Source organism: Rivibacter subsaxonicus (assembly GCF_004217215.1).
GTDB lineage: Bacteria > Pseudomonadota > Gammaproteobacteria > Burkholderiales > Burkholderiaceae_C > Rivibacter > Rivibacter subsaxonicus.
In genome coordinates this window covers 1223034-1266677 of the sequence record NZ_SHKP01000004.1, presented here as the reverse complement: position 1 = coordinate 1266677, position 43644 = coordinate 1223034, and the positions used below count along the sequence as shown (strand labels likewise).

Annotated in this window: 49 protein-coding genes (1 of these 49 cut by a window edge); 23 read left to right on the top strand and 26 right to left on the bottom strand. The window is 70.1% G+C overall.

Annotated elements, in window-relative coordinates:
- Positions 1-201: 201 nt before the first annotated feature.
- Entirely contained in the window at positions 202-1863 is a 1662-nt protein-coding gene (locus tag EV670_RS05990; RefSeq protein ID WP_130430857.1) for a cation:proton antiporter, read from the bottom strand.
- 93 nt (positions 1864-1956) lie between these two features.
- Here EV670_RS05990 and mutL point away from each other — a divergent pair, with 93 nt between their 5' ends.
- The 4 genes from mutL (at position 1957) to EV670_RS05970 (ending at position 6390) form a co-directional block, all read left to right on the top strand.
- On the top strand, positions 1957-3783 hold the full coding sequence (gene mutL / locus EV670_RS05985; protein WP_130430856.1) for a DNA mismatch repair endonuclease MutL: 1827 nt from the start codon (positions 1957-1959) through the stop codon (positions 3781-3783).
- 102 nt (positions 3784-3885) lie between these two features.
- The gene (locus tag EV670_RS05980) at positions 3886-5169 is read left to right on the top strand and encodes a pseudouridine synthase (protein ID WP_130430855.1); all 1284 of its coding nucleotides are present in this window, start codon (positions 3886-3888) and stop codon (positions 5167-5169) included.
- A gap of 19 nt (positions 5170-5188) precedes the next feature.
- A complete protein-coding gene (locus EV670_RS05975; RefSeq protein WP_130430854.1) occupies positions 5189-5800 on the top strand; it encodes a pyridoxamine 5'-phosphate oxidase family protein in 612 nt (203 codons plus the stop codon).
- A gap of 20 nt (positions 5801-5820) precedes the next feature.
- Complete coding sequence (locus tag EV670_RS05970; RefSeq protein ID WP_130430853.1) at positions 5821-6390, top strand: cysteine dioxygenase family protein; 570 nt, start codon at positions 5821-5823, stop codon at positions 6388-6390.
- A 287-nt stretch (positions 6391-6677) separates the two neighbouring features.
- Here EV670_RS05970 and EV670_RS18650 read toward each other — a convergent pair whose 3' ends face one another.
- Positions 6678-7649, bottom strand: coding sequence for a PA2778 family cysteine peptidase (locus EV670_RS18650; protein ID WP_165393252.1), 972 nt, complete (start codon positions 7647-7649; stop codon positions 6678-6680).
- 23 nt (positions 7650-7672) lie between these two features.
- Positions 7673-8086, bottom strand: a complete 414-nt coding sequence (locus EV670_RS05960; RefSeq protein ID WP_130430852.1) for a PA2779 family protein — start codon at positions 8084-8086, stop codon at positions 7673-7675.
- Positions 8087-8215: 129 nt separating this feature from the next.
- Here EV670_RS05960 and EV670_RS05955 point away from each other — a divergent pair, with 129 nt between their 5' ends.
- The 14 genes from EV670_RS05955 to EV670_RS05890 all read left to right on the top strand — a co-directional run bounded on the left by EV670_RS05955 (position 8216) and on the right by EV670_RS05890 (position 21311).
- The gene (locus EV670_RS05955; protein WP_130430851.1) at positions 8216-9472 is read left to right on the top strand and encodes a multidrug effflux MFS transporter; all 1257 of its coding nucleotides are present in this window, start codon (positions 8216-8218) and stop codon (positions 9470-9472) included.
- A 94-nt stretch (positions 9473-9566) separates the two neighbouring features.
- Entirely contained in the window at positions 9567-10526 is a 960-nt protein-coding gene (miaA, locus tag EV670_RS05950; protein WP_130430850.1) for a tRNA (adenosine(37)-N6)-dimethylallyltransferase MiaA, read from the top strand.
- 8 nt (positions 10527-10534) lie between these two features.
- A complete protein-coding gene (locus tag EV670_RS05945) occupies positions 10535-11197 on the top strand; it encodes an ABC transporter ATP-binding protein (RefSeq protein ID WP_130430952.1) in 663 nt (220 codons plus the stop codon).
- Positions 11198-11213: 16 nt separating this feature from the next.
- Positions 11214-13772, top strand: a complete 2559-nt coding sequence (locus EV670_RS05940; RefSeq protein ID WP_130430849.1) for an FtsX-like permease family protein — start codon at positions 11214-11216, stop codon at positions 13770-13772.
- On the top strand, positions 13772-14896 hold the full coding sequence (locus EV670_RS05935) for a lipocalin-like domain-containing protein (protein WP_130430848.1): 1125 nt from the start codon (positions 13772-13774) through the stop codon (positions 14894-14896). The genes EV670_RS05940 and EV670_RS05935 overlap by 1 nt, the downstream gene beginning before the upstream one ends.
- A gap of 79 nt (positions 14897-14975) precedes the next feature.
- A complete protein-coding gene (locus EV670_RS05930; protein ID WP_130430847.1) occupies positions 14976-15875 on the top strand; it encodes an SPFH domain-containing protein in 900 nt (299 codons plus the stop codon).
- Positions 15876-15899: 24 nt separating this feature from the next.
- Positions 15900-16106 (top strand): type II toxin-antitoxin system antitoxin, encoded by a 207-nt coding sequence (locus EV670_RS05925; protein ID WP_130430846.1) that lies wholly within the window; start codon positions 15900-15902, stop codon positions 16104-16106.
- Positions 16107-16151: 45 nt separating this feature from the next.
- Positions 16152-18047 (top strand): ABC transporter transmembrane domain-containing protein, encoded by a 1896-nt coding sequence (locus tag EV670_RS05920; protein WP_130430845.1) that lies wholly within the window; start codon positions 16152-16154, stop codon positions 18045-18047.
- A 19-nt stretch (positions 18048-18066) separates the two neighbouring features.
- Complete coding sequence (locus EV670_RS05915) at positions 18067-18738, top strand: YiaD family glycine zipper/OmpA-like lipoprotein (RefSeq protein WP_130430844.1); 672 nt, start codon at positions 18067-18069, stop codon at positions 18736-18738.
- 74 nt (positions 18739-18812) lie between these two features.
- The gene (locus EV670_RS05910) at positions 18813-19067 is read left to right on the top strand and encodes a type II toxin-antitoxin system CcdA family antitoxin (RefSeq protein WP_130430843.1); all 255 of its coding nucleotides are present in this window, start codon (positions 18813-18815) and stop codon (positions 19065-19067) included.
- A gap of 15 nt (positions 19068-19082) precedes the next feature.
- Positions 19083-19397, top strand: coding sequence for a CcdB family protein (locus tag EV670_RS05905; RefSeq protein WP_130430842.1), 315 nt, complete (start codon positions 19083-19085; stop codon positions 19395-19397).
- A gap of 35 nt (positions 19398-19432) precedes the next feature.
- Positions 19433-19912 carry a hypothetical protein gene (locus EV670_RS05900; protein ID WP_130430841.1) on the top strand — a complete coding sequence of 160 codons (480 nt, stop codon included), beginning with the start codon at positions 19433-19435 and terminating at the stop codon, positions 19910-19912.
- A 56-nt stretch (positions 19913-19968) separates the two neighbouring features.
- The gene (locus EV670_RS05895; RefSeq protein WP_130430840.1) at positions 19969-20796 is read left to right on the top strand and encodes a thymidylate synthase; all 828 of its coding nucleotides are present in this window, start codon (positions 19969-19971) and stop codon (positions 20794-20796) included.
- A complete protein-coding gene (locus tag EV670_RS05890) occupies positions 20796-21311 on the top strand; it encodes a dihydrofolate reductase (protein ID WP_130430839.1) in 516 nt (171 codons plus the stop codon). The genes EV670_RS05895 and EV670_RS05890 overlap by 1 nt, the downstream gene beginning before the upstream one ends.
- Positions 21312-21383: 72 nt before the next feature.
- Here the strand turns inward: EV670_RS05890 and EV670_RS05885 are convergent, their stop codons facing one another.
- The 10 genes from EV670_RS05885 to EV670_RS05835 all read right to left on the bottom strand — a co-directional run bounded on the left by EV670_RS05885 (position 21384) and on the right by EV670_RS05835 (position 28640).
- A complete protein-coding gene (locus EV670_RS05885; RefSeq protein ID WP_130430838.1) occupies positions 21384-21935 on the bottom strand; it encodes a hypothetical protein in 552 nt (183 codons plus the stop codon).
- A gap of 153 nt (positions 21936-22088) precedes the next feature.
- Positions 22089-23006 (bottom strand): GGDEF domain-containing protein, encoded by a 918-nt coding sequence (locus EV670_RS05880; RefSeq protein WP_165393251.1) that lies wholly within the window; start codon positions 23004-23006, stop codon positions 22089-22091.
- A gap of 215 nt (positions 23007-23221) precedes the next feature.
- Positions 23222-23446, bottom strand: a complete 225-nt coding sequence (locus tag EV670_RS05875; protein ID WP_130430836.1) for a hypothetical protein — start codon at positions 23444-23446, stop codon at positions 23222-23224.
- Positions 23447-23611: 165 nt separating this feature from the next.
- On the bottom strand, positions 23612-24832 hold the full coding sequence (locus tag EV670_RS05870; protein ID WP_130430835.1) for an extracellular catalytic domain type 1 short-chain-length polyhydroxyalkanoate depolymerase: 1221 nt from the start codon (positions 24830-24832) through the stop codon (positions 23612-23614).
- A 54-nt stretch (positions 24833-24886) separates the two neighbouring features.
- A complete protein-coding gene (locus tag EV670_RS05865; RefSeq protein WP_130430951.1) occupies positions 24887-26206 on the bottom strand; it encodes a PQQ-dependent sugar dehydrogenase in 1320 nt (439 codons plus the stop codon).
- Positions 26207-26235: 29 nt separating this feature from the next.
- The gene (locus tag EV670_RS05860) at positions 26236-26394 is read right to left on the bottom strand and encodes a DUF3309 family protein (RefSeq protein WP_130430834.1); all 159 of its coding nucleotides are present in this window, start codon (positions 26392-26394) and stop codon (positions 26236-26238) included.
- A gap of 32 nt (positions 26395-26426) precedes the next feature.
- On the bottom strand, positions 26427-26609 hold the full coding sequence (locus tag EV670_RS05855) for a hypothetical protein (RefSeq protein ID WP_130430833.1): 183 nt from the start codon (positions 26607-26609) through the stop codon (positions 26427-26429).
- A gap of 159 nt (positions 26610-26768) precedes the next feature.
- Complete coding sequence (locus EV670_RS05850; RefSeq protein WP_130430832.1) at positions 26769-27293, bottom strand: pyridoxamine 5'-phosphate oxidase family protein; 525 nt, start codon at positions 27291-27293, stop codon at positions 26769-26771.
- Positions 27294-27373: 80 nt separating this feature from the next.
- Positions 27374-27820, bottom strand: coding sequence for a hypothetical protein (locus EV670_RS18645; RefSeq protein WP_165393250.1), 447 nt, complete (start codon positions 27818-27820; stop codon positions 27374-27376).
- Between the two features lie 79 nt (positions 27821-27899).
- Positions 27900-28640, bottom strand: a complete 741-nt coding sequence (locus EV670_RS05835) for a Crp/Fnr family transcriptional regulator (protein WP_130430829.1) — start codon at positions 28638-28640, stop codon at positions 27900-27902.
- A gap of 266 nt (positions 28641-28906) precedes the next feature.
- Between EV670_RS05835 and EV670_RS05830 the strand changes: the two genes are divergently transcribed.
- Entirely contained in the window at positions 28907-29134 is a 228-nt protein-coding gene (locus EV670_RS05830; RefSeq protein WP_130430828.1) for a glycine zipper 2TM domain-containing protein, read from the top strand.
- A gap of 25 nt (positions 29135-29159) precedes the next feature.
- Here EV670_RS05830 and EV670_RS05825 read toward each other — a convergent pair whose 3' ends face one another.
- From EV670_RS05825 to EV670_RS05815, 3 genes are all read right to left on the bottom strand, one after another.
- Positions 29160-29879, bottom strand: coding sequence for a Crp/Fnr family transcriptional regulator (locus tag EV670_RS05825; protein ID WP_130430827.1), 720 nt, complete (start codon positions 29877-29879; stop codon positions 29160-29162).
- Positions 29880-30122: 243 nt separating this feature from the next.
- Positions 30123-30992 carry an OmpA family protein gene (locus EV670_RS05820; RefSeq protein WP_130430826.1) on the bottom strand — a complete coding sequence of 290 codons (870 nt, stop codon included), beginning with the start codon at positions 30990-30992 and terminating at the stop codon, positions 30123-30125.
- A 43-nt stretch (positions 30993-31035) separates the two neighbouring features.
- Positions 31036-31434: a DUF4398 domain-containing protein gene (locus EV670_RS05815; protein ID WP_423213562.1), complete on the bottom strand. Its 399-nt coding sequence runs from the start codon at positions 31432-31434 to the stop codon at positions 31036-31038.
- A gap of 275 nt (positions 31435-31709) precedes the next feature.
- Between EV670_RS05815 and EV670_RS05810 the strand changes: the two genes are divergently transcribed.
- From EV670_RS05810 to EV670_RS05800, 3 genes are all read left to right on the top strand, one after another.
- Positions 31710-32030: a BON domain-containing protein gene (locus tag EV670_RS05810; RefSeq protein WP_130430824.1), complete on the top strand. Its 321-nt coding sequence runs from the start codon at positions 31710-31712 to the stop codon at positions 32028-32030.
- Positions 32031-32077: 47 nt separating this feature from the next.
- Positions 32078-32311 (top strand): CsbD family protein, encoded by a 234-nt coding sequence (locus EV670_RS05805; protein WP_130430823.1) that lies wholly within the window; start codon positions 32078-32080, stop codon positions 32309-32311.
- Positions 32312-32491: 180 nt separating this feature from the next.
- Positions 32492-33256 (top strand): exodeoxyribonuclease III, encoded by a 765-nt coding sequence (locus EV670_RS05800; protein ID WP_130430822.1) that lies wholly within the window; start codon positions 32492-32494, stop codon positions 33254-33256.
- Between the two features lie 39 nt (positions 33257-33295).
- Here the strand turns inward: EV670_RS05800 and ntrC are convergent, their stop codons facing one another.
- From ntrC to EV670_RS05765, 7 genes are all read right to left on the bottom strand, one after another.
- The gene (ntrC, locus tag EV670_RS05795; protein WP_130430821.1) at positions 33296-34795 is read right to left on the bottom strand and encodes a nitrogen regulation protein NR(I); all 1500 of its coding nucleotides are present in this window, start codon (positions 34793-34795) and stop codon (positions 33296-33298) included.
- A gap of 64 nt (positions 34796-34859) precedes the next feature.
- Positions 34860-35897 carry a nitrogen regulation protein NR(II) gene (glnL, locus tag EV670_RS05790; protein ID WP_242616861.1) on the bottom strand — a complete coding sequence of 346 codons (1038 nt, stop codon included), beginning with the start codon at positions 35895-35897 and terminating at the stop codon, positions 34860-34862.
- Positions 35898-35994: 97 nt separating this feature from the next.
- Complete coding sequence (locus EV670_RS05785) at positions 35995-36522, bottom strand: hypothetical protein (protein ID WP_242616847.1); 528 nt, start codon at positions 36520-36522, stop codon at positions 35995-35997.
- A 141-nt stretch (positions 36523-36663) separates the two neighbouring features.
- Positions 36664-38082, bottom strand: coding sequence for a type I glutamate--ammonia ligase (gene glnA, locus EV670_RS05780; RefSeq protein WP_130430819.1), 1419 nt, complete (start codon positions 38080-38082; stop codon positions 36664-36666).
- Between the two features lie 239 nt (positions 38083-38321).
- Positions 38322-39131 carry a competence/damage-inducible protein A gene (locus EV670_RS05775; RefSeq protein WP_130430818.1) on the bottom strand — a complete coding sequence of 270 codons (810 nt, stop codon included), beginning with the start codon at positions 39129-39131 and terminating at the stop codon, positions 38322-38324.
- An 11-nt stretch (positions 39132-39142) separates the two neighbouring features.
- Positions 39143-39988, bottom strand: a complete 846-nt coding sequence (locus tag EV670_RS05770; RefSeq protein ID WP_242616846.1) for an EI24 domain-containing protein — start codon at positions 39986-39988, stop codon at positions 39143-39145.
- Entirely contained in the window at positions 39985-40398 is a 414-nt protein-coding gene (locus tag EV670_RS05765) for a VOC family protein (protein ID WP_130430817.1), read from the bottom strand. Before EV670_RS05765 ends, EV670_RS05770 begins: the two co-directional genes overlap by 4 nt.
- Before the next feature lie 210 nt (positions 40399-40608).
- On the opposite strand from EV670_RS05765, the gene EV670_RS05760 reads away from it, so the two are divergent.
- Positions 40609-40800, top strand: a complete 192-nt coding sequence (locus EV670_RS05760; RefSeq protein WP_130430816.1) for a hypothetical protein — start codon at positions 40609-40611, stop codon at positions 40798-40800.
- A gap of 4 nt (positions 40801-40804) precedes the next feature.
- Here the strand turns inward: EV670_RS05760 and EV670_RS05755 are convergent, their stop codons facing one another.
- From EV670_RS05755 to chrA, 3 genes are all read right to left on the bottom strand, one after another.
- Positions 40805-41632, bottom strand: a complete 828-nt coding sequence (locus EV670_RS05755; protein ID WP_130430815.1) for a LytR/AlgR family response regulator transcription factor — start codon at positions 41630-41632, stop codon at positions 40805-40807.
- Entirely contained in the window at positions 41629-42732 is a 1104-nt protein-coding gene (locus EV670_RS05750) for a sensor histidine kinase (RefSeq protein WP_165393249.1), read from the bottom strand. The genes EV670_RS05755 and EV670_RS05750 overlap by 4 nt, the downstream gene beginning before the upstream one ends.
- Positions 42733-42835: 103 nt before the next feature.
- Positions 42836-43644, bottom strand: the 3' portion of a protein-coding gene (chrA, locus tag EV670_RS05745; RefSeq protein ID WP_130430813.1) for a chromate efflux transporter. 535 nt of this gene lie beyond the right edge of the window; 809 of the gene's 1344 nt are visible here — the last part of the coding sequence; its start codon lies off the right edge, out of view; its stop codon occupies positions 42836-42838.

Genomic DNA, 43644 nt, shown 5'->3' with positions numbered 1-43644 from the left:
GCGCCCACGATGAATCTCGACATCACAAACCCTCCTGCGGCTTGCTATGTCGTAGCAAGAATCAAGCAGGATTCAAGGCGTTTTCACACGGCCTCGCTGCGTTGCTGACGTTGACCGCGACGAACTGAAGGACAGCAGAGAGTCGTGAACGGAAACTCGACCTGACTCCCGACCGCCGGCACGCGCCCATCCCTCGTCGGTCTAGAGTCGCGCCCGCACCGCGCGCGCCACCTGCTCGGCCTGCTGGTCGAGCGCGTCGCAGACATCGTCGACGCCGAAGTCGCGCAGCCAGGCCGCCTCGGCGTCGTGGCTGGCGGCACCGACGATCGCCAGCCACGGGTTGAGTTCGCGCGCGCTGCCGCAGACACGCATCTTCTCGGCCAGCGTGCCGTCGGCCAACACCATCAGGCGCGCCTGGCGCACACCGGCGGCCTCGAGCAACTTGGGGTCGGCGACGTCGCCGATGAGCTGGCTGACGCCGGCCGGCAGCGCGTCGAGCGCGCCGGCGGCCTGCGGCCGCAGCAGCGTCAGCGGCACGCCGGCGCCGGCCAGCCGCCGCAGCACGCGGCCACCGAGCGCGCCGCCACCGACCAGCAGCACCGGGGTCGCGCCGCCCAGGGCCGACGGCGCCAGGCTCGAGGCCGGCGCCGCTTCGTCGTCGGCGGTGGCCAGGCGCTCGGCGGGCAGCAGCTTCTCGACCCAGCGGAACAGCAACGGATTGAGCGCGATCGAGACGATCGCCGCCACCACCAGCGCGTCGAAGGCCTCGCGCGGCAGGACGCCCATGCCCAGGCCGAGGCTGGCCAGGATGAACGAGAACTCGCCGATCTGCGCCAGGCCCACGCCGACCGTGGCCGCGGTGCGCGGCGTGTCGCGCATCAGCAGAACGATCAGCACCGCGATCGCCGGTTTGAGCAGCATGACGATCGCCAGCACCGCCAACACCATCATCGGCTCGCGCAGCACGAAGCTCGGGTCGAAGAGCATGCCGACCGAGACGAAGAACAGCGCGGTGAACACGTCGCGAAAGGCGCCGATCTCGACCGCCGCCTGCGGCCCGAAGCGCGACTGGCCGACCACCAGCCCGGCGAAGAAGGCACCGAGCGCAACCGAGACGTGAAAGACCTCGGCCGCCAGCGCCGCCACGCCGAGCGCGATGACGAAGACCGCGAGCGTGAACAGCTCGCCGCCGGGCGCGCCGCCGCCGGCCGCGGCGGTGCCCTCGAGCAGGCGGTGCGCCAGCCGCGAGCCCAGCACCAGTACCAGCAGCGCGAACAGCAGGACCTTGGCCAGCGCCAGCGCCACCAGCGAGCCGTGCTCGGCGGTCGGCGTGGCGTCGGCGCCGCCGGCGGCCACCACCGGCAGCACCACCAGCGCGACCACCGTGAACAGGTCCTCGACGATCAGCCAGCCGATCGCGACATGGCCGTCGCGCGAGGACAGCCGTTGCCGCTCGACCAGCATCCGCGTCAGCACCACGGTGCTGGCCACCGCCAGCGCCATGCCGAAGATCAGGCCGGCGGCGTTCGACCAGCCGAAGCTGCGCGCCAGCGCCCAGCCGGCCAGTGCCGCCACCGCACTCTGCGCCACCGCGCCCGGCAGCGCGATGCGCCAGACGCGCAGCAGTTCGCGCGGGTGGAAATGCATGCCGACGCCGAACATCAGCAGCACCACGCCGATCTCGGCCAGCTGCGAGGCCAGCGCCTGGTCGGCCACGAAACCGGGCGTGTTGGGCCCGACCAGGATGCCCGCGGCCATGTAACCGACCAGCGTCGACAGGCCCAGGCGCTGCGTCAGGCCGCCCAAAACGAGCGCGACCGCGAGTGCGGCCGCGAGAGTAATCACCAGGGTCAGATCGTGCATGGGCAAGACCTTAGCAGGCTATTGAAGTGCCCCTAGGGGCTGCGGCGGGTACTTCAACAGCCTGCCAGCAGGCCGATCCGTAGAATCGGCTCGATGAATGCCCGCCTCGAGCCCCTCCTGCCCCAGGCCGCGGGCGGCCGGCGCCCGATCCGTGAACTGCCCGACGAGCTGGTGAGCCAGATCGCCGCCGGCGAGGTGGTCGAACGCCCGGCCTCGGTGGTGCGCGAGCTGGTCGACAACGCGCTCGATGCCGGTGCGCGGCAGGTGACGGTCAAGCTCGAGGCCGGCGGCGTGAGGCGCATCGTGGTCGAGGACGACGGCGCCGGCATCCCGGCGGCCGACCTGCCGCTGGCGCTCAAGCGCCACGCGACCAGCAAGATCGGTAACCTCTCCGAGCTGGAGAACGTCGCGACCATGGGCTTTCGCGGCGAGGCGCTGGCGGCGATCGCCTCGGTCTCGGAGCTGTCGATCGCCAGCCGCACCGACAGCGACGCCCATGCCACGCGGCTCGAAGGCCGCTCCGGCGAGCTCAATCCGAGCGCGCGCGCGGTCGGCACCACGGTCGAGGTGCGCGAGCTGTTCTTCGCGACGCCGGCGCGGCGCAAGTTCCTCAAGACCGACGCCACCGAGCTGGCCCATTGCATCGAGGCCGTGCGCCGCCACGCGCTGGCGCGGCCCCAGGTGGGCTTTGCGGTCTGGCACGAGGGGCGGCTGGTCGAGCAGTGGCGTGCCACGGCATCGATCGAGCAGCGTGCGCGCGACGTGCTCGGCGCCGACTTCGTCGACGCCAGCCGCGCCCTCACGCTGCAGGCCGGACCGCTTTCGATCAGCGGTCGCGCCGGCTCGCCCGATTCGGCGCGCGCCCGCAGCGACCACCAGTACGTCTATGTCAACGGCCGCTTCGTGCGCGACAAGCTGATCGCGCATGCCGCGCGCAGCGCCTACGAGGACGTGCTGCACGGCGGCCGCCAGCCGGCCTACCTGCTGCACATCGAGATCGCGCCCGAGCGCGTCGACGTCAACGTGCACCCGACCAAGATCGAGGTCCGCTTCCGCGATGGCCGCGAGGTGCACCAGGCGGTGCGGCGCGCGATCGAGACGGCGCTGGCGCCGGGCCGGGCCGAGGGCGCGGCGCTGTTGCCGGCGGCCGCACCGACGCCGCTGCCGACGCAGCAGGCGATCGCTCCGCCCCTGTCCACGCAGGCGGGCCTGGCCTGGGAAGAGACAGCGCCAGCGGCCTTCGTGCTCGACGCGCGCGAGCCGGCACCGCGCTGGCCGCCCGCGTCGACGATCGCCGCGCCGGCAGCAGCGGTCGCCGAAGCCGAAGCCCATGACTGGCCGCTCGGCAAGGCCTTGGCCCAGCTCGGTGGCGTCTGGGTGCTGGCCGAGAACCGGCACGGGCTGGTGATCGTCGACATGCATGCCGCGCACGAACGCGTGGTCTACGAGCGGCTCAAGAAGAGCCTGGGCGCGGCGGCGATCGAGTCGCAGCCCTTGCTGATCCCGGCCACCTTCGCCGCCACGCCGACCGAGATCGCCACCGCCGAGGCTCATCAGGGCCCCTCGCTGGCGCGACTCGGACTCGACATCGCGCCGCTGTCGCCCGGAGTGCTGGCCGTGCGCGCGCGTCCGGCGGCGCTGGCCGGCGGCGACGTGGTCGAACTGGCGCGCGCGGTGCTGGCCGAGTTGGGCGGCTTCGAGGCCAGCCAGGCGATCGAGCGCGCGCAGCACGAGATCCTCTCGACCATGGCCTGCCACGGCGCGGTGCGCGCCAACCGCCAGCTCACGCTGGCCGAGATGAACGCGCTGCTGCGCGACATGGAAGCCACCGAACGCGCCGACCAGTGCAACCACGGCCGCCCGACCTGGCGCCAGGTGACGCTGAAGGAACTCGACGCGCTGTTCATGCGGGGCCGCTGATCCATGAACCCCCACGCTCACTGCGATCGCTGCCCCCCGAGGGGGCGCTCAGCGCCCTTGGGGCGGCCCGGCGGGCGCTGAAGCTGTATCCAGGAGGCCTTGATGGCCACGATCAAACTCCCACCCAAGAAGAATGCACCCGCCGCTCGCGACGACCCGGCGGGTCCGAGGCGCGCGCCGGTGCGCGGCAAGAACGCGCACCGTGAGCGCACCACGCTGGCCGAGGCGCAGGCGCAACGCGCCGCGCATCAGCCTCAGCAGCAACATCAACAACGGCCGCCGGTCGACCGCCGCGACGAGCGGCCCGCGCCACCGCGCGGCGCATCGCCCTCGCCGCGCCGCGCGCCGGTGCGCGACGTCGGCCCGCCCTCGGGCTTCGGCAACTCGGGTTTCGGTCCCTTCGAACCGCGTGACAGCCGGCCCCAGGTGCGGTCGGCGCCGCCGCTGGAGCGGGGACCGTCACGCCCCTCGCAGCAACGCGGGCCCACGCCGCCACGGCCGGCTGCGCCGGCGCGCATCCCGCCCGAGGCGCTGAAGCTGCGCGCGTTGCTGCACGACGACGAGGACGTCGGCCCGGCACGCGGCGGCAAGCCGCACCAGCCGCATCGAGCCGAACATGGCGCCGAGCTACCGCGGCTTTCCAAGCGCATGAGCGAACTCGGCCTGGCCTCGCGGCGCGAGGCCGACGAGTGGATCGCGGCCGGCTGGGTGCGCGTCGACGGCGTGGTGGTCGACCAGCTCGGCGCCCGCGTGCGCCCTGACCAGAAGGTCGAGGTCGACCCGATCGCGAGCCAGCAGCAGGCGCAGCGGGTGACGATCCTCATCAACAAGCCGATCGGCTGGGTCAGCGGCCAGCCCGAGGACGGCTACGAGAGCGCGGCCTCGCTGATCCGCGCCGAGACCCACTGGGCCGGCGACGGCAGCGGCCTGCGCTTCCACCCCGGCCAGCTGCGCGGGCTGGCGCCGGCCGGCCGGCTCGACATCGACTCCACCGGCCTGCTGGTGCTGACGCAGGACGGCCGCGTCGCCAAGCAGCTCATCGGTGCCGACTCCGACGTGGAGAAGGAGTACCTGGTGCGCGTGAGCTGGCTCGCGCATCCGGATGTGATGAACCTGATGCACACAGTGCCGGCCGAGATGCTCGCGCAGTTGCGCCACGGCCTGGTGCTCGATGGCGAAGCGCTCAAGCCGGCCCGCGTGTCGTGGCAGAACGAGCAGCAGCTGCGCTTCGTGCTGCGCGAAGGAAAAAAGCGCCAGATCCGCCGCATGTGCGAACTGGTCGGGCTCAAAGTGATCGGCCTGCGGCGCGTGCGCATCGGCCGCATCGTGCTGGGCGACCTGCCACTGGGGCAGTGGCGCTACCTGACGGGCTGGGAGAAGTTCTGAGCTCCGCGCGGGAGGAATCATGGCTGACGATCCCATGTACCACGACGGAATGCGACGGCTGCAGGACGCGCGTGAAACGCGGGCTCTCGCCGACCGCCTGGAGCAGGTCACGGTTCGCACGGCCTTCACCGAAGAGGACCGCGCGTTCATCCAGCGATGCCCGATGATCTTCATCGCCACCGCGGACGCCGACGGCCATCCCGATTGCTCCTACAAGGGTGGCCTGCCCGGCTTCGTGCGGGTCCTGGACGACCGCACGCTGGCCATTCCCGACTACGACGGAAATGGCATGTACCGGACCTGGGGCAACGCGCTCGTCAACCCGCATGTCGGGCTGCTGTTCCTGGACTTCGAGCAATCGAAGCGGCTTCGCGTGAACGGCACGGCTCGGGTCACGCAAGACGATCCTCTGCGCGCCGACTTCCCGGGCTCCGTCTTCATCGTTCGTGTCACGGCGTCCAGGATCTTCCCGAACTGCCCTCGCTACCTGCACAAGATGCAGCTTGTCGAACACTCGGCCTATGCACCGCGCCCTGAGTACACGCCACCCGTCCCGGCGTGGAAGAGCTTCGATGTCTTTCGTGACGCGCTCCCGCCGCGCGACCGTGGCGATGGCACGCGCGAGCCCTGAGCCAGCAACACGATCCACCCATGACCGTCCCCGCCCTCGACGCCTTCATCGCTGAGGCCACCGCCCGCAGCCGCCTGCAGGCCGATGCCGCCGACTGCGTGCTTGCGCTGGCGCCGCTGATGCTCGACCTGATCGACCAGGCCCGCACCTTCCTGCAGCCGCAGCACTATCGCAGCAGCGCCGCGGGCTACACCCGCAATCTCATCTTCGATGCTCCCGATGCGAGCCTCTCGCTGTACGCGATCGTCTGGCTTCCGGGCCAGTGGACTCCCGTGCACGACCATGGCAGCTGGGGCGTCGTCGGGGTCGTGGAAGGCGTGCTGGAGGAGCGCAGCTACGTCCGGCTGTCGCCGGATCGTGGCGCCGACGAGGAGATCGACCTGGCGCGCGGCGGTACGGTCCTGTTGCGGCATGGTGCCGTGACGAGTTTCGTGCCGAACCCGGACCACATCCATGTCACCGGCGTTCCCATGGAGCGCTCGCGCGCCGTCAGCCTGCATCTCTACGGCAGGACCATGAGCAACTTCAACATCTACGACGTAGCCGCGCGCACGCGTCGGCGCATCGAAGTCGCCCACAACGAGAGCTAGCAGGCTGTTGAAGTACCCGCAGGGGGTCGCGTTCGCGAGAGAACAGGCTCGCTGCTAGGCGGACTGCGAAGGTCGTACTGCACGTACGACAGCCGAGCAGGCCAACGACGCGGCGTGCCTGTTATCTCGCGAACCCTTCGGGGCGGGTCTCTGCGGGCGATCGGCGGCGTTGCAGCCCTTGCGAGGGCGTCGAGCCCTCGCTGCGGCCTGCGCCTTGCCGCTCATCCCGCAGAGACCGGCCGCGGCCCCCTGGGGGTATTTCAACAGCCTGCTAGGGCCGGTGGCCCTCAGCGCGTGGCCTGCCCTGGCCTCGACGCGAGCGTCGCCGCCGCGACGACCGCCGCAGCTTCATCGGCCCAGCGCGGTTCGTCTTCGCGGCTGCGCCGAAGCGCCCGCTCCGCCGCATCGGCGGCCCCCGGCACGTCGCCACGCTCCAGCCGCAGTTGCGCCAGGTTGATCCAGGCCGGCGCGCTGTCGAAGCGGCGCGCGGCGGCCTCGAAGGCGACGATGGCGCCGGCGACGTCACCCGCCGCGGCGCGCGCGTTGCCCAGCCCGATCGCCGCGGTCAGGTTGCCCGGATGGCGCGCCACCACGGCCGCATAGGCCTTCACCGCCTCGGCCGCCGGCGCCGCCCGCTCGAAGGCCACCGCCGCCGCCACCAGCGCCGCCTCGTCGGCTGCCACCGGCAGGTCGCCAACGACTGTCGCCACGAAGGCCCAGCGACCGCTGCGAGCCCAGGTCTGCTCGAAAGTGAAGCGGCTCATCACCATGCGCTCGCTGGCACCGGAGCGCAGCACGAGGCGCGCGCCACCGTCCTCGACGCCGACCACCACCGCGTAGTGCCACAGCGGCGCGACCGGCAGCCCGAGGTTGAGCAGCACCGCCACCGGATGGCCGGCGCGCAGTTCGTCGGCCACCGCCGCCACCGTGCCCGGCACCGGCACCGCAAAGGCGCCATGGCGCCGCGCCGCGGCCAGCATCTCGATCTGCAGGCTGCCACCACGAGCCGGCAGGTAGACCTCGGGCTCGAGCGTCTGCGGCGTGATCGTCGCGCCGCCCGCGTCTCGCACGCCGGCGCTGGCCAGCAGCGTGGCCAGCACGGCCGGGCCGCACTGACGCTCCTGCTGCGCGAAGTGCGGCGTGCGGCTCAGCTCGGCCACCGGCGCGACCTGCTCGGGGCCGGCCAGTGGCACGCCGGCGCAGCCGGCCAGCAGCCAGGCCGCCGCCGTGCTTGCCAGTGCCGCCAGCAGGCGCTGCATGGTCTGCCTCCGGGATTCCTTGTTCAGCGCACCGACCGCGTGAACGGGAACACCTTGGTCAGGCCGAGGATGTCGGTGACCAGCAGCAGCACGAAGATGAAGACCAGCACGCCGAGGATGTCGGCCGAGGCGCCGGCCGGGGCGCTGTCGATCATCTGCGCCAATTGCTGCACGTCCGCATCGCCGAGGCCGGCGACGCGGGCACGCGCGGCCTCGATGTCGACGCCGCGCTCGGCCAGGGCCTGCACGAGTTCGGGGCGATCGAGCTGAGCCAGTACTTTCGTGCGGGCATCGGCGGCGTCGACCGGCGCGACCTGCGCCTGCGCGGCGGCCACGGCCTCGGTGCCGATCAGCGCGGCGTGCGCGCTCTGCAGCATGCCGGCGTAGCTCAGGCTGGCCATCAGCAGCGTCAGGAAGGCGCGGCGAAACTTGTTCATGTGAGGTCTCCTCGGTGGTGCTTGGTTTGGTGGGCGCCAGCGGCGCGAAGCCAGCAATGCTACCGGTCGCCAAAGGTCCGGCTCGACCCGCATCCGTGCCAAGTTGCGAGCCTTTGTTACCCTCGCCCGATGCCCGAGAACGCTGTTCCGCCCGCGACCCTGCCCGCCCCCGTGGCGCGGCCATCGCCGGCGGTCGTGGTCTGGGCGCTGGCGGTCTGCCTCGGCCTGCAGCCGCTGACCACCGACCTCTACCTGCCTGCCCTGCCCGGCATCAAGGCCGAGCTCGGCGCTTCGATGAGCGGGGTGCAGCTCACCTTGTCGGCGCTGCTGCTGGCCTTCGGCTTCGGCCAGTTGCTGCTCGGCCCGCTGGCCGACCGCATCGGCCGCCGACCGGTGCTGATCGGCGGGCTCCTCGGCTACGCCGTGTCGGCCATCGGCTGCCTGCTGGCGCCGGGCATCGAGGCGCTGGTCGCGTGGCGCGTGCTGCAGGGCCTGTGCATGGCGGCAGCGGTGGTCTGTGCGCGGGCGATGGTGCGCGACCTGTTCGTGCCGCGCGACGGCATGCGGGTGCTGAGCCAGGGGCTCTCGGGCCTGGGCGTGATCGCGCTGAGCAGCCCGCTGCTCGGCGGGCTGGTGGTCACCGCCTTCGGCTGGCGCGCCGCCTTCGTCGTGCTGTGGCTGTTCGCGGTGGCGACGCTGGCCTTCATCGTGCTCGCGCTGCCCGAGACCATCCCGCGCAAGAACCCGGCCGCCACCCGGCCGGGACCGCTGCTGGCCGCCTACGGTCGCATCGCGCGCGATCCCACCTTTCTCGCCTTCGCCAGCCTGACCACCGCCACCTACGCCGGACTGTTCACCTTCCTGGCCGCCTCGTCCTTCGTCTTCATCGAGGTGCTGGGCTTGTCACGCGTGGCCTACGGGCTGGCGGTGGCCTCGAGTTCGGTAGCCTACCTGGGCGGCACCTTTGCCTGCCGGCACTGGCTCGCGCGCCACGGCGTGCGCGGCACGGTCAAGCGCGGCAGCGTGTTCACGCTGGCCGGCGGCCTGTCGATGGCCGGGCTCGCGCTGGCCGGCGTGCACAGTGCCTGGGCGATCGTGCTGCCGCAGGCGCTGTTTGCCTTTGGCCATGGCATCCACCAGCCCTGTGGCCAGGCCGGTGCGGTCGGCCCCTTTCCGCAGGAGGCCGGCACCGCGGCCGCGCTCAACGGCTTCGTGCTGGCGATGGGCGCCTTCGGCGTCGGCGCCTGGCTCGGCGTGGCGCTCGACGGCACGGTGATGCCGATGACGCTGGCGGTGGGCTTCTGGGCGCTGGTGACGACGCTGATCGCATGGACGCTGGTGCAGCGCCACGGCGACCCGGCTGCCGCGGCTGCGAGCGTCGGATGAAAGCGACGTCTTGGGCCGAGCGCCGGGCCGCTCCCAAGCCGGCCCGCGTCCCCTCGGGGGACCGGCCGACGTACCCGTCGGACGAGGGGCTCCATTGAACCTTCGATACCTGTGCCTCGCCGGTCCGACGGCGAGCGGCAAGACCGCGGCGGCGCTGTCGCTGGCCGAATCGCTAGCGCGGCCGGTCGAGATCGTCAGCGTCGACTCGGCACTGGTCTACCGCGGCATGGACATCGGCAGCGCCAAGCCGAGCGCGGCCGAGCGGGCGGCCGTGCCGCACCACCTGATCGACCTGATCGAGCCCTCGCAGAGCTATTCGGCAGCGCGGTTCGTGCACGATGCGAACGCGGCGATGGCCGCGATTCGCGCGCGCGGCGCCCTGCCCCTGCTGGTGGGCGGCACGATGCTCTACTTCAAGGCACTGTTCGATGGCCTCGATGCGCTGCCGAGCGCCCCGCCGGCGCTGCGCGCCGCGCTGGCCGAGCGCGCGGCGCGCGAGGGCTGGCCGGCGCTGCATGCCGAGCTGGCGAAGATCGATCCGATCACCGCGCAGAGGCTGGCGGCGAACGATGCGCAGCGCATCTCGCGCGCGCTCGAGGTCTGGCAGGCCAGCGGCCGGCCGCTGTCGAGTTTTCACAGCGGGCGCTTCGAGGGCGAGGCCACCGCGCCGCAGGACACCGCGCTGATCTCGCTCGAACCCACCGAGCGCGCCTGGCTGCATGCGCGCATCGCGCAGCGCTTCGACGCGATGCTGGCGAGCGGCTTCATCGACGAGCTGCGCGCCCTGCGCGCCCGTGGCGACCTGCATGCGGAACTGCCGTCGATGCGCTGCGTCGGCTACCGCCAGGGCTGGGAGCAACTCGAGCGCCACGACCCGCCCGACCTCGCCGTGCTGCGCGAGACCGGCATCGCCGCCACCCGCCAACTCGCCAAGCGCCAGCTCACCTGGCTGCGCGCGATGCCCTGGCGCCATGTCGTGCCGGCCGAGGCCGCCGACGCGCCGGCGCAGGCGACCGCGCTCGCGCGCCGGCTGCTTGGCGAGGCCGCGCCGTGACGGTGCCGCTGCTTCAAGTCGAAGCCATCGCCAAGCGCTACACCGGCGATGGCGGCGTGGTGCCGGTCTTCGACGGCGTTTCTCTGCAGGTGCAGGCCGGCGAATTCGTCGCGCTGCTCGGCGAATCCGGCGTCGGCAAGTCGACGCTGCTCAACGCGATCGCCGGCCTCGACACCATCGACGCCGGCCGCGTGCTCCTCGACGGCGAGGACGTGCACGCGCTGCCCGAGCCGGCGCAGGCGCGGCTGCGGCGCGAGAAGCTCGGCTTCGTGTTCCAGGCCTTCCACGTGCTGCCGCACCTGCGCGTGCACGACAACGTCGCGCTGCCGCTCAAGCTGCTCGGCCGCGACGATGCGGCGCGGGTCGAGGCGATGCTGGCCGCGGTCGGCCTCGAAGGTCTCGGCCACAGGCTGCCGCAGCAGCTCTCGGGCGGCCAGCTGCAACGCGTGGCGATCGCGCGCGCGCTGGTGCACCGGCCGCGCCTGATCCTGGCCGACGAGCCGACCGGCAACCTCGACCCCGGCACCGCCGAGCGCGTGCTCGACACGCTCGTCGCGCAGGTGCGCCACGAGGGCGCGGCCTGCGTGCTGGTGACCCATTCACGTGCCGCGGCCGCGCGCGCCGACCGCGTGCTGCTGCTCACGCCAAACGGCCTGCGCGCCGCCGATTGATCGCGGGAGCCGCCGCATGGCCGCCGCATCGAGCCCGTCGCTGCCAGAGCTGCTGCGCACGTTGTGGCTGCCCGAGCTGCGCCAGCACCCGGCGCGCCACGCCAGCGCGCTGCTGGCGGTGATGCTCGGTGTGGCGCTGGCCTTCTCGGTGCAGCTGATCAACGCCTCGGCGCTGGCCGAGTTCGGCGCCGCGGTGCGCAGCGTCAACGGCGAACCCGACCTCGAACTGCGCGCCGATGGCGGCAGCTTCGACGAAGCGGCCTACGCCTTGCTGGCGCTCGATGCACGCGTGGCGATCGCCTCGCCGGTGGTGGAGGTCGAGACGCTTGCGCTCGGCGCGGACGGCAAGCGCCACCCGCTGCGCGTGCTCGGCCTGGACGCGCTGGTGGCGCCGGCACTCGCACCGGGCCTGCTGCCGCGCGCCGACGACGATGCGCCGCGGCTGGCGATGCTCGACCCTGGAACGCTGTTCCTCAACCCCGCGGCGCGTGCCGCGCTCGGGCGCGAGCGGGCCACGAGCTCGGAGCCCCTGCGTGTGCAGAGCGGCCTCGCCCTGCACACGCTGCGCGATGGCGGCAGCGTCGCGGTTGCCGCTGCGCCGCTGGCGGTGATCGACATCGCCGGCGCGCAGGCGCTGTTCGGTCGCCTGGGACGCCTGTCGCGCGTCGACCTGCGACTGGTGCCGGGCGCCGATGCGGCGGCCTTCCGGGCCGAGGTCGAGCCGATGCTCGCGGCCCGCTTCGGTCCCGGCCTGCATCTGGTCGAACCCGGCAGCTCGACGCAGAAGCTGTCCAACGTCTCGCGCGCCTATCGCGTGAACCTCACCGTGCTGGCGTTGGTGGCGCTGTTCACCGGCGCCTTTCTCGTCTACTCGGTGCTGTGGCTGTCGGTCGCGCGCCGCATGCCGCAATTCGCCCTGCTCGGCGTGCTCGGCCTGGCCGCGCGCGAGCGGCTGCTGCTGGTGCTGGCCGAGGCGGCGCTGCTCGGCATCGTCGGCAGCGTACTCGGCCTGGCGCTCGGTGCTGCGCTGGCGTCGGTGGCGCTGCGCGTGCTCGGCGGCGATCTGGGAGGCGGCTACTTCGCCGGCGTCGCGCCGGCCCTGCAGTGGTCGGGCGCCGCGGCGCTGGCCTACGGCGCGCTCGGCGTGCTGGCGGCGCTGGTCGGCGGCTTGCTGCCGGCGCGCGCCGCGCAACGGCTGGCACCGGCACGAGCGCTCAAGGGCCTGGGCGGTGTCGAGCATCACGCCGGCGCACCCTGGCTCGGACCGGCGCTGATGGCCGCCGGCGCGCTGCTCGCGCTGGCGCCGCCGATCGCCGGGCTGCCGCTCGCGGCCTACGCCTCGGTGGCGCTGCTGCTGTTCGGTGGCATCGCCTGCGTGCCGCTGGTGGTGGCGTCACTGCTGCCGTCGGCGAGCCGGCGCATCGCCTCGCCGCTGCTGTTGCTGGCGGTGGAGCGTGCGCGGCATGAGCGATCCGCCGCCACCGTCGCGATGGCGGGCGTGGTGGCGAGCCTGAGCCTGGCGGTGGCACTGACGGTGATGGTCACCAGCTTCCGCGACGCCGTCTCCGAGTGGCTCGACGTGGTGCTGCCGGCCGACCTCTACGTGCGCAGCGCCGCGGCCTCGGGCGCGGCCGAGGCGGTTTGGCTGCCGGAGGAGTTCGTGCGCGCCGCCTCCACTCTGCCCGGCGTCGCCTCGCTGCAGGTCCAGCGCGTGCGCCCATTGCCGCTCGATCCGGCGCGGCCGGCACCGGTGCTGATCGCGCGCTCTCTGGTCGACCCGGCGCGCGCCCTGCCGCTGGTCGGCGAGCTGCTGCCGGCGCGCGAGGGCCGCGTCTCGGTCTACGTCAGCGAGGCAATGGTGGCGCTCTACGGCACGACGCCAGGCAGCGAGATCACGCTGCCCATTGGCTCGGCTGGCACCGCCACCGCCTTCGTGCGCGGCGTCTGGCGCGACTACGCGCGCCAGCAAGGGGCGATCGCGATCGCCCGCGAGGACTACGTTCGCCTCAGCGGCGACCGCCGCGTCAACGACCTCGCGATCACGCTGGTCCCCGGCGCCGAGGTGCCGCAGCTGCAGGCGACGCTGCGCGCGCTGCCCGGTGGCGATCTGCTCGAATTTGCCCGCGCCGACGAGATCCGCGCGATCTCGCTGCGCATCTTCGACCGCAGCTTCGCCGTGACCTACTGGCTGCAGGCGGTGGCGATCGCGATCGGCCTGCTCGGCATCGCCGCCAGCGTCTCGGCCCAGGTGCTGGCGCGCAGGCGCGAGTTCGGCCTGTTGCGCCACCTCGGCTTCACGCGCGCGCAGGTGCTGCTGGTGGTGGCCGGCGAGGCGGCGCTGTGGAGCGCGGCCGGCGCGCTGCTCGGCCTGCTGCTCGGCATCGCGGTCTCGGTGGTGCTGGTGCACGTGGTGAATCCGCAGAGCTTTCACTGGACCATGGAACTGCAGTTGCCGGCGCTGCGGCTGGCGCTGCTGGCGGCGGCGGTGGCGCTGGCCGGCACGTTGAGCGCGACGCTCGCGGCTCGCCACGCCGCGCGCCAGGATGCGGTGCTGGCGGTGAAGGAGGACTGGTGATGCGGCCCCTCCTATCGCGGCGCGCGTGGCTGGCGCTGGCGACCGCCGCGTTGAGCCGCACGCGCGCCAACGCGGCGACTTCCGACGAGCTGCGCCGGACCCTGCCGATCGCGCTGCCACGCGACTTTGGCGCCCATCCCGCGACCGGCATCGAGTGGTGGTACCTGACCGGCTGGCTGCAGGCCGGGGCTGCCGCCGATCCCACGCATGGCTTCCAGATCACCTTCTTACGCTCGCGCGGCGAGGTCGCGCCCGATCATCCGAGCCGCTTCGCCGCGAGCCAGGTGCTGTTCGCCCACGCGGCGCTGAGCGATCTGCAAGCCAAGCGCCACCTGCATGCGCAACGCATCGCGCGCGCCGGCTTCGGCATCGCCGAGGCGAAGCTCGGCGACACCGACGTGCGGCTGCGCGACTGGGCGCTGCAACGCCATGGCCCGCCGCACGCTGATGCCATCGACGCGAGCAGTGCCCATCGCTACACGAGCGCGGTTCGCACGCCCGACTTCGCGCTCCAGCTGCGCTTCGACGCCACCCAGCCGGTGCTGCTGCAGGGCGAGGCTGGGTGGTCACGCAAGGGCCCCGATCCCGCGCATGCCAGCCTCTATCTCAGCGAGCCGCAGCTCGCGGTGCACGGCACGCTCGAGCGCAACGGTCGCCGCGAGCCGGTGACAGGCACCGGCTGGCTCGACCATGAGTGGAGCGACGCGCTGCTGCCACCAACGGCGGTCGGCTGGGACTGGGCCGGCATCAACCTCGACGACGGCGGCGCGCTGACCGTGTTCCAGCTGCGCCGTGCCGATGGCAGCGCGCTCTGGGCCGGTGGCAGCCATCGCCCGCGCGGCGGCGCGGTGCGGACCTTCGCGCCCGGGGAGCTGCGCTTCACGCCGCTGCGCCGCTGGACCAGCGCCGCCACCGGCGCAAGCTACCCGGTCGAATGGCGCATCGAGTCGCCGCTCGGCACGCACCTGCTGGTCGCGGCCTTCGATGCCCAGGAACTCGACAGCCGCTCGTCGGCCGGCACCGCGTACTGGGAGGGTTTGAGCGAACTGCGCGACGCGCACGAGGCACGCGTCGGGCGCGGCTACCTCGAGATGACGGGCTACGCGGGCCGGCTCCGGCTCTAGCCGCCGACCAAGGCTTGACGGCTTCGTTGCCTGAAATTAAATTGATATCACTTCAATTTTATACAACGAGGAGCCAACCATGATCGCCCCCGCCCGCGTACGCATGGAGCGAGTGCTGAAATCGGCCGACGGCTACCTGATGGTGGCGGTGGCGCTCGGACTTGTGCTTGGCGCCGCCTGGACCGTCTTCATGCTCGCCAACGATCGGCTGCCGCCGGCCTGGGCCACGCTGGCCATCGCGCTGGCAGCCGGCGCGGTGCTGGTGCTGATCGGGCTCTACATGCTGCAGCCCAACGAGGCGGCGATCCTCACGCTCTTCGGCCGCTACCAGGGCACCGATCGCAGCGAGGGACTGCGCTGGGCCAATCCGCTCTACCTCAAGCGTCGCATCTCGCTGCGCTCGCGCAACCTCAATGCGCCCACGCTCAAGGTCAACGACAAGCGCGGCAACCCGGTCGAGATCAGCGCGGCCGTGGTCTGGCGGGTGCGCGATACCGCGCAGGCAGTGTTCGAGATCGACGACTACGAGCTCTACGTCAAGATCCAGGCCGAGGCGGCGCTGCGCCACCTGGCCTCGATGTACGCCTACGACGAGGGCGACGACGTCGACTCGGCCGAGATCACGCTGCGCAGCGGGCTCGAGGAGGTTTCGATCGCGCTGCGCACCGAGTTGCAGGCCCGCTTCGCGGCGGCTGGCGTCGAGGTGCAGGACGCCAAGCTGACCCACCTGGCCTACGCGCCCGAGATCGCGCAGGTCATGCTGCGGCGCCAGCAGGCCGAGGCGATCATCAGCGCCCGCGCCAAGATCGTGCACGGCGCGGTCAGCATGGTCGGCGCGGCGCTCAAGGGCCTGTCGGACAACGGCATCGTCACGCTCGACGACGAGCGCAAGGCGGCGATGGTCTCGAACCTGCTGGTCGTGCTGTGCTCCGACAAGGACGCGCAACCGATCGTCAACGCCGGCACGCTCTACAGCTGAGCGCTCGCGCCCTCCGAAGCCCGCATGGCCAGCCCCGGCAAGAAGCCCTTCCTGCTGCGCATCGATCCCGATCTCTGGGTCGAGATCGAGCGCCTGGCCGCGCAGGAGCTGCGCAGCGCAAACGCCCAGGTCGAGTACCTGCTGCGCGATGCGCTGCGCCAGCGTGGGCGCGCCGGCCGCACGCCGGCGACCGACGCCGGCCTCACACCGCCACCAAGGCCGCGCCGCTGAGCGGCGCGGGCGCGGGCGCGGGAGACGCTGCGTAAACTGCGGCCGATGGCGTCTTCATCCACCGCAACCTCCACCGCCGTCACCGACGTCAACGCCGTCGCCGAAGCGGACGGTCCGACCAAGTCGCGTTCGATCGGCCCGCTCGCCGCCCTGCTGCCCTTCCTGCGCCCCTACCGCGGCCGCATCGCGCTGGCGGTGCTGTTCCTGGTGCTGGCCGCGCTGGCGACGCTGGCCTTTCCGGTCGCGCTGAAGGCGCTGATCGACAACGGCCTGGTCGCGACCGACCCCGGCGAACGCATGCTCGCGCTGCGCGAGCATTTCGGCGCGCTGTTCGCGGTCGGCGTCGCGCTGGGCCTGTTCTCGGCGGCGCGCTTCTACTTCGTCACCTGGCTCGGCGAGCGCGTCACGGCCGACCTGCGCAGCGCGGTCTACGCCCACGTGCTGACCCAGAGCCCGGCCTTCTTCGAGACCACCCGCTCGGGCGAGGTGCTGTCGCGGCTGACCGCCGACACCACGCTGGTGCAGACGGTGGTCGGCTCGAGCCTGAGCATGGGCCTGCGCAACACGGTGATGGGCCTCGGTGCGCTGGCGATGCTGATCTTCACCAACCCGGTGGTGATGGCGCAGGTGCTGGGCGTGCTGACGCTGGTGGTGCTGCCGGCGCTGATCGTCGGCCGCCGCGTGCGGGGGCTCTCGCGCGCCAGCCAGGATCGGCTGGCGGACGCCAGCGCGATCGCCTCCGAGGTGCTGGTCGCGATGCCGGTGGTGCAGAGCCACACCGCCGAGGCACGCGAGGCCAGGCGCTTCTCGGACGCCGCCGAGCGCGCCTTCACCACCGCGATCCGGCGCACCCAGGTGCGCTCGGCGCTGGTCGCCTTCATCATCAGCGCCACCTTCGGCGCGCTGCTCTGGGGCCTGTACCAGGGCACGCAGGCGGTGATGCGCGGCGAGATCAGCGCCGGCCACCTGGGCCAGACGGTGGTCTTCGTGGTGCTGCTGACCAGCTCGGTGGCGGTACTGGCCGAGGTCTGGGGCGACCTGCTGCGCGCCGCCGGCGCCACCGAGCGGCTGATGGAGCTGCTGGCGGCACGCTCGCCGGTGGCCGAGCCGGCGCAGCCTCGTGCGCTGCCGCCGCGCGCCGCCGATGCCGGCCGCGGCGCCTCGGTGTCGCTGCGGGACGTGCTGTTCCACTACCCCTCACGGCCGCAGACAGCGGCACTCGACCATGTGAGCCTGGAAGTGAAACCGGGCGAGACGGTGGCGCTGGTCGGCCCGAGCGGTGCCGGCAAGAGCACCGTGTTCCAGATGCTGCTGCGCTTCTACGACGCCCAGCGTGGCGAGGTGCTGTTCGACGGGGTGCCGGTGCAGACGGTGGCGCTGGCCGAGCTGCGCTCGCGCATCGGCCTGGTGCCGCAGGACAGCGTGATCTTCTCGACCAGCGCGCTCGAGAACATCCGCTATGGCCGACCCGAGGCGAGCGACGAGGAGGTTTTTGCCGCCGCCCGCGCCGCGCAGGCCGACGGCTTTTTGCGCGCGCTGCCCGAGGGCTACGCCACGTACCTCGGCGAGCGGGGCGTGCGGCTGTCGGGCGGCCAGCGCCAGCGGCTGGCGATCGCGCGCGCGATCCTCAAGGACGCGCCGCTGCTGCTGCTCGACGAGGCCACCAGCGCGCTCGACAGCGAAAGCGAGCGCGCGGTGCAGGCCGCCCTGGCGGAGGCGATGCGCGGCCGCACCACGCTTGTCATCGCGCACCGGCTGGCAACCGTTATCCATGCAGACCGCATCGTCGTACTCGAGGCCGGCCGCATCGTCGACATCGGCAGCCACGCCGAGCTGTTGCAGCGCTGTGCGCTCTACCAGCGGCTGGCGGCCGCGCAGTTCGACTCCGCGGCTGCCGTCTCTTCATCCGAGGCCGACGCCACGTCGGCCGAGCTATCCTGAATGTCCAGAAGGAGAAGACATGATCGTTAGTATTTCCCGCACCAAGACCCTGGCTGCCGCCAGCGCCGTCGCGCTGTTGATCGGCGGTTGCGCCAACATGGACGAGACCCAGGCCACCACCGCCAAGGGTGCCGGCCTCGGCGCGCTCGGCGGCGCGGTACTCGGCCAGGTCATCGGTGGCGACACCAAGGCCACGATGATCGGCGCCGGCATCGGCGCGGCCGCCGGCGCCATCGGGGCCAACGTCTGGTCGAAGAACATGGAAGAGAAGAAGCGGGCGATGGAGCAGTCGACCCAGGGCACCGGCATCGAGGTCACGCGCACCGCCGACAACCAGCTCAAGCTCGCGGTGCCGAGCGACATTTCCTTCGCCGTCGGCAGCGCCGCGATCGAGCCGCGCCTGCGTCCGGTGCTCGACTCCTTCGCCAACGGCCTCGCTGCCGAGCCGAACATGCTGGTCAAGGTGGTCGGCCACACCGACAGCACCGGCTCCGACGCGATCAACGACCCGCTATCGCACAAGCGCGCCGACAGCGTGCGCTACTACCTCGAGGATCGTGGCATCAAGGGCGCCCGCGTCGAGACCGCCGGCCGCGGCTCGCGCGAGCCGGTGGCCGGCAACGACAGCGCCGAAGGCCGGGCCAAGAATCGCCGCGTCGAGATCTTCCTGCGCGAACCCGCGAAGTCCTGAGCCATGGCGCGCAACGAGCGTTCCGCTAAGATTGGCATGCGCATGAATGTTGCGCATACGGAATGAGGTACTTGATGGCGCGCGTTGTAGAAGCGACCAAGCGACCCACCAATCTCAGCCTCAACGCCAAGGTGCTCGACATGGCGCGCGAGTTGGGCATGAATCTGTCACAGACCGTCGATGAGTTGCTCGCCGCCGAGGTGCAACGCCGCTACTGGGCACGCTGGAACGAGGACAACCGAGAGGCGATCGAGCACTACAACGCCCGTATCGAGCGCGAGGGCTTGCCGCTGGCCGCCTATCGCAGCTTCGCACGCGGCGGCGGCTGAAGCCTGCTCCGCGCCGTGGCTCGCTACGACGTCTATGCGAACCCGAGCGTTCGCGAACGGCCGCACACACCGTTCCTCCTCGATGTGCAGAACGATTTCATCGATGCGATCGGCTCACGCGTCGTGATCCCGTTGCGCAGCGCCGCCGACTTCGGCCCGCCCGCGCTGCGCCTCAATCCCGTCATCGAGGTTGATGGCCTGGAGTACGTGCTTGACACAGCCGCGCTCGGCGCCATCGTCCGTAGCGAGTTGCGTCAGCCGCTGGCCAACCTGCGGATCCACCAGCCACTCATTGCCGAGGCACTCGACGCGCTGTTCGGCGCTTACTGATCCCGACATCGAGATTGGCCACTCAGAACGTCACCATGACGCCAGACGCGCTCCGCCCTGCTCAAAGGTTCATGTATGAGTTCGGGACTTTCGTCGCCTTCTGGTCGAACTTCGAACTGATGGTCGAGGTTGGCATCTGGCTGCACTCGGGCACAACGGCAAAGGAGAACTGCAAAAGCATCAACGTACTGAAGGCGGGCCGTAAAAAGGAGCGCCTGAAGAAGCTTCTGGACGAGATCGGAAATGTCGATGCGGGCAATGCGCTGGTCGAAGTCTTCGACGTGGCGGACCGAAATGGCTGGATACACGGTCACATCCTCAACCCCAACGGAGACTTCTCGCGCCTCACCCGCCTGCGCGTCGAAGTGAAGGGACCATCCTTCTACGTAACCAACACGGTAGTTCGCACCGACAGCTTCGACCCCTTCTACGAGGCATACGCCAGCTTCGAGCAGAAGTCGGGCATCACGAAGGCGCAGTGCGATGAGTACATCCGACTCGTGCAAACGGCCTGACCCAAGAACAGCGCCAGAAGACGCCCGCGTCCGTCACCAACTTCACAATAGCTCCCATGCGCCCCGCCCGCTCCCAATACGAAGACTTCATGCGCCATGTGTTCACGCAGGGCGTGAACAAGGCCGACCGCACCGGAACCGGCACCCGCAGCGTCTTCGGCCACCAGATGCGCTTCGACCTGCGCGAGGGCTTTCCGCTGGTGACCACCAAGAAGGTGCACCTCAAGAGCATCGTCCTCGAGCTGCTGTGGTTCCTGCGCGGCGACGGCAACGCGAAGTGGCTGCAGGAACGCGGCGTGACGATCTGGAACGAGTGGGCCAGGCCCGACGGCGACCTCGGTCCGGTCTATGGCGTGCAGTGGCGCAGCTGGCCGACGCCCGAGGGCGGCCATATCGACCAGATCGCGCAGGTCGTCGAGCAGCTCAAGAGCAACCCGGACTCGCGCCGCATCATCGTCAGCGCCTGGAACGTGGCCGAGCTGTCGAAGATGGCGCTGATGCCCTGCCATGCCTTCTTCCAGTTCTACGTGGCGCCGCCGCAGGAGGGCGAGACGCGCGGACGGCTCTCGTGCCAGCTCTACCAGCGCAGCGCCGACATCTTTCTCGGCGTGCCCTTCAACATCGCCAGCTACGCGCTGCTGACCCACATGCTGGCGCAGCAATGCGACCTGGACGTCGGCGACTTCATCTGGACCGGCGGCGACTGCCACATCTACAGCAACCACCACGCGCAGGTGGAGTTGCAGCTTGCGCGCTCGCCCTACCCCTACCCGCTGTTGAGCATCCGCCGCAAGCCGGCGTCGATCTTCGACTACGAGTACGAGGACTTCGAGGTGCTCGAGTACCAGCACCACGCGGCGATCAAGGCGCCGGTGGCTGTTTGATGGAGCTTGCCGTCATCGCCGCCGTCGCCCGCGACGGCGCCATCGGCCGCGACGGCCAGATGCCCTGGCACCTGCCGGAAGACCTGGCGCACTTTCGCCGCGTCACGATGGGATGCCCGGTCATCATGGGTCGGCGCACCTGGGCCTCGCTGCCGCCGCGCTTTCGGCCACTGCCGGGGCGTCGTAACGTGGTACTCACGCGCGATCCGGCCTGGCATGCCGACGGTGCCGAGGCGGCCTCGTCACTGCAGGCAGCGCTCGCGCTGCTGCAAGACCATGGGCGAGTGTTCGTCATCGGCGGTGGCGAGCTCTATGCACAGGCGCTGCCATTGGCGCAGACGCTGGTGCTGACCGAGATCGACCTCCTCGTGCCCGACGCCGACACCCACTTCCCGGCCTGGGACCGCAACGCGTTTGCCGAGACCGCGCGCGAAACCGGCGTCAGCAAGAGCGACGCCGATCACGGCCTGCGTTACGCCTTCGTCACCTACGGTCGCCAAGGCACACGCAGCTGAGGCGGCCGCCGCCCGTACGGAGGGCCTACTGAGCGTCTCCGGCCCTGCCCATCGTCAAAGCGGCGCGTCAGTTCAACTCTTGCCGAACCTGGCCTTGGCGGCGGACACGCAGCTGGTCTTGGCATCGCCGGCCATCGCCTCGCACTTCTCGGCCGCGACCTTGTAGTCGGCCTCGCGGCTGTCCTGCGCCGCCTCTGTCTTGGCCTCGCCCACCTGCTTGTCCATCTTGGCGGCGGCCAGTGCCTTGGTCTCGGCGGCCTTGGCTTCGGCGACGCAGACGTCCTTGTCATTGCCGGCCTTGTCGTCGCACTTCTCCTTGGCGACCGCATAGGCCGACTCGGCCCTGGCCACCAGCCGCGCGTTCTGGTCGCTGGCCTTGCCGCTGTAGGCGAACTCCAGTTCGGCGCGGGCCACCTTGTCCGTGGCCTTGGCTTCCTCGATGCAGACATCCCGGGCGTTCGCAGCCAGCTTGCCGCAGGCTTCCTTGTCGATCTCGTGGTCGGCGCCGATGCGCGTCTTGGCCGAGTAGTAGTCGGCCAGGTTCATCGTTCCTGCCTGCGCCAGCGGCAATGCCAGGAGGATGGTCACGGCGAGCGCGGCCTTGAGCTTGGAGATGGAGTTCATGGGCGTTCCTTCTGCAGAGTCGTTTGCGAGGAAGCAAGTGTGAGAGGCGCCCGGCGGCGCCAACAGCGGACGACGCCGCCTGTGGTCGTAGTAGCTGTCCTACGCCGAGGCTCCTCGCCGGACGTGGCCCGTGCCCGCGGCATCACCAACCCTTCAGCCTTCGACATCCTGATCGAAGAATGCATAGCCGGTACGCGAGCGCTTTGCGCGGTACATCGCGGCGTCGGCGCTCTTGATCAACGCTTCGGCGCTGGTGCCATCGGCCGGACACAGTGCAATGCCGATGCTCGGGCGCACCGTAAGCCTGAGCTTGCCGATCCTGACCGGCGCCGATACCGAGTCCAGCAGCTTGCAGGCGAGTTGACTCAGATGCTCCCGATCCGGTATCCCCGCCATCAGACAGCCGAACTCGTCGCCGCCCAACCGGCCCACCATGTCTTCGCCGCGCAGGGCGCGGGTGAGCCTGACCGACACAATCTTCAGCAGTTCATCACCCGCGTCGTGTCCGTGGGCATCGTTGACGCGCTTGAAACCATCGAGATCGAGATACAGCACCGCCAGTGGCCGGTGCGCCGGACTCGCGTCGGCGACTTCGCGATCGAGCCGCTCACAGAAGCAGTCGCGATTCGGCAGCAGGGTCAGGCTATCGTGCTGGGCTAGGTGGCGCGCGCGCCTTTCGCCGGCCCGCGTGCCGACCAGTTCGGCCCGCACCCGGGCGAGCGCGGCATGAGCATCAAGGAGTTCCAGCTCGAGTCGACGGTGTCTCGCCAAATCGTCTAGCAGCATGCTGTGCAACTGGTCGAGCGCATCGGCGCACTCGAGCACGCTGATCTGGACCCGGCCAGCGCTGTGTGGAGCCTGCGGCTCGCCGGTACGCGTCAGCCACTCGCTCACGCTCATCCTGAGCTTTGTCCTGACCGCGCCCAACAGGTCGGCCCAATCGCCGATCGCCAGATCCAGGGCCGTAGCCGCAGACCCGCTCCGAACCGGTCCCGCGACGCCGGGAAGCAAGAGTCGCTCGTCGTGCGAAGCGCAGGCCAACTCGGTCGACGTCGCTGCAATGTCGATCATGGGAAGACCTCGGACAGATGCGACGCCGGAGGCTGCCTTGCCCGCAGGCAAGAAGCAGCGCCGACAACGTTGCCCCGGGTATTCGGGGCAAGGCTTGCTTGTAGCCGCGGCCGGGCGGAGCGTCTGTTCGAAATCGAACATAGCGCTGCTCGTCGAACGGAGCAGCGCAGCGTCGAGCGCGCTGCCGCGCTACAGGCCGCCGCGGCACCGAGTCCTCAGGAATAGGGCTTGCGGGGGGCCGGCCCCTTGCGAACCGGAAGCAGCGCGAGTGAGGCACGCGACATCACGCCGCGTCGACCGGGCTCGGCGGCCACGGGCTTCGCGGTCGCCACCTTCCCCGGCGGAGGTGAACCTTCCGCGGTGAAATCGGTCTTCTGCTGCGCCAGACCTTGCGCCGGACTCTTGAGCTTGGGCGTGCGAGTGCGAACGGGCTTCATCATTGGGGAACCTTCGATCGGTAAGTGTTGGCGGGGGCGCAGCGTGTGCCGCCGAGTGGCCCGATGCGACGATCGGAGCACTTGTTTTGCCCCCAACTCATTCGATCCGTTCCGCTGCCCCGCGTCTGTGCGCTGGCAGACAGAGGCCCGGAGCCGGGCGTCGAGCCATTACCGTGGCTGCGCGCGCGACTGCTCGAAGAAGAAGCGCAGCATCTCGGCCGTCGCATCGGGGCCGGTGCTGTCGGTATGAGAGCCCCTGGCATTGCCGCCCGCCCACGCATGGCCAGCCCCGTGCACCACCCAGTGCTCGGCCATCACCTTGCCATCGGCGCTGCGATGGGTCGAGCGCGTGTAGAGGCGGCCGCCAGCCGAGGCCCCCTGCTCCACGCGGTGCTGCGCCGCCGCGGATGCGTGAGCGTCGCCGCCCAGCGCCGCGGCGACCACCCTCTCGCCATTGCGCGGATGCACGGTCGGGTCCTGGTCGCCGTGGAAGACGATGGTGGGCACCGGCGTCGCGACCGCTGGCGTGCTGACAAAGGCGTGTTGTCTTGCATGCGACCGGCCACCGGCATGGCCGGTCTTCATCAGCGCAAGACCACCCGCCACGTCACTCGCACTGCCGGGTGGCAGCCCCGAATGCACGCCGACCGCCGCGAAGATCTCGGGATAGGCCGCGCCGACGATCGCCGCCATCGCGCCGCCCGCCGACAGGCCGGCGATGTAGACCCGACCGGGATCGATGCCGCGCTCCTGCATCACCGCCAGCGTCATGTTGGCAATCAGCGCCGGCTCGCCGCGCTCGCGCTGCTGGTGGCTGTGCTTGAACCAGTTCCAGCAGCGTTGCGGATTGGCGCGTTGCGACTGCGCCGGGTAGAGCAGGAAGAAGCCCTGCTCGCGCGCCTGCTCGTTCATGCCGGTGCCGATGGCGAAGTCGTCGGGGTCCTGGGTACAGCCATGCAGCATCACCACCAACGGCCGTCCGCGACCGCTCTCGCCGATGGCGCACGGCGGTACGTAGAGCTTGTAGTCGTGCGTCTGCGCGGCATCGGTGAAGGCGCCGTCGATGAACTCGCCGCGTGCCGCCGCAGCGGCATCTGCATCGGCTGGGCCGTGGTGAATGACTGGAGGGGCTGCCTGCGGCGATGGCTGCAGTTCGGCCGCGACGGTCGTCGCATCGCCAGGGATCAAAGAATCGGTGACGACATCGCGCTCATCGACCTCGAACACACAGCCGTCGAGCACCACCGCATCAGCCGCCTGGTCCTCAGCCGCCTGAGCGGCCGCCGGGCCTTTCAGCGCTTGCCGGATGGCCTGGGTGGCGTCCCGCAGGCGGCCGGCCAGGGTGAGGCGCAGCGCCTCCTGCATCCGTTCCTGCAGAGTGTCTTTCATGCGCGTGCTCCGGTCGGTTGCAATGGGGTTACCGGCAAGATTGCCGGCGGACGTTCAGCGTAACGCGGTCACGCGCCAGACCACGTTGCCCACATCATCGGCCACCAGCAAGGCGCCCTGCCGGTCGAGCGCGACGCCGACCGGGCGCCCGAAGGCCTCGCCGCCATCGCTGAGAAAGCCGGTGAGCACGTCGAGCGGCGCAGCGGCCGAGGGCTTGCCGCCCTCGAAGGGCACGAAGATCACCTTGTAGCCACTGTGCGGCCGACGATTCCACGAGCCGTGCTGGCCAACGAACATGCCGTTCGCAAAGGGCGCCGGCAGGCTGTTGCCGGCAGCCGATGCCAAGCCCAGCGAGGCAGTGTGCGGCCCAAGCGCGTAGTCGGGCTCGATCGCCCTGGCTACCAGGTCGGGCCGGGGCGGCTTGACGCGCGCGTCCACATGCTGGCCGAAGTAGCTGTAAGGCCAGCCGTAGAAGCCACCGTCGCGCACCGAGGTCATGTAGTCGGGAACGAGGTCACTGCCGATCTCGTCACGCTCGTTGACCACTGTCCACAGCGCGTGCGTGCCGGGCTCCCAGGCCATGCCGTTGGGGTTGCGCAGCCCGGAGGCAAAGATGCGATGGGCACCGGTGGCGGTCTCGATCTCCCAGATCGCGGCGCGCCCGGACTCGGCCTCGATGCCGCGTTCGGCGACGTTGCTGTTGGAGCCGACCGTCACGTAGAGCTTGCTACCGTCGGCGCTGGCGATGAGGTTCTTGGTCCAGTGGTGGTTGATCGAGCCAGCCGGTAGCGCCAGCACCGTCACGCCGCGCTCCTTGATGCGCGTGGCGCCGGGCGCGTAGGGAAAGCGCAGCAGCGCGTCGGAGTTGGCGACATAGAGGCTGTCGCCGACCAGCGCCATGCCGAACGGCGAATTCAGGCCGTCGATCAGCACAGAGCGCAGGTCGGCCTTGCCGTCGCCGTCGGTATCGCGCAGCAGCGTGATGCGGTTGGCGCTCGGCACGCCGGCACCGGCGCGCTTCATCATGTACTTCATGACCCGGCCCTTGATGCCCTTGCCATCTTCGGGCTTGGGCGGGGCATTGGTCTCGGCCACCAGCAGGTCGCCGTTGGGCAGCACCAGCAGCCAGCGCGGATGCTCGAGCCCGTCGGCAAAGGCAGCCACGCTCGTGCCGGGCGCCGCTTGCGGCGACACGCCCGCGGCCCAGCCCCTGGCGGGCGCGATGTTCACGGTGGGGACCAGCGACTGCTTCGGCGCCGGTAGTCTGGGTGCCGGCCCAGTACCTGCAGCAACCGGCAACTTGGCTGTGTCACCGCAGCCAGAGAGCAACAACACCATGACGCCGACGAGGGCGACGACCACGGCCGCCAGCATCAGCCTGAACGCCGCCTGCATGTGGCTCATCACAACCGTCCCGTCAGTAGCAGCACGAGCACGACGATCGCCACCAGACCGAGTTCGCCGCTCGGCCCGTAGCCCCATTTCCTGCTATGCGACCAGACCGGGATGGAACCGATCAGCGTCAGGATCAGGACGATCAGCAGGATGACTCCGATCGCCATGGTGTTTCCCTGCGCTCGGGTAGCCGTCCGCCTCAGTACTTCGGCGCCGACGCGGGCGGCGGCGTCACCGCGGGCGGTGCGGCCTCGACCTGCGGGCTCGAGGCGCCGGGAACGTTCATCGGCGCGCCCGGCACGTCAGCCTCTTTCGGCTTGCCACAGGCAGCCAGGCACAGCACGGCTAGCAGCGCCGGCAGCAGCATCAATTGACGATTCATGATGAGGACTCCTTCGAGAAGCAATCGGACGCGCCGATATCCGCGCCCCGGTTGAACGGTAGGTCGCGCGCATGCGGCCGTCTATCGGCGACGGCAGCGAGAAGGTGTCGGACAACGCCTACAGCAAGCAGATCCCGGCCGCCGCAGGCCGGTACTCGCTCAGCCCGCGGTCGAGGCCGGCGACAGTCCCGAGCGCCGGGTCAGGCTATCGCGTTCGACCAGCCCGATCGGCTTGCCCGCCAGCATCGACGAGGCCATCACGAACAAGCGCACCATCTTGCTGTCGGGTGCGTCCCAGTACTCGGCCGTGTCGGGCACGACCTTCAGCAGCACCAGGTCGGCGGATTCCGGCCCCTCTGGAAACCACGGCCGGGCAAAGGATGTCCACAGGCGTTCGATACGGGCGCGGTCACAGTACATCTCGCCGCTGCCGGACAGCGACACGTAGGTCGAGCGCGCCGAATCACTGAAGTTGAGGTTCACGACGCGCAGCAGTTCGACATCGGCCGAGCGGCGGTCGGCGAAGAACCACAGGGCGCCGCTGGCGTCCATCTCCAGTGGCGCAACCGGTCGGCTGACCAGCGCGCCATCGGCGTCGAGATGGGTCAGCATCGCCACGGCGATCGGCTCGATCAGAGCCCGGAGTTGGTCCAGTTCCGGGCTGCGTTGGGCTTCTGTCTTCATGTCGCGGACTCCTTGTGTGCAGATGACGTCGACGGACGCCGCGCTGATCGTTGTGGCCAGCGCGGCGCCACTGCGGCGATTCAGTTGGTCTTGGTCGTCCGCTCGATGCAGACCTCGCGTGCCTCTGCCACGAGGGTCTCGCACTGGGCCGATGCACGCGCCGCCATCGGACCTGCCATCGAGCCGCGCTGAGCGGCGTGCGGCTGGTCGCCTCGCTTCGCACCAACGGCCGGGTGGCTCGGCGCGCTGGCCGGCGTGGCGCTCTTCATGGCGGCGCCCTTGTCACCGGCGACCGCCGGGTGCGGCTGCTTCTGCATCGCAGACTGGCCGTGCTTGGTGGACTTGGCCGGCGCAACCGCGGTGGCGTTCGCGTCCGTCGCCGGCTGCGTCGTGGGCGTGGCCGGCATCGGCGCCGACGGCACGGCCTGGGCCAGTGCCGCGACACCGGCGCCCGACATCAGGGCCGCGGCAAAGCCGAGGCGAACGAGTTGCGCCAGCGTCGATCTGTGGTGGGTCGGGTGATTCATGGTCAATCCTTTCGGTCGGACCCGCGGGAGGTAGCGATGTCCTTGTGCAATTGACTCTAGGGAGCCCTCCGGTCGCCGGCTACCGGCCATCGGCCCGAGCCGCTGTAAGACGACGCCTCGCCGGCGGGCGGCCAAGCAGTTCGGCGTAGGCCTGCCGGTCGACGCCGTAGCAACTGCAGGCGGCGGCTTCAAGCCCGCTGCGGTCGCGCACCGTGAGCCAGCCGCGCCGGTACTCGATCAGCCCGGCGCGCTGCAAGGCAACGGCGGCCGTGGTGATGCCGACGCGGCGCACGCCGAGCATGTAGGCGAGGAACTCGTGGGTGACATGAAAGCTGTCGGCGCCGGCGCGGTCCTGGCTCATCAGCAGCCAGCGCGCCAGCCGCGGGCCGGTCAGGTGAAAGCGCAGGCAGGCGGCGGAAGTCGCGAGTTGCCGCATCAGCACGTACAGGTAGCGATCGAGGCCGCGCTGCAGCGCCGCGCTGCGCGCCAGTTCGGTGCGGAAGGCACTGCTGGCGATGCGCCACGCCGCGCCCGGGCCTTGTACCACCGCGTGCAGGGGCGCGCTGGCCACGCCCAGCACCAGTTGCACGCCGAGCATGCCCTCGCGCCCGACCATGCCGACTTCCAGCGCCGGCTGACCGTTCATCAGGCTCAGCAGCGAGATGAAGCCGGAGGTGGGGAAGTAGACATGGCGGGTCGGCCGGTCGGGCTCGCAAAGCACTTCGGACAGCGCGAGTTGCACCGGCTCGCAGATGGCCAGCAGTTGCAGGCGATCCTTTCGCGGCAGCAACTCGATCAGCTTGTTCTCGACATCGGGCAATGGATGGCTCCGGCGGGCGGCGGCCGCGGCCCGGCCAAGGACTCTGCTCCCTGCCGCGCGGCGCGACTGTCTGCCAGCGCACACAGGGCCGCGAGCAATCCGCCAAGCCGGCCGCGACCTCGGACCGATGACAGGGCGGTCTGTACGACGACGTACAGACAGACCCGGTCGACCCGGCGTCAACTCGCCGCAGATCGAGAGCACAAGCGCACGACCTTGCGAGGCGCCGGTATCGACACAAGCGGTTTCACGCTAAGGAGCACTCCATGAATACACGTCTGTTGGTCTCGCTCGGAACGGCCACGTTGGCCCTGTTGATGTCCGCAACGACGGCCTGCAGCGGCATGTCAACGCGCGACAAGAACACCGCGGGTGGTGCCGCCATCGGCGGCGTGGCGGGTGCGGTGCTGACCGGCGGCAGCACCGCTGGCACCGTGGGCGGCGCGGTGGTCGGCGGCGTGATCGGCAACCAGGTCGACCCGAAGAAGAACTAGTCGAACCTCAGCGCCGGGCCTTGCTTCAGGTCGCGAGCCTGGCCGGTAGCAGCCGGTCGTACTCCTTCTTCACCACGCCATAACACTCGCAGCTGCGGGCCTCGAGGCCTTGGCGGTCGAGCACCGAGATGTGGCCGCGGGCGTAGCGGATGAGCCCGGCCTTCTGCAATTTGAGGGCGCTCTCGGTCACGCCTTCGCGGCGCACGCCGAGCATGTTGGCGATCAGTTCCTGGGTCATCAGGAGTTCCAGGCCCTGCAGCCGGTCGAGGCTCAGCAGCAGCCAGCGGCAGAGTTGCTGGTCGAGTGAATGGTGGCGGTTGCAGACGGCGGTTTGCGCCATCTGGGTGATCAGCGCCTGGGTGTAGCGCAACAGCAGATGCAGCACCGGGCCGGCGCGGTCGAACTCTTCCTTCATCGCCAGTGCGTTCAAGCGGAAGCCATGGCCGGCGCTTTGCACCACCGCCCGGCTCGGCGTGGACCCGCCACCCATGAACAGCGAGACGCCGACGACGCCCTCGTTGCCCACGACCGCGATCTCGGCCGAGGCACCGTTCTCCATGACGTACAGCAAGGACACGATCGCCGTGGTCGGAAAGTACACATGCTTCAGGGTCACTCCCGACTCGTACAGCACCGTGCCGAGCGGCATCTCGACGACCTCGAGTTGCGGCAGCCAGCGCTGCCATTCGGCGGCCGGCAGCGCGGCCAGCAGCTGGTTCTGGCGTGTATCGGGAGCAACACCCATCGAGGATCTCTCTGTGCGGAGGCAGCGGTTTCCGGAACGGCGCGCGACCGAAGTCGCATCGCCACCGCCAGCGATCGCGATCAGATTGCTCAAGACTACTCCAACTGTTCTCAAGCGAACACAGGCAAATCGCGGTGCGCCCGATGCAGCGGGCGGCAATCGGCTCAAGGCACCGCTTCCCGGCGGCGCGGCAAGAGAGAGCCCCGCGCCGCATCACGCGGCGAGGGGCTGCTTGCGTGACCTTCAGCGCGGTGCGATCGTGCCGCTGTCGTCGGAGAGGACGATCTCGACCCGGCGGTTCAACTGGCGGCCGCCGGCGCTGTCGTTGCTCGCCACCGGATGGGACTCGCCGTAGCCATGGGAGGTCACGCGGTCGCCGCCGACGCCCAGATCGAGCAGCGCCGTGCGCACCGCGTTGGCACGACGCCCAGAGAGCTCCTGGTTGTGGCTGTCGCTGCCGGTACTGTCGGTGAAGCCCTCGACCATGGCCCTGCGCTGCGGGTTGTTCTTGAAGAACACCACCAGCTTCTGCATGCTGCGCATGCCTCCTGCCTTGAGCTGCGCCTGGTCGGTGTCGAACAGCACGTCGCCGATCGTGATCACCATGCCGCGTTCGGTTTTCCTGGCGTCCAGTTCCTTGAGCTGGGCTTCGAGTACCGCATTGCGCGTTTGCGATTCACTGGCCTGTTGCTGTGAGGTTGCGGCCTGGCGTTGCGCCAACTCGGCGCTGCGCTGTGCGCTGTCGACCTCGATCGTGCGGGCGGCGAGACGGAGCTTGTCGCGGCTGGCGTTGGCTTCGGAGATCGCCTGCTCGGACGACTTCTGCTTGGCGGTTTCATGCGCGATCGCCACCCGTTGCTTGGCCATGTAGGCCAGGCTGTTGACTTCGGCCGCCTTGTCGCCGCGTGCCGCGGCCTGGTCGGCCTTGGCCAGCGCATCGCCGGCCTGCTTCAACTCGCCGCCGGCAAGCTCGCGCGTCTGCGGGTTGGCCTGGGCAACGCCGTAGTCATTGCGCGCCTCGTCCAGCAACGCCTGGTTGACGGGCGCAGTGTTGCAACCGGCGAGAACCGCCGCTGCGACGAGCGTCAGCGCGAAGATTCGATGCATGTTCATGTGTGTTCCTTGTCTCGGATGACTGGGTGATCGGTTCGGCCGATCACTGCTTCTTGCGGTCGATCTCTTCGCTCAAGGCCCGACTCGCCTGCCGCACCTCGTCGGCCGCCTTGCTCGCCTTGCTCGACGTGGCCTTGGCCTCGGCCAGCCGGGCATCGACCTGAGCCTCTTGTGCCAGCACACGCGCCTGGTCGTATTCCTTGGCGGCCATCGCGAGCTTGGCGCGGTCAAGCTTGTCGCGCGCCGTGCGCATCTCGGCCGGTGCCGCCTCGTTGCCGCCGGCGCTGACCGCGCGTGAGACGGCTGAGCTGGCTACAGCGACGTGCTCGGTGGGGGCCGGCGTGCTGGCACAAGCGATTGCAAGGATCGAAACGCCGGAGACGAGGACGGGCATGCCAATCCTGCGCAAGCCTCGATACGAGCCGTGATGGGCAGTGTTCATCGTAGGTTCCATTTCTGATGGGAGAGCGCACGGGATCGTCGAATGAAGTTCTCGCGCCGCGTCGCTGCTCGGTGATCAAGACTGGGCCTGCACACCGACGTGGTCCGTGCGCTGACGTACGGATAGACGGCCTTGACGAGCACTCGCGGCGCTGTCCTACATGCGCACGCGCCACGCGCCGACGGGCGCGGCGGGGTGCCGCTTCTACATTGGTTGTACGGGCCCGCCACTTCGCTGCAGCGAGCCTTCTCTACCCTCTCTCAAGGAGACTCAGCATGAACATCAAGACCCTGCTTGCCGCCAGCATGACCGCCGTAGCACTGATCACCATGTCGGGCTGCGCCGTCACGCGCGGCCAGGAATCCGTCGGCGCCTATGTCGACGACACGGCGATCACCAGCTCGGTCAAGGCCCGCTTCGTCGATGACAAGTCGGTCGACGCCTCGGCGATCAGCGTGGAAACGCTCAACGGCACCGTGATGCTGTCCGGCTTCGCCAAGAACGCGAACGAGAGGGCCATGGCCGAGAGCATCGCCACGAAGGTCAAGGGCGTGAAGGCCGTCAAGAACGAGATCGCCGTCCGGCCCGCCGCTTGAGCGAGTAGCTCGCGCGACTGTTTCAACCACCACTGAAGGACACCGACATGAACTGGGACCGCATCGAAGGCAACTGGAAGCAAGTCACCGGCAAGGCCAAGGAGCAATGGGGCAAGCTGACCGATGACGACTTCGACGTCGTCGCCGGCCGCCGCGACCAACTCGCCGGCAAGATCCAGGAACGCTATGGCATTGCCAAGGACGAGGCCGAGAAGCAAGTCGCCGAGTGGGAGCGCAAGGCAACCGACTCGTGGTTCGTCAAGGACCAGAAGAAGGCTTGATTCCAGGCCCATTCCCTCTGCGCCGGTCGGCTGCCGCTTCACGCGGGTGCCGACCGGCGCTTTGCTTCCGGTTCGGGCCCGGCATCGGCGATGATTCAGCCGCGGGTAGCAGGCAACGCGGGAACGGCATTCCAGCGCCAGCAGGCTGTGCTCCGCATCCGAAAACGACCCGGAATCTCCATGCGCCTTGCCACCTGGAACGTCAACTCGCTCACCGTGCGCCTGGCGCAGCTCACCGACTGGCTGGCCGTCAACCGGCCCGACATCGTGGTGCTGCAGGAAACCAAGCTCACCGACGACAAGTTCCCGGCCGAGGCACTCGCGGCCGCCGGCTACCTGGCCCAGTGGTACGGGCAGCGCACCTACAACGGCGTGGCGCTGCTGTCCAAGGCCAGCGCGCAGGACGTGGTGCGCAACATCCCGGGCCTGGCCGACGAGCAGGCCCGCGTGATCGCCGGCACCGTCGAAGGCGTGCGCGTCATCGGCGCCTACTTCCCCAACGGCCAGGCGCCCGACAGCGACAAGTTCCAGTACAAGATGCAGTGGCTAGCCGCACTGCGCGAGTGGGTGCGCGGCGAGCTGGCGCGCCATCCGAAGCTGGTGCTGATGGGCGACTACAACATCGCCCCGGAGGACCGCGACGTCTACGACCCGGTCGCCTGGGCCGGCCAGATCCACTGCACGCCCGAGGAGCGCGCCCATTTTCAGGGCCTGTGCGGGCTCGGTCTGGTCGACGCCTTCCGCCTGTTCGAGCAGCCGCCCAAGAGCTGGAGCTGGTGGGACTACCGCAACCTCGCGTTCCGCAAGAACCAGGGCCTGCGCATCGACCACATCCTGGTCAGCGAGGCGCTGCGCAGCCGGGTCAGCGCCTGCGTCATCGACAAGGCACCGCGCAAGAACGAGCGTCCGAGCGACCACGCGCCGGTGATGGTCACGCTCGACTGAGCCCCGCCCGGCCGCGCGCCGCAGACCGGGCAGCGACCTTCAGTCGTCCAGCCCCAGCTCCTGGATCTTGCGCGTGATGGTGTTGCGCCCGATGCCGAGCTTCTGCGCCGCCTCGATGCGGCGGCCGCGCGTGATGTCGAGCGCGGCGTGGATCAGCCGCGCCTCGAACTCCCGCGTCAGCCGGTCCCAGACGTCGGGCACGCCGGCGTCGAGCAGCGCCCTCGCCTCGCGCTCCAGTTCCGGCAGCCAGCCGGCCGACGCAGGTGTCGTCGTTGCGACGCCTGTCCCGCTTGGCGCGGGCGCCGTCGGCGCTTGGTCAATGCTCGCCGACACGCTGGCGACGGGCGCGGCCGCCACTGGCGCAGACGGCATCGGTGCCGCCGCGGCGGCCAGCAACTCGGGCGGCAGGTCGTCGACCTCGATCACCTGCGCCGGCGCCATCACCGTCAGCCAATGGCAGACGTTCTCGAGCTGGCGCACGTTGCCGGGGAACTCGAAGGCGGTCAGCCGCGCCAGCGCGGCCTCGGAGATGCGCTTGGCCTCGACCCCGAGTTCCTTTCCGCTCTTCTGCAGGAAGAAGCGCGCCAGCGGCGGAATGTCCTCGCGCCGCTCGCGCAGCGCCGGCAGCCGCAGCCGGATCACGTTGAGACGGTGAAACAGGTCCTCGCGGAATGCCCCCTCGCGCACCCGCTGCTCGAGGTTCTGGTGGGTCGCCGCGATCACCCGCACGTTGCTCTTGAGCGGGTTGTGGCCGCCGACGCGGTAGAACTGGCCGTCGCTCAGCACCCGCAGCAGCCGGGTCTGCAGGTCGAAGGGCATGTCGCCGATCTCGTCGAGGAACAGCGTGCCGCCGTCGGCCTGCTCGAAGCGGCCGCGGCGCGTGGTCTGGGCGCCGGTGAAGGCACCGCGCTCGTGGCCGAAGAGCTCGCTCTCGAGCAGGTCCTTGGGGATCGCCGCGGTGTTGATCGCGACGAATGGCCCCTGCCCGCGCGGGCTGTGCTTGTGCAGCGCACGCGCGACCAGTTCCTTGCCGGAGCCGCTCTCGCCGGTGATCAGCACCGTGACGTTGCTCTGCGAGAGGCGGCCGATGGCGCGGAACACGTCCTGCATCGCCGGCGCCTGGCCGAGGATCTCGGGGGTCTGCGCGATGCGCTCGTCGCCGACGTCCTCGCGCAGGCTTTCCTCGAGCGCGCGCCGGATCAACTCGACCGCCTTCGGCACGTCGAAGGGCTTGGGCAGGTACTCGAAGGCGCCGCCCTGGAAGGCGCTGACCGCGCTGTCGAGGTCGGAGTAGGCGGTCATGATGATGACCGGCAGCCCCGGATGGCGCTCCTTGACCTTGGCCAGCAGCTCGATGCCGGAGCCACCCGGCATGCGGATGTCGCTGACCAGCACCTGCGGCGCCTCGTCGGCGTCGAGCGCAGCGAGCACGTCGCGGCCGTTGGAGAAGCTGCGCACCGGCAGTTCCTCTCGGGCCAGCGCCTTCTCGAGCACGAAGCGGATGGATTGGTCGTCGTCGACGACCCAGATGGGTTTCATGCGCGCGGGTGGCTCGGATTGGGGCTGCCTCGATCGGCAAGCGTCGTCGCGATAGACACTCGTTTCAAGGCAGCGGGATCGTGATGGAGAACAACGTCCGCCCGGGTTCGCTTTCGCAGTCGATCGTGCCCTGATGCTGGGTCACGAAGGTCTGCGCGAGCGTCAGCCCCAATCCCGATCCGCCGTCGCGCCCCGATACCAGCGGGTAGAAGATGCGATCGCGAATCGACTCCGGAACGCCCGGGCCGTTGTCCTCGATATGCAATTCCAGTGCCAGTCGATGCCGATGCTTGCCGATCGTCGCCTGGCGTGCCACTCGCGTGCGCAGCGTGATGCGCGCATCGCCGGCGGCGATGCGCTCGACCAGGGACTGCGCCGCGTTGCGCACGATGTTGAGCACGGTCTGGATCAGTTGCTCGCGGTCGCCGAGGAAGTCGGGGATCGAGGTGTCGTAGTCGCGCTCGATGCGCAGGCCCTTCGGGAACTCGGCCAGCACCAGCGAGCGGACCCGCTCGCAGACCTCGTGGATGTTCATCTCCGCCACCTGCTGCGGGCGCCGGTGCGGCGCCAGCAGTCGGTCGACCAGCGCCTGCAGGCGGTCGGCCTCGTGGATGATGACCTGGGTGTACTCGGTCAGCGCGCGCGAGTCGATCTCCATCTCGAGCAATTGCGCGGCGCCGCGGATGCCGCCGAGCGGGTTCTTGATCTCGTGCGCCAGGTTGCGGATCAGCTCCTTGTTGGCCTGCACCTGGTCGAGCGCACGCTCCTCGCGGTCCTGCCGGGTCTGCTGCTCGATCTCGATCAGTTCCACCAGCACCGGCTCCGCGCCGGGCTCGTGAGGCCCCTCGACCTGGTTGACGATCACGTGCACCAGCAGCGGCTCGGCATGGCCACCGAGCGGGCGCCGCAACTGCGCATCGAGGCGGCTGGTGGCGAACTCGTTGCGCGCGATCGCGGCCACGGTGTCGCGCAGCAGGTCGGCCTCGACGAACCATTCGAACCAGTCGCGCTTGAGCACGTTGCGCCGGCTCAGGCCGAGCACGTTCTCGAAGGCGGTGTTGGCGTACAGGCAGTGGCCGTCGGGCCGGACCACGGCGATCATCGTCGCCAGCAGGTCGAAGGCCTCGGCCCAGCGCGTGTTCCAGAGCGGCTCGCCGCCCGGACCCGCGGCAGCGGACTCGCCGGGGTTCATCTGGAGTTCAGTTCGCCGGCGGCAGCTTGGCGAGTTCGCGCTTGAGCGCCGCCACGTCGGACTGCGAGCGCTCGACCTGCGCCTTGAGCTCGGCCGTGCGGTCCAGGTACTTCTGGAAGTTGGCCTCGCCGCCGAGCCGCTCCGGCTGGCCGTTGTTGTATTCCTTCTGCAGCGCCGCCAGCCGGTCTTCCTCGCGCTTGAGTTCGCTCTCGAGGATGCGCCGGCGGTCGCTGTCGCGCTGCCGCTGCTGCTCGGCCTCGACCTTGGCCTCCTGCGCCGCTGCGGCGGGGCCGGTCGGCGCGGCCTTGCGGATCGGTTGCACCACCGTCACCGGCGCGCCTTCGATGGTCCGGCAGCCGCGCGCGGCGGCTTCCTTGCTGGTGATCTGGTCGGTGTAGAGGTTGCCGGGACAGCGGTAGACCGTGCCCTTGTCCTGGGCCGCCGCCGCGAGCATGGCGCCGCCCAGCAGCAGGCCGATGACGACCCGCGCCGCTCCGCGTTTGAACTCTTTGTCAGCTTGCCCGTATCCGTTCATCCAGCGCTCCCTTGGCATCAGTGAGCATAACGCCCGTGCACTCGCGCCCGCCGACGCCCGACCCGCGCTGCGGCGGTCGCCCAACAAAAAAGGGGACGGCCGAAGCCGTCCCCTTGCGGAGGTACGTGATGGAGTGCCGGATTACAGGCTGTAGTACATGTCGAACTCGACAGGGTGGGTCGCCATGCGGAAGCGCGTGACCTCCTGCATCTTGAGCTCGATGTAGGCGTCGATGTAGGCATCGGTGAACACGCCGCCCTTGGTCAGGAAGGCGCGATCCTTGTCGAGGTACTCGAGCGCCTGGTCCAGGCTGTGGCAGACGGTCGGGATCTTCGCGTCCTCTTCCGGCGGCAGGTGGTAGAGGTCCTTGGTGGCGGCCTCGCCCGGGTGGATCTTGTTCTCGACGCCGTCCAGGCCGGCCATCAGCAGCGCCGCAAAGCCCAGGTAGGGGTTCATCAGCGGATCCGGGAAGCGCGCCTCGACGCGACGGCCCTTCGGGTTGGCGACGTGCGGGATGCGGATCGAGGCCGAGCGATTCTTCGACGAGTAGGCCAGCTTGACCGGCGCTTCGAAGCCCGGCACCAGCCGCTTGTAGGAGTTGGTGCCCGGGTTGGTGATCGCGTTCAGCGCACGCGCGTGCTTGATGACGCCGCCGATGTAGAACAGCGCAAATTCGCTCAGTCCGGCATAGCCGTCGCCGGCAAACAGGTTCTTGCCGTCCTTCCAGACGCTCTGGTGCACGTGCATGCCCGAGCCGTTGTCGCCGACGATCGGCTTGGGCATGAAGGTCGCGGTCTTGCCGTAGGCATGGGCGACGTTCTGGATCACGTACTTCTGCAGTTGCACCCAGTCGGCGCGCTGCAGCAGCGTGCTGAACTTGGTGCCGATCTCCATCTGCCCGGCGTTGGCCACCTCGTGGTGATGGACCTCGCACGGAATGCCCACCGATTCGAGGATCAGGCACATCTCGGAGCGCATGTCCTGGAACGAGTCGACCGGCGGGGTCGGGAAGTAGCCGCCCTTCACCGAGGGGCGGTAGCCGGAGTTGCCGTGTTCGTACTCCTTGCCCGTGTTCCACGCCGCCTCTTCCGACTCGATCTTCGAGAAGCAGCCCGACATGTCGTTGCTCCAGCGCACGCTGTCGAACACGAAGAACTCGGGCTCGGGTCCGAAGTACGCGGTATCGCCCAGGCCCGAAGCCTTCATGTAGGCCTCGGCGCGCTTGGCCAGCGAGCGCGGATCGCGCTCGTAGGGCTTGCCGTCGGTGGGCTCCACCACGTCGCAGGTCAGGATCAGCGTCGGCTCTTCGAAGAAGGGATCGATGTTGGCCGTGTTCGGGTCCGGCATCAGCAGCATGTCGGAGGCTTCGATGCCCTTCCAGCCGGCGATCGACGAGCCGTCGAAGGCATGGCCCGAGCTGAACTTGTCTTCATCGAAATGCGAGACGGGCACGCTGACGTGCTGTTCCTTGCCGCGGGTGTCGGTGAAACGGAAGTCGACGAACTTGACTTCGTTCTCCTTCACCAGCTTCATCACGTCGGCGACGGTCTTGTTGGACATCGGGTTCTCCTGGCGGGGCGCTTGATCGGGAATGATGGGGAGGTGGGCGGTGACGGCCTGTTGGCGCACCCACCCCGTCGAGGCCTTGAGGCTCGGCCGAGATTATGCAGAAACCATGCCCACTTCCGGGGCGCCGGAGCCGCGCGCAAGACAGCAGCAACGGCCACGCATCAGAGCCGTCAGGGATGAGCCGCACCAGATCGGCGCCACCAAGGCACCGCAATGAGGCGTCCGCAGACTCAACGCACCAGCTCGGGGCCGAGCCTTGCGCCATGGGCCTCGAGACCGGCGCGCAGCGCAGCGAAGGCCGCAGCCGCGCCGGCGATCGGCGCCTTGACGCCCAGTTCGATGTGGCGGCCATGGACCGGGTGGTCGACGCTCGGCAGGCTGAAGACCTTGACGCCTTCGAACTGCGCTTCGATCGCCTCCATCAGCGGCGTCAGCGTGGCCTCCATCGCGCCGTAGACGATGACCGAGCGCTCCTCGCGCCGGCCGCTGCCGTGCAGCGACGCGTAGGGACCGTCGAGCAGCGTGGCGATCATCGGCCACGCCATCACCGGGAAGCCGGGCACGAAGTGCACCGTGCCGCCGCCGCTGCCACGGCAGCTGAAGCCGGGGATCTTGTTGAATGGGTTGGCGATCAGCTCGGCACCGGCCGGGAACACGCCCATGTTGAGCCGGTGCACGTTGTCGGGCCGATCCGGCTCGAAGCTCGTGCCCTGCTCGGCTGCCACGTCGCGCATGCGCTCGAGGATCAGCTCGCGCGCCCGGGGATGCAGCGCCAGTTCGACGCCGAGCGCGGCGGCCGCGCATTGCCGCGTGTGGTCATCGGGCGTGGCGCCAATGCCGCCGCAGGAAAACACCGCGTCGCCGCCGGCGAAGGCCTCGCGCAGGACAGCGGTGATCGCACCGCGATCGTCACCGACGTAGCGCGCCCATGACAGTGCGAGCCCGCGCTCGCCGAGCAGTTCGATGACCTTGGGCAGGTGCTTGTCCTCGCGCTTGCCGGAGAGGATCTCGTCGCCAATGATGATCAGGCCGAAGTTCATGCAGCGTCTCGTCAGCAGATGGCCAGGCCGAATCTTGAATCGGCGCCGGCAGCGACCGGCGCGGCGGCGAGCACGGCCATCAGATAGTGGGCGAACCACAGGCACGCGAAACCGAAGACCACCGTGTACCAGCCCATCACCAGCACCACCAGCCACGGCGCGTAGATCAGCGCTGCCGCGCTCAGCAGCCAGAGAGTCGACGCGGCGCCGGCAAGCAGCCCGCACAGCAGGCCGATCGCCAGCAGCGGCCAGCGGTGCACACGCAGCAGGCGCCGCCGCTGCACGGGCGAGGCATGCTCCGCGAGCGCCTCGAAGCCGATCACGCGCCAGGCCAGCCAGCCCCAGACCAGCGGCGGAACCAGCAAGGCCAGCGGCGGAATCAGCCACAGCGGCAGGCTCGCGAGCAGCACGGTCAGCGCCAGCAGGGTCGACAGCAGCACCCGCGTGATCGAGGGCCACGGCGCCGGCGGCTCGCAGCGCGCCAGCGCCGGGAAGCGGCGTTGCGCCACCAGTCGCGTCACGCGGCGTGTCATGAACAGCGCGACCGCCAGCAACGAGGCGATCGCCAGCAGCGGCACCGTCAGCGCGACCACCACCAGCGGCGCGATCACCGAGCGCAGCGCACCGGCGCCGACCGCGTCGAGCCAGTCCAGCACGCCGGCGCCCAGTGCCCAGCGCTCGAGCGCGCCCTGCACCGCATCGAGCGCGGGCTCCCAGAACCACCAGCCGAGCAGCAAGGCCAGCAGGCTGGTCAGCAGCATCGGTACCAGCGACCAGAGAAAGACGCGCGGCAACAGGCAGTAGCCGCAGGCACGGCGCAGCGAGTCGAGCCAGAGGCGCGCGGCGGTGCCCGTCACGTCAGATCCATGAAGGGGTTGTGCGCGACTTCCCAAAGCGCGCCGTCGGGGTCGGCGAAGTAGCCGCTGTAGCCGCCCCAGTGTGTCGCCGCCGCCGGCTTGACCAGGCGCGCGCCGGCCGCGACCGCCTGCGCGATCACCGCATCGACCGCTGCCGGCGACGCCTCGTTGTGGGCCAGCGTGAAGCCGGCAAACGCAGCGGCCGCGCCATCGTCGGCCAGGCCGGCATCGGCCGCGAGCGCCGCGCGGCCGAACAGCGCCAGCATGCAGCGCTCGCCGACCTCGAAGAAGGCGATGGCCCCGGCCACGCTGCCGGCCGCCAGCGGCCAGCCGAGGCCGTCGCGATAGAAGCGGATCGAACGATCGAGATCGCGTACGCCGAGCGTGACGAGACTGAGCTTGGGTTTCATGGCCGGAAGAACAGGTGGGGGCGCCGAGCGCCGACGAGTGTAGCCAGCCCTGCCCGCCGATCCGGTGCGCCGCGCCCGATCGGCAGCAGCGGCGTTTCACGACGCGCAGCCGGCAGTTCGTCGCAAGCGGCTGTAGCTTCGCCGTCCTGCTGCCTAGAGTCTCGTCATCGATCGCTGGCCGATCACCGCCTCTAGAAACAGGAGCACGTCATGTCACCGTCACGCACTTCGATCGCTGCCACCTTCTTCGGCGTGGTGGTCGCCACCCTCGGCGCCGCCGCGATCCAGGCCCATGAAGTCCGTCAGGCCGCCGAGCCGGTGGTGGTGCAACTCGAGCGGGTCGAGATCGTCGGCCACCGCGAGGCACAGGTCGCACTGGCGCCGGCCGAGCGCCAGCACTGAACCACTACATCTGCCGGAACAGGTGCAGGTAGCTGCGGCTGACCGGCAACAACTCGCTGCGGTCCTTCAGCTGCACCTCGGCGGTGTCGTTCGGGCCGCGCAGCACCTGCACCACGCGGTGCAGGTTGACGATCACCGAGCGATGGACCTGCACGAAGCGTTGCGGGTCGAGCTCCTCGGCCAGCTCGCGGATCGTGCGCCGGATCAGCGCCTCGCCGCCGTCCCAGACGACCAGCGTGTACTTCTCGTCCGAGCGCAGGTAGCTGACCTGCTCGACCGGGATCAGCTTCACCGCCGGCCCGACCGAGGCCCGGATCCATTGCAGCCATGGCCCGCCCGGCCCCGCCGTTACGCCGCTGGCGCGCAGCCGGGCGGCGAGTTGGTCAAGCAGGCCGTCGAAGGGCTGCTCGCCGCCCGGCTCGGACGCCGAGGCCAGCCGGGCACCGGCGCTGCGCTCGTGCAGGCGCTGCTGCAGGCGCCTGACGGTCTCGGCCAGCCTCGGCTCGTCGAAGGGCTTGACGAGGTAGTCCGCCGCGCCCTGTTCGAAGGCCTGCACCGCATGCTCGTCGTAGGCGGTGATGAAGACGATCAGCGCATCGCTTCCGATCGCGCGCGCCGCCTCGATGCCGCTCAGGCCCGGCATGCGGATGTCGAGGAAGGCGATCTCGGGCCGCTCGGCCTCGAACAGCGCCACCGCTTCGCGGCCGTTGCGGGCCACGCCCACGACTTGCAGTTCCGGCCACAGCTCGGCCAGCAGGCGCTCGAGGCGCTCGCGCAGCAGCGGCTCGTCGTCGGCGATCAGCGCGCGCGGCGCGGCAAGGCTCTGGTTCATGGCGCAGTGGCCGACTGCACGAGTGCCGCCGGCAGGTGGATCTCGGCACGCAGGCCATGGCCGTCGGCGCCGGTTCCGAGTTCGAGTCGCGCGCTCGGGCCGTAGAAGGCGGCCAGGCGCTCGCGCAGGTTGGTCAGGCCGAAGCCGGCCGGCGCGGTCTCGTCGAGGCCGACGCCGCTGTCCTCGACCCAGATGCAGACGCCGCCATCGTCTTTTGCACTCGCACCGACCTCGATGCGGCCCCCGCTCTCGCTCGGATCGATGCCGTGGCGCACCGCGTTCTCGACCAGCGTCAACAGCGCCATCGGCGGGAAGTGCAGCGCGGCGAGCGACGCCGGCAACCGGATCGCACTGCCCAGCCGATCGGGCATGCGCAGCTCCATCAACTGCAGGTAGGCCCGCACCAGCGCCATCTCGGCTTCGAGCGTGCCGCGCGACTCGCGCAGGCGCGGCACCGCGGCGCGCAGGTAGTCGATCAGGCTCTGGAGCACCGGCGCCGCACGCGGCGAGCCGGTCTCCACCAGCGCCTGCACGTTGGCCAGCGTGTTGAAGAGGAAATGCGGTTCGATCTGCGCATGCATCAGGCGCAACTGGGTATCGAGGGCCTGCCGCTCCAGCGTCTCGCGCTCGAGTTGGAAGCGCAGCGCCTGCGTGCGCGCCTGCGCCTCGCGCTCGCGCACCAGCGCGCCGAGCGTCAGCACCAGGCCGAGGAACAGCCCGGACCCGGCGACCAGCACGAAGCCGGTGAGCCGCGCCTCGTTGCGCACCACCTCGGCCGGATTCCAGCCGGCGGCCACGGTGGCGACGAAGAAGGCGCCCAGTGGCGCCAGCAGCGCTACCGCCAGCGTCTGTGCCAGCCAGCGCGGCACCATGTTCTGCTGCCAGTTGCCGGCCAGCGTGAAGCCCAGCATCAGCACCAGCGCGACCGCGGCCACGCGCAGCCACAGGTTGAGGAACGAGGACACGAAGATCGGGTTCAGCGCCGCCGCGACCAGCGTGGCCAGCAGCAGCACCGTGCCGACCCGGCGCCAGCCGAGGCCGGCCCACCAGCGGCCGTCGGCCTGAGGATTGTTCGGATCGGTGGCGGTCATCGAGCTCATGCGGCGGACGATAGCCGCAGCCGCCATGCCACCACAAGCGCGGTGCCGATCCGCGGTGACGAACTGCGGTAAAGCGGGTACTGGTGGCGGCCGGCGGCGCCGATCAGCGCGCCAGCGACTGCACCAGCAGGCCCAGCAGCGCCGAGCCGGCCAGCACCGGGATCACGCCGAGCCGCCAGCGCAGCAGCGCCAGCGCCGCGCCGGTGCCGATCAGCAGCGCCGGCCATTCGAGTCCGGCCAGCCGGCCGCGCAAGCCGGCGTCCGGCCACAGGACATGCAGCGCCAGCACCAGGCCGAGTTGCACGATCACGCCGACCACCGCCGCGCTGATCGCCCGCAGCGGCGCCGCCAGCCGCGGCAGCCCGCGCGTGGCCTCGACCCACGGCGCGCCGGCCAGGATGAAGACGAAGCTGGGCAGGAAGGTGAAGAAGCTCGCCACCAGCGCCGCCGCCACGCCCGAAGCCAGCGGCGTGCCGAGCATCGGCTGCTGCCAGCCACCCAGGAAGCCGACGAAGCTGACGATCATGATCAGCGGCCCGGGCGTCGATTCGCCGAGGGCGAGCGCCGTGATCATCTGCGGCGTCGTAACCCAGCCATGCACCTCGACCGCCGCCTGCATCACGTAGGGCAGCACCGCGTAGGCGCCGCCGAAGGTCAGCAGCGCCGCCTTGGTGAAGAACCAGGCCATCGAGCTCAGCAGCACGTGGTCGCTCGCGAGCAGCAAGGCATACGCCACCACGCCGAGCACGAGCCCGCCCCCGCCGAATACCCACAACGCGCGCAAGCGATGTGCGGCCTGCGCCGGCGGCGGCGTGTCGTCGTCGATCCAGGCGCGTGGATGAAGGGCTGCCGGTGCGACGCTGGCATGTGTCTCGGTCGTCGGCGCGCGATCGAGTCCGATGCCGAGCACCG

What these genes read in the sequence shown, in the direction of transcription:
- EV670_RS05990 (WP_130430857.1), bottom strand. Translation starts at nt 1,863, where the DNA reads ATGCACGATCTGACCCTGGTGATTACTCTCGCGGCCGCACTCGCGGTC.
- mutL (WP_130430856.1), top strand. Translation starts at nt 1,957, where the DNA reads ATGAATGCCCGCCTCGAGCCCCTCCTGCCCCAGGCCGCGGGCGGCCGG.
- EV670_RS05980 (WP_130430855.1), top strand. Translation starts at nt 3,886, where the DNA reads ATGGCCACGATCAAACTCCCACCCAAGAAGAATGCACCCGCCGCTCGC.
- EV670_RS05975 (WP_130430854.1), top strand. Translation starts at nt 5,189, where the DNA reads ATGGCTGACGATCCCATGTACCACGACGGAATGCGACGGCTGCAGGAC.
- EV670_RS05970 (WP_130430853.1), top strand. Translation starts at nt 5,821, where the DNA reads ATGACCGTCCCCGCCCTCGACGCCTTCATCGCTGAGGCCACCGCCCGC.
- EV670_RS18650 (WP_165393252.1), bottom strand. Translation starts at nt 7,649, where the DNA reads ATGCAGCGCCTGCTGGCGGCACTGGCAAGCACGGCGGCGGCCTGGCTG.
- EV670_RS05960 (WP_130430852.1), bottom strand. Translation starts at nt 8,086, where the DNA reads ATGAACAAGTTTCGCCGCGCCTTCCTGACGCTGCTGATGGCCAGCCTG.
- EV670_RS05955 (WP_130430851.1), top strand. Translation starts at nt 8,216, where the DNA reads ATGCCCGAGAACGCTGTTCCGCCCGCGACCCTGCCCGCCCCCGTGGCG.
- EV670_RS05940 (WP_130430849.1), top strand. Translation starts at nt 11,214, where the DNA reads ATGGCCGCCGCATCGAGCCCGTCGCTGCCAGAGCTGCTGCGCACGTTG.
- EV670_RS05935 (WP_130430848.1), top strand. Translation starts at nt 13,772, where the DNA reads ATGCGGCCCCTCCTATCGCGGCGCGCGTGGCTGGCGCTGGCGACCGCC.
- EV670_RS05930 (WP_130430847.1), top strand. Translation starts at nt 14,976, where the DNA reads ATGATCGCCCCCGCCCGCGTACGCATGGAGCGAGTGCTGAAATCGGCC.
- EV670_RS05925 (WP_130430846.1), top strand. Translation starts at nt 15,900, where the DNA reads ATGGCCAGCCCCGGCAAGAAGCCCTTCCTGCTGCGCATCGATCCCGAT.
- EV670_RS05920 (WP_130430845.1), top strand. Translation starts at nt 16,152, where the DNA reads ATGGCGTCTTCATCCACCGCAACCTCCACCGCCGTCACCGACGTCAAC.
- EV670_RS05915 (WP_130430844.1), top strand. Translation starts at nt 18,067, where the DNA reads ATGATCGTTAGTATTTCCCGCACCAAGACCCTGGCTGCCGCCAGCGCC.
- EV670_RS05910 (WP_130430843.1), top strand. Translation starts at nt 18,813, where the DNA reads ATGGCGCGCGTTGTAGAAGCGACCAAGCGACCCACCAATCTCAGCCTC.
- EV670_RS05900 (WP_130430841.1), top strand. Translation starts at nt 19,433, where the DNA reads ATGACGCCAGACGCGCTCCGCCCTGCTCAAAGGTTCATGTATGAGTTC.
- EV670_RS05895 (WP_130430840.1), top strand. Translation starts at nt 19,969, where the DNA reads ATGCGCCCCGCCCGCTCCCAATACGAAGACTTCATGCGCCATGTGTTC.
- EV670_RS05890 (WP_130430839.1), top strand. Translation starts at nt 20,796, where the DNA reads ATGGAGCTTGCCGTCATCGCCGCCGTCGCCCGCGACGGCGCCATCGGC.
- EV670_RS05885 (WP_130430838.1), bottom strand. Translation starts at nt 21,935, where the DNA reads ATGAACTCCATCTCCAAGCTCAAGGCCGCGCTCGCCGTGACCATCCTC.
- EV670_RS05880 (WP_165393251.1), bottom strand. Translation starts at nt 23,006, where the DNA reads ATGATCGACATTGCAGCGACGTCGACCGAGTTGGCCTGCGCTTCGCAC.
- EV670_RS05875 (WP_130430836.1), bottom strand. Translation starts at nt 23,446, where the DNA reads ATGATGAAGCCCGTTCGCACTCGCACGCCCAAGCTCAAGAGTCCGGCG.
- EV670_RS05870 (WP_130430835.1), bottom strand. Translation starts at nt 24,832, where the DNA reads ATGAAAGACACTCTGCAGGAACGGATGCAGGAGGCGCTGCGCCTCACC.
- EV670_RS05865 (WP_130430951.1), bottom strand. Translation starts at nt 26,206, where the DNA reads ATGCTGGCGGCCGTGGTCGTCGCCCTCGTCGGCGTCATGGTGTTGTTG.
- EV670_RS05860 (WP_130430834.1), bottom strand. Translation starts at nt 26,394, where the DNA reads ATGGCGATCGGAGTCATCCTGCTGATCGTCCTGATCCTGACGCTGATC.
- EV670_RS05855 (WP_130430833.1), bottom strand. Translation starts at nt 26,609, where the DNA reads ATGAATCGTCAATTGATGCTGCTGCCGGCGCTGCTAGCCGTGCTGTGC.
- EV670_RS05850 (WP_130430832.1), bottom strand. Translation starts at nt 27,293, where the DNA reads ATGAAGACAGAAGCCCAACGCAGCCCGGAACTGGACCAACTCCGGGCT.
- EV670_RS18645 (WP_165393250.1), bottom strand. Translation starts at nt 27,820, where the DNA reads ATGAATCACCCGACCCACCACAGATCGACGCTGGCGCAACTCGTTCGC.
- EV670_RS05830 (WP_130430828.1), top strand. Translation starts at nt 28,907, where the DNA reads ATGAATACACGTCTGTTGGTCTCGCTCGGAACGGCCACGTTGGCCCTG.
- EV670_RS05825 (WP_130430827.1), bottom strand. Translation starts at nt 29,879, where the DNA reads ATGGGTGTTGCTCCCGATACACGCCAGAACCAGCTGCTGGCCGCGCTG.
- EV670_RS05820 (WP_130430826.1), bottom strand. Translation starts at nt 30,992, where the DNA reads ATGAACATGCATCGAATCTTCGCGCTGACGCTCGTCGCAGCGGCGGTT.
- EV670_RS05815 (WP_423213562.1), bottom strand. Translation starts at nt 31,434, where the DNA reads ATGAACACTGCCCATCACGGCTCGTATCGAGGCTTGCGCAGGATTGGC.
- EV670_RS05810 (WP_130430824.1), top strand. Translation starts at nt 31,710, where the DNA reads ATGAACATCAAGACCCTGCTTGCCGCCAGCATGACCGCCGTAGCACTG.
- EV670_RS05805 (WP_130430823.1), top strand. Translation starts at nt 32,078, where the DNA reads ATGAACTGGGACCGCATCGAAGGCAACTGGAAGCAAGTCACCGGCAAG.
- EV670_RS05800 (WP_130430822.1), top strand. Translation starts at nt 32,492, where the DNA reads ATGCGCCTTGCCACCTGGAACGTCAACTCGCTCACCGTGCGCCTGGCG.
- ntrC (WP_130430821.1), bottom strand. Translation starts at nt 34,795, where the DNA reads ATGAAACCCATCTGGGTCGTCGACGACGACCAATCCATCCGCTTCGTG.
- glnL (WP_242616861.1), bottom strand. Translation starts at nt 35,897, where the DNA reads ATGATCGCCGTGGTCCGGCCCGACGGCCACTGCCTGTACGCCAACACC.
- EV670_RS05785 (WP_242616847.1), bottom strand. Translation starts at nt 36,522, where the DNA reads ATGAACGGATACGGGCAAGCTGACAAAGAGTTCAAACGCGGAGCGGCG.
- glnA (WP_130430819.1), bottom strand. Translation starts at nt 38,082, where the DNA reads ATGTCCAACAAGACCGTCGCCGACGTGATGAAGCTGGTGAAGGAGAAC.
- EV670_RS05775 (WP_130430818.1), bottom strand. Translation starts at nt 39,131, where the DNA reads ATGAACTTCGGCCTGATCATCATTGGCGACGAGATCCTCTCCGGCAAG.
- EV670_RS05765 (WP_130430817.1), bottom strand. Translation starts at nt 40,398, where the DNA reads ATGAAACCCAAGCTCAGTCTCGTCACGCTCGGCGTACGCGATCTCGAT.
- EV670_RS05760 (WP_130430816.1), top strand. Translation starts at nt 40,609, where the DNA reads ATGTCACCGTCACGCACTTCGATCGCTGCCACCTTCTTCGGCGTGGTG.
- EV670_RS05755 (WP_130430815.1), bottom strand. Translation starts at nt 41,632, where the DNA reads ATGAACCAGAGCCTTGCCGCGCCGCGCGCGCTGATCGCCGACGACGAG.
- EV670_RS05750 (WP_165393249.1), bottom strand. Translation starts at nt 42,732, where the DNA reads ATGAGCTCGATGACCGCCACCGATCCGAACAATCCTCAGGCCGACGGC.